57 protein-coding genes and 1 pseudogene (1 of these 58 only partly in view) are annotated in these 55176 nt (G+C 67.2%); 26 read left to right on the top strand and 32 right to left on the bottom strand.

All coding sequences use genetic code 11. The features are described 5' to 3' along the window. The 4 genes from E4L96_RS09975 to E4L96_RS09960 form a co-directional block, all read right to left on the bottom strand. Window positions 1–97 carry the beginning of an alpha/beta fold hydrolase gene (locus E4L96_RS09975; RefSeq protein WP_135207061.1) on the bottom strand. The gene continues 1265 nt to the left of window position 1, outside the view, so 97 of the gene's 1362 nt are visible here — the first part of the coding sequence; the start codon lies at window positions 95–97; its stop codon lies beyond the left edge, outside the window. Between the two features lie 130 nt (window positions 98–227). Continuing rightward, window positions 228–1184, bottom strand: coding sequence for a helix-turn-helix transcriptional regulator (locus E4L96_RS09970; protein WP_135207060.1), 957 nt, complete (start codon window positions 1182–1184; stop codon window positions 228–230). 67 nt (window positions 1185–1251) lie between these two features. After that, window positions 1252–1941: a VIT1/CCC1 transporter family protein gene (locus E4L96_RS09965; protein WP_135207059.1), complete on the bottom strand. Its 690-nt coding sequence runs from the start codon at window positions 1939–1941 to the stop codon at window positions 1252–1254. Then, window positions 1938–2861 carry a LysR family transcriptional regulator gene (locus E4L96_RS09960; RefSeq protein ID WP_135207058.1) on the bottom strand — a complete coding sequence of 308 codons (924 nt, stop codon included), beginning with the start codon at window positions 2859–2861 and terminating at the stop codon, window positions 1938–1940. Before E4L96_RS09960 ends, E4L96_RS09965 begins: the two co-directional genes overlap by 4 nt. 118 nt (window positions 2862–2979) lie before the next feature. Between E4L96_RS09960 and E4L96_RS09955 the strand changes: the two genes are divergently transcribed. The 4 genes from E4L96_RS09955 to E4L96_RS09945 all read left to right on the top strand — a co-directional run bounded on the left by E4L96_RS09955 (window position 2980) and on the right by E4L96_RS09945 (window position 10290). Beyond that, window positions 2980–6057 carry a TonB-dependent receptor domain-containing protein gene (locus tag E4L96_RS09955; protein WP_135207057.1) on the top strand — a complete coding sequence of 1026 codons (3078 nt, stop codon included), beginning with the start codon at window positions 2980–2982 and terminating at the stop codon, window positions 6055–6057. Further along, window positions 6057–7352 (top strand): alpha/beta hydrolase family protein, encoded by a 1296-nt coding sequence (locus E4L96_RS23645; RefSeq protein ID WP_167758649.1) that lies wholly within the window; start codon window positions 6057–6059, stop codon window positions 7350–7352. Before E4L96_RS09955 ends, E4L96_RS23645 begins: the two co-directional genes overlap by 1 nt. Next, window positions 7255–8793: a carboxylesterase family protein gene (locus E4L96_RS09950; protein WP_307721637.1), complete on the top strand. Its 1539-nt coding sequence runs from the start codon at window positions 7255–7257 to the stop codon at window positions 8791–8793. Before E4L96_RS23645 ends, E4L96_RS09950 begins: the two co-directional genes overlap by 98 nt. Before the next feature lie 306 nt (window positions 8794–9099). Then, window positions 9100–10290 carry a dicarboxylate/amino acid:cation symporter gene (locus E4L96_RS09945; protein ID WP_167758647.1) on the top strand — a complete coding sequence of 397 codons (1191 nt, stop codon included), beginning with the start codon at window positions 9100–9102 and terminating at the stop codon, window positions 10288–10290. A 69-nt stretch (window positions 10291–10359) separates the two neighbouring features. Here E4L96_RS09945 and E4L96_RS09940 read toward each other — a convergent pair whose 3' ends face one another. Next, entirely contained in the window at window positions 10360–11019 is a 660-nt protein-coding gene (locus E4L96_RS09940; RefSeq protein WP_135207054.1) for a glutathione S-transferase family protein, read from the bottom strand. A 134-nt stretch (window positions 11020–11153) separates the two neighbouring features. On the opposite strand from E4L96_RS09940, the gene E4L96_RS09935 reads away from it, so the two are divergent. After that, complete coding sequence (locus tag E4L96_RS09935) at window positions 11154–11609, top strand: YaiI/YqxD family protein (RefSeq protein ID WP_135207053.1); 456 nt, start codon at window positions 11154–11156, stop codon at window positions 11607–11609. A gap of 114 nt (window positions 11610–11723) precedes the next feature. On the opposite strand, the gene E4L96_RS09930 is transcribed toward E4L96_RS09935, so the two are convergent. The 4 genes from E4L96_RS09930 to E4L96_RS09915 form a co-directional block, all read right to left on the bottom strand. Beyond that, window positions 11724–12029 (bottom strand): hypothetical protein, encoded by a 306-nt coding sequence (locus tag E4L96_RS09930; protein ID WP_135207052.1) that lies wholly within the window; start codon window positions 12027–12029, stop codon window positions 11724–11726. 219 nt (window positions 12030–12248) lie between these two features. Beyond that, window positions 12249–12458 (bottom strand): cold-shock protein, encoded by a 210-nt coding sequence (locus E4L96_RS09925; protein WP_135207051.1) that lies wholly within the window; start codon window positions 12456–12458, stop codon window positions 12249–12251. 308 nt (window positions 12459–12766) lie between these two features. Further along, window positions 12767–14545 (bottom strand): chloride channel protein, encoded by a 1779-nt coding sequence (locus E4L96_RS09920; RefSeq protein WP_135207050.1) that lies wholly within the window; start codon window positions 14543–14545, stop codon window positions 12767–12769. 2 nt (window positions 14546–14547) lie between these two features. Further along, the gene (locus tag E4L96_RS09915) at window positions 14548–14958 is read right to left on the bottom strand and encodes a MarR family winged helix-turn-helix transcriptional regulator (protein ID WP_135207049.1); all 411 of its coding nucleotides are present in this window, start codon (window positions 14956–14958) and stop codon (window positions 14548–14550) included. A 106-nt stretch (window positions 14959–15064) separates the two neighbouring features. On the opposite strand from E4L96_RS09915, the gene E4L96_RS09910 reads away from it, so the two are divergent. The 4 genes from E4L96_RS09910 (at window position 15065) to E4L96_RS09895 (ending at window position 18020) form a co-directional block, all read left to right on the top strand. Then, a complete protein-coding gene (locus E4L96_RS09910) occupies window positions 15065–15277 on the top strand; it encodes a ParD-like family protein (RefSeq protein ID WP_135207048.1) in 213 nt (70 codons plus the stop codon). Further along, window positions 15274–16041 (top strand): type I methionyl aminopeptidase, encoded by a 768-nt coding sequence (gene map, locus E4L96_RS09905; protein WP_135207047.1) that lies wholly within the window; start codon window positions 15274–15276, stop codon window positions 16039–16041. Before E4L96_RS09910 ends, map begins: the two co-directional genes overlap by 4 nt. Before the next feature lie 114 nt (window positions 16042–16155). Then, window positions 16156–17166 (top strand): helix-turn-helix transcriptional regulator, encoded by a 1011-nt coding sequence (locus E4L96_RS09900; RefSeq protein WP_135207046.1) that lies wholly within the window; start codon window positions 16156–16158, stop codon window positions 17164–17166. 125 nt (window positions 17167–17291) lie between these two features. Beyond that, on the top strand, window positions 17292–18020 hold the full coding sequence (locus tag E4L96_RS09895; RefSeq protein ID WP_135207119.1) for a LamG-like jellyroll fold domain-containing protein: 729 nt from the start codon (window positions 17292–17294) through the stop codon (window positions 18018–18020). Window positions 18021–18087: 67 nt separating this feature from the next. On the opposite strand, the gene E4L96_RS09890 is transcribed toward E4L96_RS09895, so the two are convergent. The 4 genes from E4L96_RS09890 to E4L96_RS09875 all read right to left on the bottom strand — a co-directional run bounded on the left by E4L96_RS09890 (window position 18088) and on the right by E4L96_RS09875 (window position 20371). Further along, window positions 18088–18552 (bottom strand): SRPBCC family protein, encoded by a 465-nt coding sequence (locus E4L96_RS09890; RefSeq protein ID WP_370660737.1) that lies wholly within the window; start codon window positions 18550–18552, stop codon window positions 18088–18090. Window positions 18553–18574: 22 nt separating this feature from the next. Beyond that, the gene (locus tag E4L96_RS09885; RefSeq protein WP_135207045.1) at window positions 18575–18898 is read right to left on the bottom strand and encodes an ArsR/SmtB family transcription factor; all 324 of its coding nucleotides are present in this window, start codon (window positions 18896–18898) and stop codon (window positions 18575–18577) included. Window positions 18899–18970: 72 nt separating this feature from the next. Next, on the bottom strand, window positions 18971–19888 hold the full coding sequence (locus E4L96_RS09880; protein ID WP_135207044.1) for a DUF2145 domain-containing protein: 918 nt from the start codon (window positions 19886–19888) through the stop codon (window positions 18971–18973). Window positions 19889–19906: 18 nt separating this feature from the next. Continuing rightward, the gene (locus E4L96_RS09875; protein WP_135207043.1) at window positions 19907–20371 is read right to left on the bottom strand and encodes a hypothetical protein; all 465 of its coding nucleotides are present in this window, start codon (window positions 20369–20371) and stop codon (window positions 19907–19909) included. Window positions 20372–20762: 391 nt separating this feature from the next. Here E4L96_RS09875 and E4L96_RS09870 point away from each other — a divergent pair, with 391 nt between their 5' ends. Next, window positions 20763–22103, top strand: coding sequence for a GMC family oxidoreductase N-terminal domain-containing protein (locus E4L96_RS09870; protein WP_135207042.1), 1341 nt, complete (start codon window positions 20763–20765; stop codon window positions 22101–22103). Here E4L96_RS09870 and E4L96_RS09865 read toward each other — a convergent pair. From E4L96_RS09865 to E4L96_RS09835, 7 genes and pseudogenes are all read right to left on the bottom strand, one after another. Then, window positions 22063–22371 carry a hypothetical protein gene (locus E4L96_RS09865; protein ID WP_135207041.1) on the bottom strand — a complete coding sequence of 103 codons (309 nt, stop codon included), beginning with the start codon at window positions 22369–22371 and terminating at the stop codon, window positions 22063–22065. The genes E4L96_RS09870 and E4L96_RS09865 overlap by 41 nt on opposite strands. A gap of 62 nt (window positions 22372–22433) precedes the next feature. After that, complete coding sequence (locus tag E4L96_RS09860; RefSeq protein WP_135207040.1) at window positions 22434–22838, bottom strand: VOC family protein; 405 nt, start codon at window positions 22836–22838, stop codon at window positions 22434–22436. Window positions 22839–22910: 72 nt separating this feature from the next. After that, window positions 22911–23687, bottom strand: a pseudogene (locus E4L96_RS09855) (penicillin-binding transpeptidase domain-containing protein). A 10-nt stretch (window positions 23688–23697) separates the two neighbouring features. Beyond that, a complete protein-coding gene (locus E4L96_RS09850) occupies window positions 23698–24552 on the bottom strand; it encodes a MaoC/PaaZ C-terminal domain-containing protein (protein WP_135207039.1) in 855 nt (284 codons plus the stop codon). A 138-nt stretch (window positions 24553–24690) separates the two neighbouring features. Then, entirely contained in the window at window positions 24691–26067 is a 1377-nt protein-coding gene (locus E4L96_RS09845; protein ID WP_135207038.1) for an MFS transporter, read from the bottom strand. A 112-nt stretch (window positions 26068–26179) separates the two neighbouring features. Next, a complete protein-coding gene (locus E4L96_RS09840; RefSeq protein ID WP_135207037.1) occupies window positions 26180–27142 on the bottom strand; it encodes a tetratricopeptide repeat protein in 963 nt (320 codons plus the stop codon). Between the two features lie 58 nt (window positions 27143–27200). Next, on the bottom strand, window positions 27201–27581 hold the full coding sequence (locus E4L96_RS09835) for a translational machinery protein (protein WP_135207036.1): 381 nt from the start codon (window positions 27579–27581) through the stop codon (window positions 27201–27203). A gap of 137 nt (window positions 27582–27718) precedes the next feature. Here E4L96_RS09835 and E4L96_RS09830 point away from each other — a divergent pair, with 137 nt between their 5' ends. After that, window positions 27719–28690, top strand: coding sequence for an amidohydrolase family protein (locus tag E4L96_RS09830; protein ID WP_135207035.1), 972 nt, complete (start codon window positions 27719–27721; stop codon window positions 28688–28690). Window positions 28691–28702: 12 nt separating this feature from the next. On the opposite strand, the gene E4L96_RS09825 is transcribed toward E4L96_RS09830, so the two are convergent. Then, window positions 28703–29005, bottom strand: coding sequence for a YciI-like protein (locus E4L96_RS09825; RefSeq protein WP_135207034.1), 303 nt, complete (start codon window positions 29003–29005; stop codon window positions 28703–28705). A gap of 211 nt (window positions 29006–29216) precedes the next feature. Here E4L96_RS09825 and E4L96_RS09820 point away from each other — a divergent pair, with 211 nt between their 5' ends. From E4L96_RS09820 to E4L96_RS09810, 3 genes are all read left to right on the top strand, one after another. Next, window positions 29217–30326, top strand: a complete 1110-nt coding sequence (locus E4L96_RS09820) for a trypsin-like serine protease (protein WP_135207117.1) — start codon at window positions 29217–29219, stop codon at window positions 30324–30326. Window positions 30327–30385: 59 nt separating this feature from the next. Further along, a complete protein-coding gene (locus E4L96_RS09815; RefSeq protein WP_167758646.1) occupies window positions 30386–31117 on the top strand; it encodes a substrate-binding periplasmic protein in 732 nt (243 codons plus the stop codon). A gap of 82 nt (window positions 31118–31199) precedes the next feature. Continuing rightward, window positions 31200–31808 carry a hypothetical protein gene (locus E4L96_RS09810; RefSeq protein ID WP_135207032.1) on the top strand — a complete coding sequence of 203 codons (609 nt, stop codon included), beginning with the start codon at window positions 31200–31202 and terminating at the stop codon, window positions 31806–31808. Window positions 31809–31852: 44 nt separating this feature from the next. Here the strand turns inward: E4L96_RS09810 and E4L96_RS09805 are convergent, their stop codons facing one another. Both E4L96_RS09805 and E4L96_RS09800 read right to left on the bottom strand, forming a co-directional pair. Next, entirely contained in the window at window positions 31853–32398 is a 546-nt protein-coding gene (locus E4L96_RS09805) for a hypothetical protein (protein WP_135207031.1), read from the bottom strand. Window positions 32399–32444: 46 nt separating this feature from the next. Next, window positions 32445–32990, bottom strand: coding sequence for a Rhs element Vgr protein (locus E4L96_RS09800; protein WP_220433413.1), 546 nt, complete (start codon window positions 32988–32990; stop codon window positions 32445–32447). A 263-nt stretch (window positions 32991–33253) separates the two neighbouring features. Here E4L96_RS09800 and E4L96_RS09795 point away from each other — a divergent pair, with 263 nt between their 5' ends. Together E4L96_RS09795 and E4L96_RS09790 are read left to right on the top strand one after the other, a co-directional pair. Next, window positions 33254–34057, top strand: coding sequence for a hypothetical protein (locus tag E4L96_RS09795; protein WP_229414372.1), 804 nt, complete (start codon window positions 33254–33256; stop codon window positions 34055–34057). After that, window positions 34054–34380, top strand: coding sequence for a hypothetical protein (locus E4L96_RS09790; protein WP_135207030.1), 327 nt, complete (start codon window positions 34054–34056; stop codon window positions 34378–34380). Before E4L96_RS09795 ends, E4L96_RS09790 begins: the two co-directional genes overlap by 4 nt. A 74-nt stretch (window positions 34381–34454) precedes the next feature. Here the strand turns inward: E4L96_RS09790 and E4L96_RS09785 are convergent, their stop codons facing one another. After that, window positions 34455–35450: an alpha/beta hydrolase gene (locus E4L96_RS09785; RefSeq protein ID WP_229414370.1), complete on the bottom strand. Its 996-nt coding sequence runs from the start codon at window positions 35448–35450 to the stop codon at window positions 34455–34457. A 117-nt stretch (window positions 35451–35567) separates the two neighbouring features. On the opposite strand from E4L96_RS09785, the gene E4L96_RS09780 reads away from it, so the two are divergent. From E4L96_RS09780 to E4L96_RS09755, 6 genes are all read left to right on the top strand, one after another. Further along, the gene (locus tag E4L96_RS09780; RefSeq protein WP_135207029.1) at window positions 35568–35942 is read left to right on the top strand and encodes a nuclear transport factor 2 family protein; all 375 of its coding nucleotides are present in this window, start codon (window positions 35568–35570) and stop codon (window positions 35940–35942) included. A gap of 63 nt (window positions 35943–36005) precedes the next feature. Beyond that, entirely contained in the window at window positions 36006–37319 is a 1314-nt protein-coding gene (locus E4L96_RS09775) for a M20/M25/M40 family metallo-hydrolase (protein WP_135207028.1), read from the top strand. Between the two features lie 73 nt (window positions 37320–37392). Then, the gene (locus tag E4L96_RS09770; RefSeq protein ID WP_135207027.1) at window positions 37393–38847 is read left to right on the top strand and encodes a PQQ-dependent sugar dehydrogenase; all 1455 of its coding nucleotides are present in this window, start codon (window positions 37393–37395) and stop codon (window positions 38845–38847) included. Window positions 38848–38924: 77 nt separating this feature from the next. Beyond that, window positions 38925–39506 carry an RNA polymerase sigma factor gene (locus E4L96_RS09765; RefSeq protein WP_135207026.1) on the top strand — a complete coding sequence of 194 codons (582 nt, stop codon included), beginning with the start codon at window positions 38925–38927 and terminating at the stop codon, window positions 39504–39506. Between the two features lie 10 nt (window positions 39507–39516). Beyond that, window positions 39517–40059 carry a hypothetical protein gene (locus E4L96_RS09760; protein WP_229414368.1) on the top strand — a complete coding sequence of 181 codons (543 nt, stop codon included), beginning with the start codon at window positions 39517–39519 and terminating at the stop codon, window positions 40057–40059. 84 nt (window positions 40060–40143) lie between these two features. Beyond that, the gene (locus E4L96_RS09755) at window positions 40144–41220 is read left to right on the top strand and encodes a hypothetical protein (RefSeq protein WP_135207025.1); all 1077 of its coding nucleotides are present in this window, start codon (window positions 40144–40146) and stop codon (window positions 41218–41220) included. A 93-nt stretch (window positions 41221–41313) separates the two neighbouring features. Here the strand turns inward: E4L96_RS09755 and E4L96_RS09750 are convergent, their stop codons facing one another. The 3 genes from E4L96_RS09750 to E4L96_RS09740 all read right to left on the bottom strand — a co-directional run bounded on the left by E4L96_RS09750 (window position 41314) and on the right by E4L96_RS09740 (window position 42896). Then, window positions 41314–41808: a DUF3016 domain-containing protein gene (locus E4L96_RS09750; RefSeq protein ID WP_135207024.1), complete on the bottom strand. Its 495-nt coding sequence runs from the start codon at window positions 41806–41808 to the stop codon at window positions 41314–41316. Window positions 41809–41835: 27 nt separating this feature from the next. Beyond that, complete coding sequence (locus E4L96_RS09745; RefSeq protein ID WP_135207023.1) at window positions 41836–42315, bottom strand: DUF3016 domain-containing protein; 480 nt, start codon at window positions 42313–42315, stop codon at window positions 41836–41838. Window positions 42316–42410: 95 nt separating this feature from the next. Next, a complete protein-coding gene (locus E4L96_RS09740) occupies window positions 42411–42896 on the bottom strand; it encodes a DUF3016 domain-containing protein (protein ID WP_135207022.1) in 486 nt (161 codons plus the stop codon). A gap of 137 nt (window positions 42897–43033) precedes the next feature. Here E4L96_RS09740 and E4L96_RS09735 point away from each other — a divergent pair, with 137 nt between their 5' ends. Next, window positions 43034–43765 carry a DNA-formamidopyrimidine glycosylase family protein gene (locus tag E4L96_RS09735; protein ID WP_135207021.1) on the top strand — a complete coding sequence of 244 codons (732 nt, stop codon included), beginning with the start codon at window positions 43034–43036 and terminating at the stop codon, window positions 43763–43765. Between the two features lie 161 nt (window positions 43766–43926). Then, window positions 43927–45432, top strand: a complete 1506-nt coding sequence (locus tag E4L96_RS09730) for a DUF3369 domain-containing protein (RefSeq protein ID WP_135207020.1) — start codon at window positions 43927–43929, stop codon at window positions 45430–45432. Window positions 45433–45710: 278 nt separating this feature from the next. On the opposite strand, the gene E4L96_RS09725 is transcribed toward E4L96_RS09730, so the two are convergent. Then, on the bottom strand, window positions 45711–47663 hold the full coding sequence (locus tag E4L96_RS09725; protein WP_135207019.1) for a sensor histidine kinase: 1953 nt from the start codon (window positions 47661–47663) through the stop codon (window positions 45711–45713). Window positions 47664–47785: 122 nt separating this feature from the next. After that, a complete protein-coding gene (locus E4L96_RS09720; protein ID WP_135207018.1) occupies window positions 47786–47995 on the bottom strand; it encodes a hypothetical protein in 210 nt (69 codons plus the stop codon). Window positions 47996–48246: 251 nt separating this feature from the next. Here E4L96_RS09720 and E4L96_RS09715 point away from each other — a divergent pair, with 251 nt between their 5' ends. Beyond that, window positions 48247–48624 (top strand): hypothetical protein, encoded by a 378-nt coding sequence (locus E4L96_RS09715; protein WP_135207017.1) that lies wholly within the window; start codon window positions 48247–48249, stop codon window positions 48622–48624. A gap of 11 nt (window positions 48625–48635) precedes the next feature. Here E4L96_RS09715 and E4L96_RS09710 read toward each other — a convergent pair whose 3' ends face one another. From E4L96_RS09710 to queC, 3 genes are all read right to left on the bottom strand, one after another. Next, a complete protein-coding gene (locus E4L96_RS09710; RefSeq protein ID WP_229414366.1) occupies window positions 48636–51602 on the bottom strand; it encodes a sensor domain-containing diguanylate cyclase in 2967 nt (988 codons plus the stop codon). Between the two features lie 83 nt (window positions 51603–51685). After that, window positions 51686–52432, bottom strand: a complete 747-nt coding sequence (locus tag E4L96_RS09705) for a metallophosphoesterase family protein (RefSeq protein ID WP_135207016.1) — start codon at window positions 52430–52432, stop codon at window positions 51686–51688. A gap of 30 nt (window positions 52433–52462) precedes the next feature. Continuing rightward, a complete protein-coding gene (gene queC / locus E4L96_RS09700; RefSeq protein ID WP_135207015.1) occupies window positions 52463–53173 on the bottom strand; it encodes a 7-cyano-7-deazaguanine synthase QueC in 711 nt (236 codons plus the stop codon). 160 nt (window positions 53174–53333) lie between these two features. Between queC and E4L96_RS09695 the strand changes: the two genes are divergently transcribed. Further along, window positions 53334–55130, top strand: a complete 1797-nt coding sequence (locus E4L96_RS09695) for an autotransporter assembly complex protein TamA (RefSeq protein ID WP_229414364.1) — start codon at window positions 53334–53336, stop codon at window positions 55128–55130. The last annotated feature ends 46 nt before the right edge of the window (window positions 55131–55176 follow it).

The raw sequence follows: 55176 nt of genomic DNA, 5'->3' as shown, positions 1-55176 counted from the left end.
CCACACCTTGCGGTCCCTGGTCCCCGGCTCCGCAGCCGCCCAGGCTGATCGTGAAAGCCAGTACAAGCAGCGTGATGGCGCGCCTCGTCTGCAGCATCGTCTCCTCCGTTTTCTATGGTTATGCGCACCTCCAAAGTGGAAAGGCGCGGGCGTAACGATAGATCGCCTGACAGAGAAGCGAAATCATGCAAATGCACTATGCGGAGGCCGAAACGGCCCGGAGTGGGTCAGTCGCGCAGGTCCCTTGCCAGCGCGGCGGCGAGCATCGCCTTGTCGTTGATCCCGAGTTTGCGGTAGACGCTGGAGAGCTGGGCGCGCACCGTGTTCGGCGAGATGCCGAGCAGGGCGCCGATCGACTTGTAATCGCGGCCGGTGGCAAAGCACCTTGCCACTTCGGCCTCGCGCGGCGTCAGCCTGGCTGCTGCACTCAGGCCGCTGGCCTGGCACAGCGTGTAAAGACCCTTGCGCGTGAAATGCACTTCGATCTCGCGGCCCACGTACGGGCGGCCGTCGCGCATTGCGGCCACCAGGGCAGGTGGCAGGACCGTGGGCGAGGCGCCGCGCCATTCGCGCCGCAAAGCCTCGACGAACAGCGGATCCGAGACCTCGATCGTCCCGCCAGGCCCGGCGAGTGCCGCCGCCCGCGGCGTATCGGGTCGCGTATGCAGGTCGAGGGAGCGGGCACGGTTGATATCGAGCGCGCACAGCATATGGGTCCATGCGGCCGACAGCCGCGCCGCTTCGTGCTGGCCGAAACCCTTGCGCGTGCCGCGGTACAGGACGACCCAGCGCAGGCGGTCGTTCGCGGGGGATGCCTCGCCGAGCAGCAGCAGGTGGCGGATGTCGTGACGATGCAGGTAGCGCTTCACCTTGGCATCGTGGGCGGTGTAGTCGGAATGCGCATCGACATTCGTCACCACGCCCGGGGACTGCAGGAAGCGGCGCGTCGTCGGATCGGCGGAGGACACCGCCGCATACTCGCCCACGATGGCCGCATCGCGGTTGTACACGACGCTGCTGCCGATCGTCAGTGCATCGGCGCCGCTTTCGCCAAAGCCAAACACCGCGCCGTCGAAATCGATCCAAGCGCGCAGCTGGTCGAGCGCGCACCCGGGGAACTGCTCCACCGGCGTCGCGGACGCCATGCGGTACAGGTGGGATAGCTCGGCGACAAAGGGCTCCATGGGCGGGCTGGCCGGATCGGTGACGGGACAGGCTATTGTAGCGTGCAAATCGCCATCATCGGCCAGCTCACAAGCCCACCTGGAAGACACTTCCGATCGCGATCGTCGCACCCATCGCCAGCGCGCTCCAGCAGGTGACCCGGATGGCCGCGGGGAGGGCGGGCGCGCCTCCCGTCTTCGCTGCAAGCGCCCCGAGTGCGGCCAGTCCGGCCAGCGTCGCGCCATACAGCACCGGGATCAGATAATTGGCGGGCGTGAATGCCGTGATCGCCAAGGGCATCGCGGCGCCGACGGCAAAGCTCAGGGCGGAGGCGAGGGCTGCCTGGAGGGGGCGTGCCTGCATGACGTCCGAGATCCCCAATTCATCGCGCGCATGCGTTCCCAGCGCATCGTGCGCCATGAGCTGTTTCGCGACCTCCTGCGCCAGCGGCCGGTCCAAGCCGCGGTTTACGTAGATCGTGGTCAGTTCACGCAATTCCGCCTCAGGCGCGTTGGCCAGCTCAGTGGTTTCCAGCGTCAGCGCCGCCTTCTCGGTATCGGCTTGCGAGGCGACCGAGACATATTCACCCGTGGCCATGGACATGCTGCCGGCGACCAGGCTCGCTAATCCTGTGAGCAGCATGTTGTTGTGGGACGCATGGGCCGCCGCCACGCCGACCAGCAGGCTGGCGGTCGAGATGATGCCGTCGTTCGCCCCGAGGACGGCGGCGCGCAGCCAGCCCAGGTGTTCCATCCGATGCCGCTCCTGGTGTCTCATGATGTGCTCCTCTCCACAAAGGTATCGACCATCTTCCGAAAGTTCATGAGCGTCGGCTGCTGATCGTCATCCCGGCACACGAAGGTGAGTGGCGCCATCAAGGTCTCATCCCGCTCCGCGATCTGGCAGTACACCACATTCTTCTCGTGGAACCCGCGCATGGACGCCGGCACCGCCGACACCCCAGCCCCCGCCGCAACGAGGCTGATCATGGTGAGCATCCGCTCCACCTCGATGGCCACCTGCGGCATGTACCCCACGCGCTCGCACGCGGCGACGAGGCTCGCATACATCCCCAGTGCCCCCGAGTGCCGCAGCATGACAAAGCGCTCGTCCCGCAGCGACGCCAGGCTCACGGTCGGCAGACCGGACCCGCGCTGCCCACGCAAGCACGCATGACCGCTGGGCAGCACCAGCACCATCTCCTCGCTGTCGATGGTCTGGAACCGCAGCCGCAGCGGCCGCCGGACCGGCTGGCGCAGGAAGGCCACATCGATGGCCCCATCCTCCAGCATCTGCGTCAGCTCCGACGCATTCTCCTCGCTGAACTCCAGCATGACGGAAGGCCATTCCGCCCGATACGACCGAATGATTCTTGGCGTCAGCTCATGCGCCGCGGCGGAACTGGTAAAGCCAATCTTGAGCAGCCCCGTCGCCCCATGCGCCGCCAGGGACGCCCGCGCCGCCCCCGCACTCACGCTCGCCAGAATGGACCGCGCCTCCACCAGGAACGCCGCCCCGCCCGCCGTCAGCCGTGCCCCCTTGGGATGCCGGTCGAACAGCGCAAACCCCAGCTCCTCCTCCAGCGCCCGGATCTGCTGGCTCAGCGGCGGCTGCTGCATGTGCAGCCGTTCCGCCGCCCGCGTAAAGTGGCCTTCCTCCGCCACCGCAACGAAGTAACGCAAGTGCCTCAGTTCCATACCACTCCCGATATGCAAAACGTCTTAAGATTCACTTTATTAGATATTTTACATCCTGCTTCCGCAACCCTACGATGACCTCTGCCGATAACAACAGAGCACCACACAGGGAGACAGGATGAAAACGATGAAAGGGGGGCCGCTGCTGTGCAGCGTGACCATGCTGAGTGCGGCAATATCCACGGCCTACGCCCAGCAGGCCCCCGCACCCGAGAAGCCGGACCAGATGCAGTCCGTGACCGTGGTCGGTTCCAGCATCAAGGGCAGCCGCATCACCACCGCGCTGCCAGTGACCGTGGTTACGGCGGACGAAATCGCCGCCACCGGCGCCGTCGATGGCGACGACCTGCTGCGCACCGTGCCCCAGCTGGGCGACGTGTTCTTCAATCCCACCAACCAGGCCCAGACCAGCAACACCGCGCGCGGCGACGTCAGCTCGGTGGACCTGCGCGGCGCCGGCCTGGGGGATACCCTGGTCATGCTCAACGGCCGCCGCCTTGTCACGCACCCCACCAGCAACGGCAACAACACCGTCCCACTGATCACCTACAACTCCAGCGCCATCCCGGCCGCCGGCCTGCAGAGCGTGGAAGTGCTGATGGAAGGCGCAGGCGCCATCTACGGCTCGGACGCGGTGGCCGGCGTGGTCAACACCATCACCAAGACCAACTTCAACGGCCTGACTGGCAGCGTCCAGTACGGCACCGCCGAGAACACCAACCGCCACGAGGTCAACACCAACCTGTTCGGCGGCCGCAACTTCAAGGACGGACGGGGCAACGTCTCCCTGTCGCTCAGCATCCTCAACCGCACCAGGCAGAACCCGAGCGACATGCCGTTCACCGCCAACCAGGACAAGCGGCCGCTGTTCGCCGGCACGCCCTGGGCCAACAGCGGCGCACCGGACGGCCGCGGCGGCCAGAGCTCGTGGATCAACGGTTCCGTGTTCAATGGCACCCGGCAGGTGACGTCCGCCATCAAGCAGAACGGCACCAACATCACCACCGCGGCCGGCGCCTTCCACATCCAGCCCAACACCTACGCAGGCTGCCTGGTCCAGCTGGGGAACAACCTGTGCCTGGGCAGCGGCGGCAACAACCAGAACGGCAACGCGCCGGGCAACATCCTGCGCTACAACAACGCGGCCAACGACTACATCACCGTGGCGCCCTCGATCCACCGACAGAACGCGCTGCTGACCGGCCACTTCGACCTGACCGACAACGACACTGTCTACGGCGAGCTCGGCCTGTACCACGCCGTCGCCCACACGCTGACCACCCAGCCGACCAGCCTGGTGGCGGTGGGTGTGCCCGCGTCCAACTACTACAACCCGTTCGGCCCGGTGACCTTTGCGGACGGGACGCCCAACCCCAACCGCATCCCTGGCCTGACCAACGTGCCTGCCAGCGGCCTGCCGCTCACCTTCACCAACTACCGCTTCAACGACTACGGGCCGGACCACATCGACGTCACCAATTACCAGTACCGCTACCTGGTCGGTCTGAAGGGCGCGCGCAACGGCTGGGACTACGACACCGGCTTGCTGTACACCTACGCCACCGCGGAGGATCTGTCGGACGGCGTCGACTCCAACGCGCTCTACAAGCAGCTCGCGCTGTCCACGCCGGACGCCTACAACCCCTTCAACGGCAGCTGCATCGACGGCTCCGGCGGCGGCGATTGCAATCCGAGCTCGAAGGCGGCCATCGACGCGACCAAGATCCGCATCGCCCGCCGCAGCCGCACCGGGTTACTGCTGGCGGACTTCAAGCTGTCGCGGCCGGACCTGTTCAACACCTGGGCCGGACCGGTGGGCGTGGCCGTCGGCACCGAGCTGCGCCGCGAAACCCAGCGCGACGACCGCGATCCGCACGTGAATGGTTCGATGCCGTTCTACGACGCCGTCACCGGCCTCACCCAGCCGTCCAGCGCAACCGGCGTCAACGTCACGCCGTCCAGCAGCGGCTCGCGCCGCGTGGCGGGCGCGTTCCTGGAACTGGCGGTGCCGCTGGTCAGCGAGGGCATGAACATCCCGCTGGTGCAGTCGCTGAACATGCAGGTGGCCGGGCGCTACGAGCACTACAGCGATTTCGGCAGCGTCTCCAAGCCCAAGCTCGCGCTCGCGTGGGACGTGAATAATTACATCCGCTTCCGCGGCTCGTATTCGGAAGGCTTCAAGGCGCCCAACCTGGAGACCACGGCGGACTACAGCTATGGCCGCGCCAGCTCCGTCACGGACTACTACAAGTGTGAGGCCGACGTGCGCGCCGGCCGCCTCACCAACTGGAACAACTGCGGGCGCGGCGTGGGGGTGCGCTACTTCATTTCGGGCAATCCGCAGCTGGGGCCGGAGACCTCGAACACCTCCAACATCGGCATCGTGCTGCGGCCGGATTTCCTGCCGGAGGCGCTGGGCCGCTTCACCGTCACGCTGGACCGCTGGCGCATCAACCAGACCGGCATCGTCGGGGTGCTTGGCCTGAGCAATGTCACCGCCAATGACTACCTGGACCGGGTGAACGGCGGCGCAGGCGACCCGCGCATCGTGCGGGCCGAGCCGAACGCGGACGACATCGCCGCCTTTGCCGGCACCAATTTGAAACCGGTCGGCAATATCCTCGATGTGAAGGACACCTTCCTCAACCTGCAGCCGCAGAAGATCAGCGGCTACGACTTCAACCTCATCTGGCGCAAGAAGACGGCGGGCTGGGGCAGCTTTGACGGCAACATCAACGTGGCCTACATGGACCGCTACACGCAGCTGCCGCTGTCGGGCATCGCCAACCTGCTGGAGGCGCGCACCGCGGGCATCCTGAACCCGGCACTGCCACTGGCGGACCTGGAGAACAACCGCCTGCGCAACTACGGCAAGCCGGCCAACAAGGTGGCCTTCAACATGACGTGGAAGCTGCGCGACTGGCAGGTGGGGGTGTCGGCCAACTATATCGGCTCGGTGCTTGAGCCGGGCCTGCTGGCGGACGATGGCACGCCATGGGAAGTCGACAACCAGACGCTGGTGAACGGCTACGTGCAGTACCGTTTCAGCAATGCCTGGCTGAAGGATGCGCGCATCAAGCTGGGCGGCCGCAACCTGTTCGACAAATTGCCGCCGCTGGCGCAGGGCGGGTATAACGGTGGCCTGTACAACCCGTATGGGCGGTATCTCTACCTCAACCTGTCGAATTCTTTCTGATGAAGCGTGTACTGACTGGAATAGTGGCCTGCGTGGCCTGGGCGGCGGCTGCGGGCGCCCAGGCGATGGCGCCGGCCGCGTGCCCGGCCGAGATCAAGGTGGAGGCCCGCTGCTACGCGGGCGCCGATGGCCGCGGCGGGTACTTCTGGATCGCGATCCCGGCGCAGTGGAACCGGACGCTGGTGGTTCACACGCACGGCGGTCCGAGCATGAAGGCGCCGACACCCGACGAGCCCGTCAGCGACCTCAAGCGCTTTGCGCTGATGGTGCGCGAAGGGTATGCGTGGGCGGGCAGCAGCTACCGGCACGCGGGGTACGGCGTGCAGGACGCGGCGGAGGACACGGAGGCCTTGCGCGCCCTGTTCTGGAAGGAGTTCGGCAAGCCGGAGCGGACCATTTTGCATGGGCAGTCGTGGGGCGCCAACGTGGCGCTGCGCGTGGCGGAACGGGCGGCGCCGGGTGTTTATGATGGGGTGCTGCTGACCAGCGGGATCGTGGCCGGGGGCGACCTGGCGTATGACTTCCGGGCCGATTTGCGGGCGGTGTACCAGTACTACTGCCACAACCTGCCGCTGGCGTCGGAGCCTTCGTCTGCCTTGTGGTCGGCGCCGCTCACGTCGTCCGAGGTGCAGGGGAAAGTGAATGCCTGCTTGGGGACGGCGCTGCCAGCGGAGAAGCGGACGGCGGCGCAGGCGAGGGCGCTCAGGAATATCGCGCGGGTGGTGCGGATTCCGGAATCGTCGGTCGGGGCGCATATGAACTGGGCGACGGTGACATTTCATGATCTGACCATGCGGCACCTGGGCGGGCATAACCCGTTCAGCAATGTGGGCGTGGTGTATGCGGGGTCGGATGATGATGCTGCGTTGAATAAGCTGGTGCCGCGCTTCGCCGCGACTTCTGAGGGGAGACGGCGGCTGAAAGAGGACAGTGGGGTGAGCGGCAAGGTGACGGTGCCGACGCTGACCTTGCATGCGATCGATGACCCGACAGTGTTCGTGGAGATGGAGCATGAGTATCGGGCGAAGGTCGAGCAGGCGGGCGGCGGAGCGCGGCTGCTGCAGATGTTCACCCGCGAGGCCGAGCATGGGCGGCTGGCGGCGCCGCAGTATGCCGCTGTGCTGGCGAGTTTGATGGCATGGATTCGCGATGGCGCGCGGCCAGCACCAGCATCGGTGGTGCAGAAGTGCGAGGCGTATGTTGGCAAGTATGGTGAGGCGTGCCACTTCGATTTGCAGTATCAGCCGGCGCCGCTGGCGACACGGGTGTATGCGCGGGCTTGGCCGGCTGAGTAGCGCAGCGTGGCTGTGCGCGGCGCTGCTGGCACTGGTGCCCGTGCGCGCCGACGCGATCGGTCAGCCGCCAGGCGGGGCGGCCGATGCGGGAGCCGTGCGGCGGCTGATCGGCATTGAGTATGCGCAGGCGGGGCGGTGGGAGGCGCCGCGGGATGTGGCACCGTTTGCGCGGCCAGAGCTCGGGCGTTTGCCGCCGCGGTGTCCGCAGAGCGTGACCGGGCTGGCAAGCGGCAGCGAGCGCGAAGACTGCCTGTACCTGAACGTGGTGCTGCCACTCGCACCGCTGAATGGTGCGAAGCCACTGCCGGTCTACGTCTACGTCCACGGCGGTGGGGCGACGGCGGGTTCGGCGAACGATCATGACGGAACGCGCCTGGCGCTGGCGACTGGCGCTGCGGTCGTGAGCATCAACTACCGGCTCGGCCACCTCGGCTTCCTTGCCGGCCTGCCGGGCGCGCGCGGGAACTATGCGCTGCTGGATGTGCTGTCCGCGCTGCGCTGGGTGCACGCCGCCGCGCCCCGGCTCGGCCTCGACGCAACCAACATCACCCTCGGCGGCGAATCCGCGGGCGGAACCGTCGTCTGCGCATTGCTCGCCATGCCGCAAGCCGCCGGCCTGTTCCAGCGCGCCATCATCTCCTCCGACGACTGCCTGCACGATGTGGACGACGCCGACCAGGCGAGCCGCCGCGCTGCCGACCTGCTGGCCCGTACCAATTGTCCCGACCTGGCCTGCCTACGCGCCCTCCCGCCAGCGGCAATCGTCAAGGCAGGCGGTGGCGCCGCCCCCACGGTGCAGGAAGACGGCCCGCTCCCGCGCCTCCCCATCGACCAGATCCATACCGGCCGCTGGCTCCGCACCCCTCTGCTGATCGGCGCCAACGCTGAAGAAGGTCGCATCATCGGCCCATCCGTCACAACCTGGACGGAGCAGCAGATGCGCGCCTGGCTCACGACCGTCGCCGGCCCGGACCGCGCCCAGCGTATCGCCCAGCGCTACGCCGACGTTGGCGCAGGCCGCCGCTACCCCGTGGCCGAGCGCATGAGCGCTATCCTCACTGACAGCGGCATGCGTGGCCTGGGCGGCTGCACGATTCTGGACGCCGCGCGCAGCGCCGCCCTTACCGCCCCCGTCCACTTCTACGAATACCAAGGCACTGGGTCCGCCCCCGACAGCGAGCGCTTCGCCACCGGCGCCGCCCACGCCGCCGAACTTCCCCTGCTATGGGACCCACCCGGCCCCCCCGACGCCGGCCTGCTGGCCCAATGGCGCCGCTTCATCCGCGGCGAGCCCCTGGCCTGGCCGCCCCTCGGCGAGCAGGAAACCATGTACGTATTCGGCACCGAGCCCCATCCAATTCCCGTGACCGACTACACCCAGCGCCACCGCTGCGCCTTCTGGCACGCCAGCCCACCCCTCATGCCCCGCGGCGACCTATAGCGCCCACCAATCGCCGCGCCCACCCCGATGGGGTCAGGCCCCTGTTTTCCTCTTGGGGTCAGGCACCACGCCTTTTTTCTCAATAAAATCAAGGGCCAAAACCCTTGGCGTCTGACCCCACCGCAGAGTGCAGAGGCCTGACCCCGGTGGTGGGGCGGGCTCGGCGGGGATTGTGGATGTCCACAATGGCGCATGCGGTTGCGTTCGGCTAGTCTGGCCAAAACGATAACGGCGGAGACGATGCGGGACAGGACGGTCTGGCTTCTCGGGGCGGGCCCTTGGCTATGGCGGAGCCAGGCCGCGCGTTTGCTCGTCGGTCTCGGCCTCGGCGTGCTGTTCGGCTGGGCGCTGCCCGCCCACACGGACTGGCTGGCCTTCCTCACCACCGGCTTCCTCTCCCTCCTCAAGCTACTGGCTTACCCGCTGATCCTGCTGTCGGTGCTGCATGGCGTGCGGGCGATCGGGCCGGCGGCGCAGCTGCGGCGCTTCGGCTGCTGGGCGCTGCTGTGCTCCGAGACGTTGAGCCTCGCCAGTCTCGCGTGCGGGGCGGGTGCCGCCTGGCTGCTGGGGACTGGCACCCGCCTGCAGGGCATGCTCGGGCCGACGGCCGCGACGGGCTTCAGCCTGCGCCTGCCCGCGTTCACGCTGCACCCCTTCCTCATCACGCTGCTGCTGGCCATCGTGGCCGGCCTTGTGCTGCGTGCGCGTCCGCTGCCGCGCTGGGATCCGCTGCTGGAACGCTCCCGCGCTAGCCTGCTGCGAGCGCTGCGTGGTCTCGTGCTGCTGGCCCCTTTGCCCGCCTTCGCCAGCGCCGCCGGGCTGACGGCCGCCTACGGCCACCGCATCTGGCTCGGCCTGGCCGATGTGCTGGCGGGACTGTACCTCGCCAGCGGCGCCTACATCGTGCTCGTGCTGGGCGCCCTGTGTCTGGCCTGCGGCACCAGCCTGGCTCGCGTGATCGGGCAGTTGAAGGAAGAGCTGATGCTGGTCGTCTCCACCTCCGCCTCGGTCAGCGCGATGACCGGCGTTGCCGCGTGGCTGGAAGGGCAGGGCTGCCGTCCGCGCGCGGTACGGCTGCTGGTGCCGCTGAACTTTTCGTTCGGCTTGAACGGCAGTGTGATCTATCTCGGATTCTGCCTGGTGGTGCTGGTGCAGGCCAGCGGCTTGACCCTCAGCGCCGGCGACTATCTCGGACTTCTCGCGCTGGCGGCGCTGACCAGCAAGGGCGCTTGCGGCGTCGCCGGTTCGGCCTACGTGGTGCTGGGCCTGACCTTGAGCGCCATCCCGGGCATTCCGCCGGACGGCTTCATGCTCCTCTTCGGCATCGAGCGGCTGATGAAGTGCCGCCTCCTGACCAACCTGCTCGGCGTGGCCGTCGGCTGCCTGGCCGTGTGCAGCTGGAGCGGGCAGCGCGTTGTTGCCGGTACTGCGGGCGCACGGGAGGATGCCGGTCTTGCGTCGTCACCCGTCGCCACCGCCTCGCTGCGGATCAGATGACGAAGCTAATCTTCTCATCGAGGCGTGGTGCGGACGGCGGCAGCACGATCGATGGCGGGCCATTGCCGGCTATGGCAGGTAAGACCCATACCAAACGACAGGAAGCGAGTTGGCTTCCTCCAGCCACTCGCGGACGGCGGCTCGTGAAAGGAGCTGCGCCGCCCAGCCCTGCACGGCCGGCCAGCGGGACATGTCTTTGGTATGCGTCGTGAGGCGCAGCACCGACGGCACCAACGCAATGTCGGCGAGTGACAGGTCACCAAACAAATACGGTCCGCCGCTCTCTTGCAGTTGTTGTTCCCAGCAGTCGTACGCGCGGGCTGACTGATGTTTTTCGTCGAACGTCATGTCCCGCTTGTCCGGGTAGAACGCGCTCTCGAACGACAGCAGCGGGCAAAGATTGGACAGTCCGGCGTGCTGCCACGCCAGGAAGGCGCGGGCGCGGGCTCTTTGTTTCGGATCGGCCGGAAGCAGGATGCCGCCCGCAAGGTCGTTGGCGTACTCCATGATGGCGAGCGAGTCGAAGATCACTGTCGCATCGTCGACGAGCACGGGCACTGCGCCCGGCGGTGAAAATTTGGCGATGCGGTTCAGGTTCGCATAGCGCTGCGGGCGTCGAATGTCGACCACATGCTCTTCAAATTCGATGCCGGCTTCTCGCAGCGCCAGCCATGCGCGAAAAGCCCAGCTCGATGCGTTCTTCGTCCCGGTGTACAGGATGCGATTCATGCGGTATCCAAAGAATGGTTTCGCCGAGTTTAGCCGAAACCTGTCGCCTGCGTTCCCGTCCCGCCGATTTCACGGCCGCGCGTCTACTGCGGGTAAGATGACGTGCCTGCCATGGGCTACAACGGAAAACAGCAATGCATATTTGGGTCGATGCGGACGCCTGTCCGACTCCGATCAAGGAGATCCTGTACCGAGTGGCGGAGCGGCGCGAGCTCGCGCTGGCGCTGGTGGCGAATCAGTTGTTGCGCGTGCCGCCATCCCGCTTCATCAAGGCGGTGCAGGTACCGCGCGGGGCGGATGTGGCGGATGCGGAGATCGTGCGGCTGGTGCAGCCGGGCGACTTGGTGGTCACCGGGGACATTCCGCTGGCCGCGGATGTGCTGAAGAAGGGCGCCGATGCGCTGAACCCGCGCGGTGAGTTCTACACGGAACACAACATCGAGCAGATGCTCACCATGCGCAAGTTCATGGACGAATTGCGCAGCAGCGGTGTCGACACCGGCGGCCCCGCCGCCTTCAGTCAGGCCGACCGCAAAAACTTCGCGGACCAGCTGGACCGCCACCTGAGCCGCAAGCTGGGCGCGCGCTGACACGCTCGTGCGGTCCAGTGGTCCCAAGCCAGGGGAGGGGCTCGAGCTGGTTCCGGATCACAAGGGTGCTCTTCCTGGCGTCCTGGCTTTTGCTCATGGCGCACTCCTTAACGCTTAGTGAATGGAGAAAACGGGAACCGGCGGAAGCGCTTTCAGGGTCTCGGAAAATTCGCCCTCCGGGGCGCTGTCCGCCAGCAGTTTGACCCATCCCAGCACTTCGTTGATGCAGGCCAGGCCGCTATAGAGCGAGGCCCGCATGACGTGGTAGACCGCCAGGTCAGCTTCGGCGGCAGGGTCCCGCGGCGCGTCGGCCTGGTCGAGATAGCTCTCGACGTCTTCCAGATCGTCGGTCATCGCGGAACGCAGGGCATTCAGGCCGGCCAGCGCATCCGCTGCGGCCTCAAGGGCAATTCTCGTCATAGGTGTGGATCCATGTGGTAGACGGCGGTTGCCGGAGACACCGGTATCACCGGTCGAGGATGATGTCGCGTGGGGATGCCAAGGCAGCGCGCGCAAAAAAGCCCGCTCACGGCGGGCTCTGGAGCGTGTGACCTGCAGGGGGCGCGATCCGTGCTATCTGCGCGGTACCGGCCACCTGACCGCCAGGTCAGGACAGACGCTGCCTAAGGCGTCGCGCGATCAGATCGCGCGGATGTTGCTGGCCTTGTCGCCCTTCGGGCTGGTGGCGCGCTCGAAGCTCACGCGCTGGTTCTCGGCCAGGCTCTTGAAACCCTGGGTCTGGATTTCCTGGAAATGGGCAAACAGGTCCGCGCCGCCTGCGTCAGGAGTGATGAAGCCGAAGCCCTTGGCGTCGTTGAACCATTTGACAGTGCCGGTTTGAGTAGTCATGTGATATTCCTTGAAAAGATGGGGCTAGCCCGAAATGCACTCGCAGCAAGAGTGTTGAAACCGAGGGAAGCTAGACAGGAATGGCTCCGGAGCGGAGCAAGACAGGACAGAGACCAACAATGACGGCGACTTGATGTGTGCAGCGACTCACTATACACGGCTGGGAGTGATCCACCTAACGATTTCGAAAGATAGTTCGCGGGCCGGGTACAAGCGCCCGCCGCGGTGGTCCAGCGATGCACGCGGGATGGGAGCGCCGGCCCGTGCGAAGCCGATGCTTTCGTCGCGGGCCAGTGGCGATCCTCACGCTAGTGGCGTGGGGTCTGCCGCGCCAGCAGGCCGCGCATGACCCCTGGTGCGCCGCGCAACGTCTCGCGGCGGTGCTCTTCTTCGAACAGGACGGCGGCGGGCTTCAGCACGTCGCTGCGGCTGACCACACCGGCCAGGCGGCGCGACTCCGGCGAGTCGACAACCGCCATCCGCTCCAGCCCATGCGCCGCCATGCGCGCGGCCACCGCACGGCAGGTTTCATCCGGCGTGGCCAGGTACTGCGTTTGCGCGGCAACGATGTCCCCAACCTTGCTCGCCTGCGCATTGCGCGCGTCGAGCTGCGCGCGGTCCAGCATCCCGAGCACCACGCCATCGCGCAGCACCGGGAAGGCCCGGTGCTTCTGGTCCGCGCCGAAGTAGCGCGCGGCCACGTCGCCGATGTCGGCCGACGCCTCGATGGCCAGCACGGTCTTGGTCATCACCTCGCCCACATGCTGGCGCTCCAGCGGATCGATGCCGTACTCGCGGTAGATGTGGTACCCGCGCCGCGCGATCTTTTCGGTGAGGATGGAGCGCGGCATCAGCAGCACGGTGAAGCCGTACGCCACCGCGGTCGCCGCGAGCAGCGGCAGCATCGCGTTGAAGTCGCCCGTGAGTTCGAGCGCGAACACCGCCGCCATCACGGGCGCGCGCATCATGCCGCCCAGCGTCGCGGCCATGAACACCAGTGGCCACAACCCGGGCTGTCCGCCGGGCAGGTACGGCGAGAGCAGGGCGCCCAGGGCAGCGCCGAGCATCAGCAGCGGCGCCAGCACGCCACCGGACGTGCCCGAGCCCAGCGCAATCACCCACATGACCGCCTTGCAGCCCAACAGCGCGACGATCACGCCCGCCGCGAGGTGGTTCTGCAGCAGGTCCGCAATCACGTCATAGCCCACGCCGAGGGCGCGCGGCTGCAGGTAGCCGCCGATGCCGACCGCAAGCCCGCCCAGCGCGGGCCACCACATCCAGTGAACCGGCAGCCGTCCAAAGCCATCTTCTACCTTGTACAGCGAGGTCGAAAGCAGCCACGCGAGGGCGCCGGACAGCAGCCCCGCGAGGACGCAGCCCGCCAGTTCCATCGTATTCGGCGCCGCCGTCGCGACCGGGAACAGTGGTCCCGGTTCAAACAGCAGCGGGCGCACGAAGCCCGCGACCGCGCATGCAATCGCCACCGGCAGCAGGCTGCGGGGCCGCAGTTCAAACAGCAGCAGCTCCACCGCCAGCAGCACCGCGGCGATGGGCGTGCCGAAGATGGCCGTCATGCCCGCGACGGCACCGGCCACCAGCAGCGTCTTGCGCTCGGAGCTGGTGAGGTGGAAGTGCTGCGCCACCAGCGATCCGATCGAGCCGCCGGTCATGATGATCGGGCCCTCGGCGCCAAATGGCCCGCCGCTGCCGATCGCAATGCCGGAGGACAGGGGCTTGAGTAGCGCGACCTTCGGCGACATCTGGCTGCGTCCGAACAGGATCGCTTCGATCGCCTCGGGGATGCCATGGCCGCGGATTTTTTCGGAGCCATAGCGCGCCATCAGACCGATGATCAGACCACCCAGCACGGGAATCGGAATCACCCACAGGCCGAGATGATTGTCCGCCGGGGAGTGCATGGCCGACGACAGCTGCCCATAGAAGAACAGGTTGGTGCACACGCGGATCAGATACAGCAGGAACGCGCCGGTGATGGTGGAGGTCACGCCCAGCACGGCCGCGATGAGGGTGAGGCGCAGCAGGTGGCGGTCGGCCGCGAAGTCGCTGCGGGTATCGACATGGGCCATGCTCACTCCTCTCCGATGAAGGGCACGTTGAAGTGGCCGCGCAGCGAATTCAGCTCGCGGCGGTGCAGGTCGGCCAAGTGCACGAGCACACTCTCGCCCGCGGGCAGCAGATGGATCTCGACGCGGCGCGCGTCCTCCCGGCTGGCGCGGCGTTCGACCAGGCCGGCCGCCTCGCAGCGCGACACCAGCGCGACCACGCCATGGTGCTGCGCCTGCAGCCGCTCGGCCAGTTCGCCGATGGTGGCCCAGGCGCGGCCGGGGAAGCCCTTCACGTGCAGCAGCAGCAGGTATTGGAGAGGCGTGATGCCTTCGGCCTGCGCGGCCTTCTCGGAAAAGCGCTCGAAGCGGCGGATCTGGTAGCGGAATTCGGAGAGCTGTTCGAAGTCCGTTTTGTGAAGAGGAGTTTTGGTCATCCTGCGACTATATCACAACGTGATATAAATACAGCTTGCCTCGGGCGATACATTCCCTATATATTCCATATATGGAACGTATATGGAATGAAGAGGAGATACCCGCATGGGCATCGTGAATATCGAAGACGAGCTGCACGACCAGATCCGCAAGGCCAGCGCGGTGGAATGCCGGTCGATTAACGCACAGGCGGCGTTCTGGATCAAGATCGGCATGCTGTGCGAATTGAACCCGACGCTGAGCTACAACGAGGTCCTCACGCGCGAATTGAAGAAGGCCGGGGTCGACGCCCACATAGCGAGACTGGCGCCAGCATGATCAAGACTGCGGAAGAAATCGCGCTGATGGCCGAAGCGGGCCGTCTGCTGGCGAGCGTGTTCGCGCACCTGGACCAGCAGGACTTGATCGGCAAATCGACGCTGGAGGTGAACAACCTGGTCGAGGACTACATCGTCAATGAGCTGAAGGCGCGCCCCGCCAGCAAGGGCCAGTACGGCTTCGCGTTCGCGCTCAACTCCTCGCCCAACCACGTGGTGTGCCACGGCGTGCCATCGCCCACCGACATCCTGCAGAACGGCGACATCGTCAACTTCGACATCACGCTGGAGAAGCACGGCTTCATCGCCGACTCGAGCAAGACCTACCTGGTCGGCGAGGTGTCACCGTCCGCCAAACGCCTGGTACAGGTGACCTACGAGGCGATGTGGAAGGGCATCCAGGCCGTGAAGCCCGGCGCGCGGCTGGGCGACATCGGCTTTGCCATCGAACGCCACGCGCAGCGCAGCGGCTACACCGTGGTGCGCGAGTACTGCGGCCACGGCATCGGCCGCGAGATGCACGAGCCGCCGCAGGTGCTGCACTGGGGCCGCGCCAACACCGGCCAGGTACTGAAGGAGGGCATGGTCTTCACCATCGAGCCGATGATCAACCAGGGCGGCCACGCGGTGCGCACCGAGGACGACGGCTGGACCGTGGTGACCAAGGACGGCAAGCTGTCGGCCCAGTTCGAGCACACGGTGGCCGTCACGCGTAGCGGCGTGCAGGTGCTGACATTGCGGCCGGGCGAACGCAAGCCAGCGTGAACGAAGTGCGGCGGGGACGAGACAATTGTAGCGACAACAATGTTACGGCTTGACAATCGCCCCTCTGCACCTCAGTATCCCTGACTCCAATATGCATGGTTGAGCACGCAACACATGGCCCGAAAGAAGAACAGCCGTCAGTGGGCGCGTTTGCGGATTCTGTGTTCTGCGGGTCTCGAACTGATGACGGTCGCGCAGGACGCGTTTCTGCTGGTCCGCGAACTGATCCCCAACACCTCGTCCCACCTCGCCCTGCGGGCTGAACCCGGCTCGAAGACCGGCCGTCCGGTGCCCGCCGCGGCGCCGCACGCCGAACAGGACGCCGTGCTGCTCAACGTGGTGCCGCCGCCGCAGGCCTACTACTTCAGCGATCACGCCGACGCGCCGTCCGCGATCCACCGCGGCAGCCCGCAGTCGATCACCGCGCCGCTCGAAAGCGGCGGGCTGCACTACGGCGACATCACCCTCTACCGCGACCAGGCCGACCCCTTCGAGGAGGCGGACGAGGAAGACCTGCGCCGCGTGGCCAACTATTTCGTGCACACGCTGGTCAACGCGGGCGAGCTCGAGGGAGGTGCCAACGGCATCGTCGAGGACGAGGCCATGCTGCTGGCCACCGGCGACGGCCAGATCCTGTACTTGAGCGACGCCGCCGGCGCCCTGTTGGACCAGCTCGCCGTGCAGGAGCGCCAGCGGTTTGACCGCCGCACCCTGCCGCCGTTCTGCATGCGGCTGGCCGAGTCCATCGTCCATGGCGACCGCTACCCCTGGCTGCTGCCGCTGGGCCGCTTGCCGATGCCGGGCGGCGTGCTGGAAGCGCGCGCCCAGTGGATGAGCGCGGCCGGGGCGCCGCGCCCGGTCAGCCCGCAAGCTGCGGACCAGACGGTGGGCGTGTTCATGAAATTCGTGGTGCCGCTGCCGCTGCGCATCTGGCGGGCGCTGGGTTCGGTGGAACTGTCGCCGCAGCAAGCCGAGGTCGCCTTCTGGATGGGCGTGGGCGGCAGCCGCGAGGCGGCCCGCGCGCGCGTCGACGTCAGCGAGGCCGTGATGCGCGATTGCGTGAAGGCGGTCTACGAAAAGTTCGGCTGCTCGTCCGAGGCGGGGCTGCTGGAACAGTTGCGCTAGGCGCATCCGTATTTATCGTATGCATTTCTGTCACCCCTCTTGAGGGGATGGAATACACACTCTTGCGCTCTTATCATCCGTTCATTCTTTGATAACAAAGTTTCGAACTAGATAAGGAAGCGCACATGAAGTTGAAGACGATGCTGGCCGCGGCGACCATGCTCACCGCCCTGGACAGCCACGCCGGCCTGGTCCACCAATACGAGCTGAACGGCAATCTGAATGACACGTTGGGTGGCCTCGCCCTGACCGGTTCCGGCGTGCTGGACTATCAGCATTACAACCTGGCGAACGACCAGGGCCTGCACCTGCAGTACCAGATCGGCCCGGTCTATTCGATCGACATGGCCTTCCAGTTCGACGAGCTGGGCAGCTACAAGCGGATCATGAACTTCTTCGATCCGCGCAGCTCGGACTACGGACTGTACGCCAGCGGCAATGCCGCTACCGGCACCTTCCGCCTGTATCCGAACACCCATACCGGCGGCAACATCTCGCTGAGCACCCCGACCCGCCTGACGCTGACCCGCGATGCGCAGTCGATCTTCCGCATGTACGTGAACGGCAACCTGGCCGCCAGCATCGAGGACGCCGCCAATGGCTACGCCAATCCAGGCACGCGCCTGGTCTCGTTCTTCGAGGACGGCGCCAAGTCCAGTGAATCGCCGAAGGGCTGGGTGGACTACATCCGCATCTACGATAACGTGCTGACCGGGAACGAGGTGTACAACCTGCCCGGCGCCGTGCCGGGCAATCCGCAGGTGCCGGCCGACCTGCCGGAACCTGGTTCCGTGGCCCTGCTGCTGGGTGGCCTCGGCGCCCTTGGCGTCCTGCGCCGCCGCCGCGCCGCTTGACCCGCCGCCGCGAGTGCACCGCCGCCGGACCCGCGCAGGGCCGGCGGCTTTTTTACGGCCGCACAGCTCAGCCTTGCGCCAGCACCTGCTCCAGCTTGCCGTAGAAGTTCTGCCAGCCGTAGTTGGCGCCCGCGATGGCCTGCTTCTGCTCGGGGCGGAAGCCTTGCTGCTCCATGCGCAGGTGGGTACCTCCCGCCGTCGGCGTGAGCGTGAAGGTGACCGTGGTGTGCACGTCGAAGGCCGGGTCCTGGTGCGGGTGGTTCCAGGTGTAGGCCAGCGTCTTGCCCGGCTCGATGGCCAGCACCTCGCAGTCGATCACGATGTCCATGCCGGGCTGTGGCGTCATGCTCAGGTTGAAGCGGTGGCCCACCTGCGGCGCGAAGTCGTTCTTCATCAGCCACTCCTCGATCAGGTGCGGCTGGGTGAGGGCGCGCCAGAGCTTGTCGGCCGGGTGGGCGAAGTCGCGTTCGACGACGACCGTGCGGACGTCGGAAGCGGTGGGGTGTGCGGCTGCGGTTGCGGTGTCCATCATGGTGCCATCCTTTGCGTGAGGGTCATTGGTCCATCCTTCTCAGCAGATCGTCCAGGTCGTCGAACTTGCGTTCCCAGAAGCTGGTCATCTGTTTCGTCCAGTCCACCAGCGGCGCCAGGGCCGCGAGCTGGGCACTGTAGTGCGTCTGCCGCCCTTCGTGCCGGTCCAGGACCAGCCCGGCCTGCTTGAGGACGGCCAGGTGCTTGGACACGGCCGGTTGCGACACAGCGGCTTGCGCCGTCAGCGCGGCCACCGTCTGTTCGCCCTCGCGGCACAGGCGTTCGAAGAGCGCCCGGCGGGTCGGGTCGGCGAGTGTTCTGAAGAGAAGGTCTTGAGAGGTTTCCATTTGCATCCATAACTGGCCAGTTATGGGATGAAATATAACCCGCGAGTTATGAGTAAGTCAAGCGCGACCGGATTAAAGGGGAATGATGTCGTCGCCGGGCAGCGGCTGGCACGCCACGCCCAGCGGTTCCCAGCCGCGGTGCACCACGATGCGGGTGGTGTCGTGGCACAGCTCCACGCGCTGCGCCTGCGGCACCTGGCGCCGCACGAAGGCCTCGATGGCGGCGGGCACGCTGACCTGCAGCGACAGCGCATACACATCGTCCAGCGGATGATCGTCCACATGCACGAGCGGCACGAACTGGCCCGCGAACATCATCCAGTGCGCGGGGATCTTGACCGGGCCGGCGACATAGCCCTGCGCGCGCAGCCAGGCCTGCGCGTGCGTGCGCGCGGCGTCCGGCGCAGGCATGCGCCCATCCTCGCGCGCATCGGCGTGGCTCCAAGCCCAGGCCAGCAGCTCCGCCACCCACTGGTTACAGTTCTGGTAGCGCGTGGAATAGGCGTAGGCGTTGGCGCTGTAGCGGCCCGCGAGCAGGGCGAGGGCGAGCCGGTTGTCCAGCGCCGCCTGGGCGAGGTCCGCGCTTTCGGCTTCCGGCAGCAGCACCAGCGACACGTGGCCGCTGGCGGGCGCCTCCGCGCCCAGCGCAAAGCCGGACATGCCCTGGTCGAAGATGCGCGGGCGGGACTCATCGCAGGCGTAGTACAGCTGGCGCACCGACCACGGTCCGCCGGGATTGTCCTTGAAGGCGATGCCGGCGTGGGAATAAAGGAGATTGAAGCGGCTCAGGTCCAGTCCCGCGCGCGACACGATCGCCACGCGCGCACCGGAGCGCTCCAGCTCTTGCTTGACCGCGGCCGCGAAGCGCAGCACGCGGTCCTGGTCCGCCGCGGTGATGTCGTGGGGGCGCTCGCAGAAGGTGAGCATCCCGGCCCGCGCGCCCACGCTGGCCAGCAGCAGGAGCGCGGCCAGCAGCAGCCGGGAGACCATCAGAAGAACGTCAGGACGTCAGATGGTGACGGGGCGCGACGCCAGTTCGCGGTACCAGTCGTCGTGCAGCGCGAGGAAGAACGGGCGCTGGGTGTCCGCATGCGCGAACTCGTAGCCGTAGGCGCGTTCGTTCACCTGCACCACGGCGCCCTTGGCCACCGCGCGTTCGGTCAGCGCCCGCTCGGGCAGGTCCAGGAAGAACTCGCGCACCGGGCCTTCGGCCACTGCGCGCAGGGTCAGGCGCGTCTTGCCGGCCTTGCCGGGCGCCTGCGCGATGTCGATCACGCGGTACTGGCCACCGGCCACGCGGCGGTCGCCGCTGGAGCTGTTGCTGGAGCCGCCGATCGAGTCAGACACGCTGGCCGACGACGCCGAACCGGCGCTGGAAGCCGACGAGGCCACGCTGTCCGCATGGGCCGGGAGCGCGCACGCGGCGGCCAGCAGGCCGGGGCCGAGAACGCGGGAAAGACGGGAGCTGATCATGAGGGACCTATTTTCATGCACAAACAGTTGGAACGCCCATTGTACAGCCAGCCGCGCGGACCCCGGCGCCCGGCGTTCGACCAGACGGCCGAGCCACCCGCCCTACGGTTCAGTCAGCTGCCCAAACCGGTCGGGGTACGTCCCCCGTTTGAAATCTTATCCGAGCGACGGTCGGGCGCTGCCTATGCGGCCCGCCCTGGAGCGCGCCAGCGCCACGGCTCGGGCAGGCGTCCAAACCGGTCGGGGTACGTCCCCGGTTTGAAATGTCTTCCGAGCGGCAGTGGGATGCTGCTGATGCGGCGCTGGTGGCTCAGGTGCGCCGTGCTGTGCCCATTCCAGCGGCCGGAGGCGGCGTGGTAGCATGGCCCGCTTTGAATGTGCAGTCCACGCCATGACTTCCTCCTTCCGTTCTCGTTACGACGCGATCGTCGTCGGCACCGGCCCCGGTGGGGCCAGCGCTGCGCGTGCGCTGGCCCGTGCCGGGGCGGCGGTGCTGATGCTGGAGGAGGGCAGCGCGGCACCGGTCACCGGCACGCTCACGCAAATGGCGGCCATGGCGGCGGTGCCGGGCAAGGGCGCTTTCTTCCACCGCGACGCGTCGCTGCTGGTGCGTGGCATGACGGTCGGCGGCAGCTCGACCCTGAACTTTGCCACCGCCGCCGCGCCCCCGCTCACCCGCTTCGCGGCCCTTGGCGTCGACCTCGAAAGCACGCTGGCCGGCGTGCGCGCGAACCTGCCCGTCAGCCCGCTGCCGGATGAACTCATCGGCCCCATGGCCCAGCGCATCGCGGAAGGCGCCCGCGCCAGCGGCCTGCCATGGGCAAAGCTGGACAAGATGATCCGCCCGCAAAGCTGCCGCACCGGTTGCTGGCGCTGCGTCTACGGCTGTCCTTACGGCGCCAAGTGGACGGCGCGCGACTGGGTGGAAGAGGCCCAGCGCCACGGCGCGCACCTGGCCGACCATGCGCGCGTGACCCGCGTGCTGGCGGAGGGCGGCCGCGCCACCGGCGTCGAAGCCATCCTTGATGGCAAGCGCGTGGAGCTCAAGGCCGCGCAGGTGGTGCTGGCCGCCGGCGGCATCGGCAGCCCGCGCATCCTGCACGCATCAGGCCTCGCGCCGCGCAGCGTGCCATTTTTCAGCGACCCGGTGGTCGCGGTCATGGGCACGGTCGACGACATCGACGGCGGCGCCGAAGTCCCGATGGCGTTCGGCATGAGCATGCCGGAGCGCGGCCTGACGTTCTCCGATCTGACGCTGCCCAAGCCCATGTACCAAGCCTTCGCCGCACAGGTGGGCCGCGTGGACCGCCTGTTCGCACACGCGCGCACCCTGAGCGTGATGGTCAAGATCCGCGACGACGCGGGCGGCGGCATCGGCCCGCGCTGGGCGGACAAGACGCTCACCGCCGCCGACCGCGCCAGATTCGCGGACGGCATCCGCACCGCGCGCGAGATCCTGCGCCACGCGGGCGCGCGCCACATCTTCAAGAGCTGGCACTTCGCGGCGCACCCCGGCGGAGGGCTGCAGATCGGGCAGGCGGTGGATGCGGACTTGCAGACGCCGACGCGTGGCCTGTATGTGTGCGATGCCTCAGTGCTGCCCGCGCCCTGGGGCCTGCCGCCGACGCTCACGCTGCTGTGCCTCGGCACGCGGCTGGGCCAGGCCATGGCCGCTTATGGAGTGCGCGAAGCTATGTCTTCCACCACACCTTCAAGCGGCGCCAGAACTTGACCAGCTTGAGCACCAGCGCCGCCATCGGCGCGCGCAGGAAGGGCAGGTCGTAGGACAGCAGCAGGAGGCCGATCGGCACATCCTCGATGCCCACGACGGGCATATACGGAAAGAAGATACCCACGCCGATCAGCGACATGGCGAGTGGCACGCGCACCTTGCGCGCGCGGTCCGAGCGGGCCCACGCGATGAAGCGCTTGGCCTTGCCGGGCACCTCGCGCTCCACCTCTTTCATGGCGTGGTCGATCTTGTCTTTGTCGTCGGTCATGCGGCCATCGTAACCACAAAGGTGGTCCGATGGCGTCTGCTTGCCGACGGCCGCAGTCCGGATTACTGCGGCGGCATGCCGGACATGTAGACCAGTTCCCAGATATGTCCATCCAGGTCTTCGAAGCCATGGCCGTACATGAAGCCGTGGTCCTGCGGAGCGCGCGGGGTGGTGCCGCCCGCTGCCACGGCCTTGGCGACCAGGCTGTCGACTTCCTCGCGGCTGTCGCACGAGAGGCAGACCAGCACTTCGGTAGCCTCCTGCGCCCGCACCAGCGGCTTGCTGGTAAAGGTGCGGAAGAAGTCTTCGGTCAACAGCATGGCGTAGATGCTGCCGTCGTTGATCACCATCGCCGCCCCGTGTTCATTGGTGAATTGCGGGTTGAAGGTGTAGCCCAGCGCGGTGAAAAAGGCCTTCGACTTGTCCAGGTCGCGGACGGGGAGGTTGACGAAGATCTGCTTGTTCATGGTGTTCTCCTTTTTGGTGGGTTTGTCAGGCTACGACGAACGGGCTATCCAGGAATCGACAACTGGGCGCGATTATTTCAGCAACGGTGGAATCAAGGTGGGAAATTCGCGCAGCAGGCCCTCGCGGGACCACTCGCCATCGGACATGCCTTCCAGCTTTGAGGCGTCGTTGCGCACCAGACGCGCGAAAGCCACCGTGCGACCGGACTGCGTGGCCCAGCCCACGAACCAGCCGTAGCCGGATGAAGCGCCGGTCTTGGCGTGCATGTCTCACCCGGCCGGTGCGTTGCCGATGCGGGTCAGTGCGGCCGTCATCCCGTAGGCGCGCTCGCTCACGCCCAACTGGCGGTTGACCAGTTTACCGAGGAAGGCCAGCTGCTCCAGCGGCGATATCTTGAGCGAGGAGCCGATCCAGGACAGGGTCAGCCCATCGTGCTGCGCGTCGCCGGAGACGTCGGCGTTCCCGTAGCCGAACTGGCGGGTGTAGGCCGCCAGGCGGTCCGGCCCGAGCGCCCGGGTAACCTCCTGCGAATACCAGACCACCGATTCCCTGATCCAGCGGGCCGGGTCGGTCGGCTCGCGCCAGGAAGGCTTCCAGTCGACATAGCCCGCGCGCCAAGGCAGGCGCGGTGTGTGTTCGTCCTTGAGGAATCCGGAGTCGTAGCCCATCAAGCTGATGGCGATCTTGAAGGTGGAGGCCGGAGTGATACGCGTACTGCAGTCGCCGCGCTGCAGGAGGACCTGGCCGGTGCGAACGTCCGCGACGGCCAGGCAGATTTCGCCGGCCGATGCGGGGCGGGCGAGGGCGGTTGCGAGTGCGAGCAGGGTGGGGAGCAGCAGGCGTTTCATAGGGTCCTTGTCAGTGCGCAGGGACGACGCGCGATCCGAATGTGCCGGCGACGGCGCAGCGGCCGTTCGCCGCGATGGTCCAGGTGCCGCTGTCCAGGTCCGCGTGCAGGCTGGCGTGCACGCCAAGTGGTACCAGGGCGAGGAAGCGGGCTGCGATGCGGGTCACGCGCTGGCCGCTGGCGCGCTCCAGTTCCGCGCACGCCTTGCCCACTGAGTGCATGCCGTGAATGATCGGGGCGGGGAGGCCCATCAGGCGGGCCGTCCAGCCGCTCAGGTGGATGGGGTTCCAGTCGCTGGAGACGGCGGCGTACCGGCGGCCGCTTGCTGGCGTGAGCTCCCAGTTCGCCAGCTCCGGTCCGTCCAGCGCGATGGGTTCGCGCGGTGCATGCGCGCCGCTGCGCTGCCCGCGCTTGACGAGGTAGCGGCTGGTGCAGGTGAAGACCGGCGTGCCATCCTGTTCGCCGTCGGTGCGCAGGGTGCAGTAGATGGCGCCGCTGGCGGTGGGTGGCTCCACGCGTACTTGCGTCGCCAGGAGCAGCGGCCTGCCGAGCTGCGGTCGCGCATGTTCGACAATCTCGTTTTCGGTGTGGATGATGCCCGCAAGCCGGAACGACACCGGCTGCGCGAGCAGCGTCGCCAAATGCGCGCGCTGTACGGGAAGGTAGTACCAGGTGACCGGCAGCGCACCGTGAATAAAGCCCAGATGTTCGGCATAGCGGTCGATGCTGGTTGCATCCACCGCCGCCAGCTCGTAGCGGCTCTCGAACGACGCCCCATCCGCCGCCGCGGGCATGGTCTTCTTGAACGCCACCGCAATCAGCGTGGCCAAGTTCAGCACGGGCAGGGCAGGCGTCGATGCGGTCATGTTGGGCGGCGCGGAGTCGAAACCACCATTCTGGCATACCCCGCACCGGAGACGTTGCGGCGGGCTGCCGGGATCTGCGCCGCGCCGCCTGGACCTCGCGTACCGAGAGTGCCGCGTGCCGCCGGAGTGGACCGGCGTCTACGCCCCCGCCGTCGTCCCGGGCGCCTGAGCTGCGCCCGCGCGGCGCATGCTGATCAGGCCTGCGACAATCGCCAGCACGGACGCGATGCCGAGGCTGACCCGCGGCGCGGAATCGGTCGGCAGGACGGTCAGCAGCAGCGCGACGATGATCGCGCCCGCCGTCTGCCCCACCAGGCGCGCAGTGCTCTGCAGGCCACCTGCTGCGCCACTGCGCTCGCGCGGCGCGGACAGCAGCAGGTTGCGGTTGTTCGGCGTCTGGAACATGCCGAAGCCCAGTCCGCAGATCATCGCGAAGATCACGAAGGGCAGCATGTTGTGCCCGAAAGGCCACGCGGCCAGCAGCGCCAGTCCCACGCCCAGGCAGATGCCGCCGAAGGCGCACAACCACGCCGTCGAGAAGCGGTCCGACAGGCGCCCCGCGAACGGCGCTGCCAGCGCCACGGTCAGCGGCCACGCCGTCATGTAAAGGCCCGTCTGGAAGGCCGACAGCCCGAGCGCGTGCTGGAGGTAGAAGGGCAGGGCGACATAGCTCGCCATCTGCCCCGTAAAGCAGCTCACCGATGCCAGCGCCGACACGCGGATCGCGGGGCGCCGCAGCAGGTCCAGCGGAATCAGGGGCGCCGGCAGCGGCAGTTCGCGCTTCACCAGCAGCACCAGGCTCGCCACGGCGACGGCCAGCAGCCCGCAACCCAAAAGGGGATCTGAGATCAGCAAATCGACGCCGATGACGAGAGGCCCGAACAGCAGGCAGTTGAGAACCACGCTGACCACGTCGATCTCGCGCTTCGACACGGGGGCCTGCGGCAGCGCGCGCGACGCCAGCAGGACCAAGGCGCCCACTGGCAGGTTGACCACGAACAGCCACGGCCAGCTGGCCACTGAAAGGATGGCCGCTCCCAGCGTGGGCCCGGCCGCGCCGGACAAGGCCACCGTCAGCGCGTTGTAGCCGATGGCGGTGCCGAGCTGGCGCATCGGATACGTCTGTCGGATCAGCCCCGCAATCGGCGCCATCACGGCCGCCCCGCCGAGCCCCTGGAAGAAGCGCGCCACGATCAGGACATTGAGGGTCGGCGCGAACGCGCACGCCGCGGAGGCCAGCGTGAACACGAGCACCCCGCCCATAAAGACGCGGCGGAAGCCGAGGCTCTCGCCGATCGCGGCGCAAGGCAGCAGCGCCATCACGAGCGCCATCTGGTAGCTGGTGACGACCCACACCGAGCGCGCGGGCGACACGCCGAGGGCTTGCGAAATGGTGGGGAGGGCGACGTTGGCGATGGCCCCGTCCAGCACCGCGAGCGCGATGCCGGCCACGATCGCGGCCATGGCCACGTAGCGGCGCGGGGTGGGAAGTCCGTCTGGATGGGACGAAGACATGCGGTTCCTTGCTGGTGGAGCCGCACCTTACACGATTTCGGCGCGCCTCGCAGAGGGACGCCGGAAACGAAAAGGCCTCCGCGCGGGAGGCCAGTATTGATGCTCGAAAGGCTCAGGTCCAGTCGTCGTCCCCGCCGCCCCCGCCGCCGCCGCTGTCGTCCCACGACGAGCTGTCGTTCAGGCCGAAGTCGTTGCCGCCCATGTCGAAGTTGTCCGGCTGGATGGGCGTGAGGCCCATGGAATCGCTGCCGGCGTTGGAGGCCGCATTGTGACCCCCTTCATCGCGATGCGAGAATTGGCGCGCGATCGCTTCCCCGGCCACCATGCCCGCGCCCAGTGCCGCGCCGGTCGCGAGCCCGCCCGCGATGCGTGAACCGAGGCCCGAGCCTTGCGGCGGATAGCCCGGCGCCATCGGCTGCTGGCCGTAGCCGTAGTTCCCTGGATTGCCCGGGTAGTTCTGGCCGTTGTTGCCGAAGCCGCCGTTCAGCCCCTGGTTGCCGTAGCCGCCCGGGTAGCCCGCCTGCTGCTGGTTGTTTCGGCGGCGCAGGCCGCGCAGCATGAAGAAGGCCACACCCGCGATCACCAGGATGAAGACGATGGGCATGAAGCCGAAACCACCACCACCTCCGCCGCTGCTGCGCTGCTCGCGGGGCGCCGAATACTGGTCCGGCCCGTACTGCGCGGCGGGCAGGCCCGATTGCACGGTCGGCGTGCCGGCCGGTGCCACCGGCGACTCCACGGTCGAGGTGCCGTTGAGGCGCGTGCGCAGCCCCTGCACCGAGGCGGCCTTGGCGAAGGGCAGGCCCGGAGCGAGGCGTTCGGCGGTGGCCAGTTCTTCCCGCGCGCGGTCGTACTGGCCCTGCTTGGCCAGCAGCTCCGCTTGCACGTAGTGCGCACGGCCGCTGTTGGGGTGCTCCTTGAGCACCTGGTCCATCATGGTCTGCGCGTCCGTGTAGCGGCCAGCCTTGGCGGCCTGGTAGACCTGGTCGACAGTGGGGGAGGCCGCGTACACGCAGGCACTGGCAACCAGTGCCGCCGACAGCATGCAGGCCTGCAGAATCTTTCGTGTTGTCATGATGCGTCCTCATGGGGGTGACGATTTGCCACTGAAGATAAGGACGCTGATCGAAAAGTCAATACTCAGCCTGCATATTGTCCACGCGCTTGAAGTATTTGCGGGCGAAGGAGAGCAGCTGGGCATCGCTTGGATGGTCCACGGTTTCCACGCCGACGATCTTGTCCGACTGCTGCGGATGGTGCTTGAGGACATACTTCAGCAGCCGCAGTTTTTCCAGGCCGGGGCCGACCACCAGGACCGACAATGCGTTCTTCACGCCGCCCACCACTTCGTCAAAATAGTGGGCCGTGTCGCCGTCGCTGCGGCTCTTCTTGGTGTGGACCTTGTGGGTGTCCAGCCCGGACTTCACGACGCTGGTTTCCGATGCCTCGCGGTTGAAGCCGATCAGGTGGGCCTCATGGTGGTCGAGCCAGACGACGACATGGTTGAATTGCATGATTTGATCCTTTGCGGGTTGACGATGTGCAAAGGCTACGCTGTCGAGTGTGGAAAATATTTGACGCCGGTCAAGTCAAGCCGACTTGCGCGGGGCGAACCCGGTACACTGCACTTCCATAAAACAGGGAGACAGATATGCATGTGATCGCGCGCTGCGCCGCCATGGTGGCGGGCCTGGTGCTGGCCGCTGCGGCCGCGGCCCAGACGGTGCCGGACGGCGACTATCATCAGCACGTGTTCAGCGAGCCGCTGCTGGCGATGCTGGGCCCCGACTCCGGCCTGCACGCGCTCGATGCGCGCGGCCTGGTGCCGCTGCTCGATGCGGCAGGCATCCGCAAGGCGGTGCTGCTGTCCACCGCCTACATGTACGGCAAGCCGACCCGCCAGGTGGACAATGAATACGCCCGCGTGCGTGCCGAGAATGACTGGACGGCCGCACAGGCCGCGCTGTTCCCGGGCCGCCTGATCGCCTTCTGCAGCTTCAATCCGCTGAAGGACTATGCGATCGAAGAGCTGAACCGCTGCGCGAACCATCCGGGCCTCAAGTACGGAATCAAGCTCCATGTTGGGAACTCGGATGTGCAGTTCGATAATCCGGTGCACGTGGCACGCCTGTACCAGGTGTTCGCCGCAGCGAATGCGAAGCACATGGCGATCGTCATCCACATGCGCGCGAGCCTGAGCCAGAAGCGGCCCTACGGCGCCGCGCAGGCGCGCACCTTCCTCGAGAAGATCCTGCCCGCGGCGCCGGATGTGACGGTGCAGGTGGCGCACTTCGCCGGCACCGGCCCTGGCTACGACGATCCGCCCGCGCGCGAGGCGATGGCCGTGCTGGCCGATGCGGTGGAGCGCCGCGACCCGCGCACGCGTCACCTGGTGTTCGACGTGGCCAGCATCGTCAGCCGCGATATCGACAAACCCGCCGCGCAGCTGGTGGTCAAGCTGATTCGCCAGGTGGGCACGGAGCGCGTGCTGTATGGGACCGACTCCGCGCAGGGCGACAACCTGCGGCCGCGCGAGTCCTGGGCCGCTTTCATGGCCCTGCCGCTGACGCCGCGCGAGTTCACCCAGATCGCGCGCAACGTTCCGGATTATTTTTCGAAGTAAGCGGCGCGCAGGTTAGTCCGGATAGACCGGCTGGTCGGCGCCACTGCCGGCCACGGTCATCCATGGGCGGATGCGCCAGCCCGTCACCAGGCCGTTCGCCACGTACGGATCGGCCTTCACGAAGTCCTCCACCACCTGGGGCGTCTCGGCCCGGAACACCAGCAGGGCACCATCGACCGGCTCGGCCAGCACGCCGCCCAGCTGGAATTCGCCACGCGCGTGCGAGGCCCAGGCCAGCTTCAGGTGCGCGTTGCGGAACTCGGCGCGGCGGGCCAGGTAATCGGGTGCGTAATCGTAGAACAGGGCGTAGTGCATGGTGGCATTCTTCCAACGAAAAGACCCATGGTAGCAGCTTGGTCGCGCCATACGGTTGTGTCGGAAAACTTAACATTTATCATGAATCAAACGTGCGCCTTCTTGGCTAGGTGACTGAAGTCAAACACTATTCGCAGCGTGGCACCGAACTTGCATTGACGAGCTGGAAAGCGCTCTCTCATAACTCGTTGATTCATAAAGGAAAATAATAATGCTGAATGTCACTAAAAGCGGGCTCGGTGTTCAACATCGCGTGGCGGTGCTGGCGGCGCTCCTGTGCAGTCTGGCTGTCCCGGCCCAGGCAGGCATCATCGGCAATGGCGCCACGATTGTTCCGGCCATTTCAGCCGGGTCGCCGAGCGGCGTGCCGCCCGACTCTCCCGGCGCGCGGGTGGACCCGAACGTGCCCACCTCGCCGTACTCTGGCGTCGTCAGCGTGTACGTGCGCAGCAACGGGCAGGACGTGATCTGCTCCGGCACCCTGGTGAACCGCCGCGACATCGTCACCGCCGGCCACTGCGTCGATAGCAATGGCAACGGCACCGCAGTCAATCCCTCGGCGCCCGGCACCATCGTGCAGGCGGTCTTCAATTCCAGCGGCGCGTACACGGCCACCATCAATGCCAGTTCGGTGCTGATCCACCCGGACTACCAGGGCTTCGGCGTCTGCCCGCCGGGCGTGAACAGCCAGTGCTTCAATGACGACATCGCTGTGATCCACCTGCAGGAAGACGCACCGGCCTCCGCGCGCTCGTACGCCATCTTTGGGTCCGAGGTATCGCAGGGACAGGTGGTGCGGCTGGCCGGCTACGGCGCCTCTGGCGATGGGGTCAATGGCTACCAGGGCATGGCCGATTTCGCGGTCAAGCGCGCGGGCGGCAACGTGATGGACCTGTTCGAGCTTGACGACGAACAGGACTTCGCGGGAGGACCGCAGGAAGTCTGGTACGCGGACTTCGACGGCGGCGGCAAGGACACCTTCTGCGAACTGTTTGGCGTGTGCACCCCGGTGCTGGCGAATAACGAGGAGACCATCATCAGCGCTGGCGATACGGGCGGTCCGGCCTTCATCGTGCGCAACGGGCAGTACATCCTGGCGGGGAACACCAGCTTCTTTACCGAGTCGGTCCCGGGGATCACGGATACGCCGGGGACCTTCGGCAACTATTTCGGCGGTGTGCTGACCGGCGCCTACGTGGACTTCCTGCGCGAGGCCACCAATGGGAACATCACTGTCGTCTCGGTGCCGGAGCCGGGCAGCGTGGCTGTGCTGCTGGCGGGCCTGGGGCTGATGGGCGTGGCGCGCCGCCGCCGCGCGTGATATTGACAGCGTCCTGACGCAATCGACAACGGGGGCGGGCCTGGGCTAACATCTGGGCCGTGAAACAGCTCATCACCACGTCCGTCGTGCTCGCAGCCGCCTTGACCGGTGCCGCGGGCGCGGCGCCCCTGCGCATCGCCACCACCGACCTGCCGCCGCTGGCGGTGGAGCAGTCGCGCGAGCATCCGGGAGCGCTGGTGGAGGTGGTGCACGAGCTGCTACGCCGCGCGGAGCTGAAGGGCAAGGTGGATTTCGTGCCCTGGAAGCGCGCACTCTTCATGGCCGGGCATTTTCCGCAGACGGCCGTATTCCCGCTGACCCGGTCCCCGGAGCGCGAGCGGGACTTCCAGTGGCTGGTGCATCTGTACCACGAGCGCTTCGTGTTCGTGACCGACACCGCGCGTGCCGGCGCGCCCGATCCCGAGCGGCTCAAGGGCAGGCGGATTGCGATCCTGCGTGGCTCCGCGCAGGTCAAGGTCCTGCGCGAGATGGGCTATACGCGCGTCGTGGAGACGGCCACCGTGGCCGAGGGCCTGCGCTTCGTCCACAACGGCATGGCCGATGCGATGTTCGGGGACCAGGACATCACGACCGGCGTGATGCGGCGCGTGTTCCCGCACGCGGAATTCAGCTTCAGTGCCCCGCTGCGCACCACCACCACTTGGCTGGGCGGATCGGCCGACATTCCGGCGGCGGATGCGGCGCGGCTGCAACAGACCATGCGCACGATGCTGGAGGATGGCACCTACGCGCGCATCATGCGCAAATACGATCTCGCGACCACGCCCTGAGGGGCTTCCCAGCCACGCCGGGTTACGGGTAAGCTAGCGCTTTGCGGCCACGCGCCGTCCCTTGAGAGAGACCTGTTCGACCATGCGCACCACCCTGATCGCCGCCGCGGCGGCAATGCTGCTCGCTTCCGTTCCCGCCTTCGCCCAGCCGGGCAATGGCGGCGCCAAGTACTCCGATGTCGGCAGCGCCGATGTGAAAGTGACGGACGTGGTGCCGAACTTCGTGGCCGCCACCGTGCCCCTGTTTGCGGCCGAGACGGCGCTGCTGTCCGCCGTGGGCGGCAAGGCCGATGCGGACCGCCTGCAGACCGCGGCCAAGGGCCTGACCAACGACGCGACCCGCGGTGCGCTGGACGAGATCAACACTGCCCATATGGACGCGCTGGCTGGCCTGGAGAAGGCGCTGGCCGCCAAGCCCACGCTGGACGAGGGCGCGCGCAAGCAGTTCGCTGATGCGCTGCGCAACCTGGGCGTGGGTCTGGCCGAGTACACCAAGATGAACCGCGACCTGGAGCCACTGCGCAAGAAGTGGCGCGGGGGCGGCACCACCACGGCGCCGCTGTATGTGGCCAAGGGCATGCCGTTCGCACTGAAGTCGCTGGGTAGTGCGGCCAAGGCGGCCGTCGAATACGCGCAGGCGAATAACATTCCGGTGGCGCCGGAAGCACAGAGCGCGGTCGCGGCGCTGTAATTCTTCTGCGGCGTGCCTTGCTGGCGCGCCGGCATACGTGCTGCCTAGCGCAGGGCGCTGCGGATGTAGCGCACGTCCTCGTTGGCGTAGCCGGCGGCGCGGCCCCAGTCCTTGAGGGCCGCGACGACGGCTGCCTCGCTCGCCGCCGAGCGCTGGTGGCGGATCACCCAGATTGTCAAAGTCGGCGCACGGTCGCACTGCGTCTGGCCACGGCTGCCCAGGTGGCAGCGGAAGTGGCGGGCCGCGATGCCCGCGATGGTGGCGCTGGCGCGGTCCGTCACCGCGGCGGCCCGCTCATCGCAGCCACGCTGGGCGCAGGCCGATTCCAGCAGAAGATTCCCCGGCAGGACCAACGGTTCCGAAGGCGAGGCCGCGAACAGGCTGGCGAGCTGCTTCGAGAGCGGCTGGCGCGGGTCGATGATGTCGCCCTGCTCGTGGGCGAAGGTCGCGGCCAGTTCGCGCGCGAGCGAGGAGGTGGCGGGCAGCGGCGCCGTGTGCGCGCTGGCTGCGGCCAGCGCCAGTGCGGCAGCGAAGGCTAACGCCGGGAGCGCTGCCGCGCACACGGTGAAGGCGGAGGGTCTCTTCGTCATACGTTCATCATAGCAGTGCCGTGCAAGCGCGCTGCCGCGCTGCTGGTCAGCCGCGCGAGCGCCACGCGGGCAAGTGGATGCGCGCCGCCGGATCGGCCAGGAAGTCCTGCAGCACGGTGTCGAACAGCGGCAGCGCATCCGCGTACTCCCGTTGCCGCATCGCCTGTGGCGCGCCGAGGTGGCGCAGCACGAAGTAGTCCGCCAGCAGATCGCCCTGCGCCTCCATGTTGTAGTCCCCCAGCCGGCGTTGCGGCGCCAGCACGTAGCGATAGCCGAGGAACAGCCGCACCGCCCCGCGCAGCATGACCGGATAGCCAAGCTGGTACTGCCACACGTGGACCAGCTCGTGCATGAACCAGTGCTGGTCCGTGGGTGACGCCTGCGCGAAGTCTGGCCGCGCATGCGCCGCCGGAAAATAGATCTGACCGTTCGGCGTCACCGCCGTATGCCGATGCTGCAGCCCAAACGGAAAGAACCCCCGCGCATGAATGCGCACGGGCTCCGGATCGAGCGCCGCCCCAAACACCACGCGCGCCATCGCCGCCTCCCCCTCGGTCAGCCGCCTCCCGCTCCGTCGATCGAATAATCCCATGCCCCGAGCATAATCCACCCCGGGGTACGTCCCCGCTCCCAGAGCGGGGACGTACCCCGCCCTAAAGCTGTAGGAATCCACCTTGGCGAAAAAAGTTCCCGGCCACGGACATACTCAAAAACCCCGTCAAATCATGCAATTACGCGTGGCGAGATAATCAAGGACGATTACCGGAACTGGGGACGTACCCCGGTGTGGGAGCGGGGTACGTCCCCGGGGGAATGGCGCGCCGACTTTTTGGGGGGGTGGTTATCATCGGCGGTATGAACGCGATGCGCCTATTTCTTGCGCTGGCGGCGGCCGTGGCTTGCACGGCGGCGCCGGCCCAGCAGCCACCGACGTCCGCCGGGACAGTGGTGGTGTCGACCACGCGCGATCCGGTCGATAAGTCCTACCGCAAGATGCTCAAGGGGATGGAGCGCTTCGAGCGCGAACACTTCCATGCGCCGCGCGCCACCCTGCGCTTCCACCTGCTGCCGCGCCTCCCCAACACAAAGATGGAAGGGATCACCCTGCGCGTAGCCGGGAACTCGGCCTCGATTCCGGTGCCCATCGCGCCAGACAACAGCTTCACCGTGCCCCGCAACCAGAAGGCCTGGGACGAAGACGCCGCCGTCCTCGCCAACCGCAAAACCAGCAGCATGACCTGGCGCGCGCTCGTGCAGACGCCCGGCCTGCCCACCGGCGTGCGCCGCCTGGGCGACCTGCGCCTCGAATGCAAGGTGGGCATGGACGCGGGGCTGGTGTCCAACACCTCGCCCACTTTCGCGTGGCTCAACAGCTTCCTCAACGACACCGACAAGGTGTGCGGCTCGCCGGACGGGAACTACCTGTTCTTCGCGGACCGGCCGATCTTCGGCGTCACCTTGCACGCGCCCGGCCGCACCGAGGTGCTGCCGTTTGCGATGCTCTACTCGGGCGGCAGGGAGACCAGAGAGTCCTTGCCCTACTGCGACTGCCAGGTGATGCTGGACCGGAGCTACTTCGCACCCATCTGGGATAACTCGTGGCCGGACGATACGCTGGTCACCTTCGAGTACATGGACGATGCGGAGGGGGTGCAATGAAGCGCATCGCATGGACGTGCCTGTTCGTCCTCGCGGGCTGCGCGACGCAGCAGCCAGAGGTGCGCTCGGTGCCGGAGACGACGCTGGTCCAGGCGCTGCAGCCCGGCGTGACCACCAAGGCGCAGGCCGCAGCGGCGCTCGCCCCGGAGAAGAAGGTGGCTTTCGATAGCGGGTACGAGACGTGGCTCTACCACTACGCCACGCCCGCAGGTGCGGGCGAGTACGTGGCGCTGTTCGGCCCTGACGGCGTGCTGCGCAAGACGCGCAAGCGCGAACCTTCACCACCCGCCACCGGCACCGCACCAGCAGCGGCTGGGCGCTGAGCCCTACGGCGCGAACGCCGCGCGCCATCCTTCTTCCATAGCCACCGGGCCACGGCCGCGCGCCGCATCGCCCGTCAGCGCAGCAACCCGCGTACCACGGGATCCAGCCTGCGCATGAAGTCCTCCACGGCCTCGGTGTACGCCCCGGGCGCGCCCAGGTCCTCGTTGATCTCCTTGTGCGACTTGTCCTGCTCCAGCACCTGCGCGCGCGTGCCCAGGCGCGTGGCCTTGCGCACGTAGCCATGCGCCTGTGGGCAGGACTCACGCCGCCGCGATGAGCACACCGCCAGGAACGGCGCCCCGGCCGCATTCAGCTGCGCCAGCGGCGACGCGTCCCGCCACAGCGCCTGGTCGGTGCCGAACGCCTCGTCATACAGTTTGAAGTGCCGGTGCTGCATCACTTCCTCCACATCGTACGCGGCGCTGTCGAGCGCAATGGTGCCAAGCCACGGCTGCACGCGCTCCGCCGCCACGATCTGCGGCGACGACGCAATCAGCGACACCAGATGCGCCCCCGCCGAATGCCCCATCACGATGAAGCGCGCCGGGTCCCCGCCCCAGCTGGACGCCTTGAGCTGCGCCGCCGCCAGCGCCTGCGCCACCGCGTGCGCCTGCTGCAGCGGGTTCGCATCCGGCAGCATCGGGTAGTTCACGGAGATGAAGACGAATCCCTGCGGCACCCAGCGCGCCGCCTTGTTCTCGACCACGGACTTCATGTTTTTGTCGCCGCGCTTCCACCCGCCGCCATGAACCATGAAAATGACCGGCGCGCTGCGTGCGCCTGCCTGCGGCATGTAGACATCGAACCGTTGGGCGGAACCGGAACCGTAGGCCACGTCCTGCACCACATTGACGCCCGGCGGCACCGTGGCCGGGGCCCCGCGGCCTTCTCCCGCCAGGCCGCCGTCATCCTCCATCTGCGCCGCCTGCCGCTCGGCGCGGCGTTCCTTCAGCTTGTCCCGCAGCGGCCCCGCGCCCGCAGGCTGGATCAGGGACATCGACAGCGGCAGCAGCACCAATGGCAGCAGCATTTTGGCCAGTGCGCGGCGTTGAAGTGGCATTCGGTTCATCGCATCTCCTTAACTGGATTGTCAGCGCGGCCATGTTAGCCCCGCCGGCTACCCCCAGCGCAAAGCTTTACACAGCCGTACAATTATGAATGCTTTGTTAACGCCACCCGACAGCCGATGACCTTCGACACCTCCCCCGCCGCCGTCGTCCAGCGCCAGCTCGACGCCTACAATGCCCGCGACATCGACGCCCTCCTCGCCACCTACGCCGAAGACGCGCAGCAGTTCGAGCACCCGGGCAAGCCGGCCGCGCGCGGCCACACCGAGATCCGCACCCGCATGGCCGTGCGCTTCCAGGAGCCCAACCTGCACGCGCGCCTGATTCAGCGTGCGGTGATGGGCAATATCGTGATCGACCACGAACACGTGACCCGCACCTTCCCTGGCGAAGGCACGGGCAGCGTACGCATGGTCGCGATCTACGAAGTGGTGGACGGGAAGATCCAGTCGGCCAGCGTGCAGGTGAGTGACAAACAGCTCGACGCGGTCTGAGTCTTAAGTCCCAACCTTCGGTGTACAGTGTCGGCTCCCGACACTGAGCTTCACCGACCAAGCATGACCTGCCTCCACAAGTACGTACACACCGCCTGCGCCCTCGCCTGCGCGGGCGCCTTCGCCCTCAGCGCCCACGCGCAAACGCTCTCTTCCACTGAACAGCGCATCGCCGCCGAAGTGAAGGCGCATGCGCCCGAGGCGCTCAAGCTCCTCGAACAGGCGGTCAATATCAACAGCGGCACCATGAACCACGCAGGCGTGCGCCAGACCGGCCAGCTGTTCATGCGCGAATTCGCGGCCCTGGGGTTCGAGACCCGCTGGCTCGACCTGCCGGCGGAAGTGAACCGCGCCGGTCACCTGCTGGCCACGCGCGCAGGCACGCAGGGCAAGCGCCTGCTGCTGCTCGGTCACCTGGATACGGTCTTCGAAAAGGACAGTCCCGTGCAGAAGTGGGAATGGCGCGGCAAGCGCGTGCGCGGCCAAGGCGTCAACGACATGAAGGGTGGCGACGTGGTCGTGGTCGAAGCCCTGCGCGCCCTGCACAAGGTGGGCGCGCTGGACAACACCACAATTACCATCATGTTCACCGGTGACGAAGAGGAAGCGGGCAACCCGAAATCCATCTCGCGCCGCGACATGATCGAAGCCGCAAAGCGCAGCGACATCGCGCTTTCGTTCGAAGGCACCGTCACCGACAAGGACGGCCACGCCACCGGCACCATCGGCCGCCGCTCGTCTTCGATGTGGGACCTGCACGTGACCGGCCGCCAGGGCCATTCCAGTGGCATCTTCCGCAACGCCAGCTATGGCGCCATCTTCGAAGCCGCGCGCATCCTCGACACCTTCCGGCGCGAAGTGCCGGAGGCGGACCTCAGCTTCAACCCCGGCCTGATCGTGGGCGGCACCGAGACCACCTTCGACGAGGCCAACGCCCGCGCCACCGCCTTCGGCAAGACCAACGTGATCGCCAACACCGCTACCGTGGCGGGCGACCTGCGCTACCTGACCTACGAACAGCGCGACCGCGTCCACGCGAAGATGAAGGCCATCGTGGCCCAGCACCTGCCCGGCACTGATGCCACGATTACGTTCCGCGACTCGTATCCGCCGATGGAGCCGACCGAAGGCAACCACCGCCTGCTGGCCGTGTATTCGCAGGCCAGCCAGGATGCCGGGCTCGGTCCCGTCACGGCTGTGCCGCCGGGCCAGCGCGGCGCCGGGGACATCCAGTTCGTGGCACCGTATGTCGACAGCCTGGATGGGCTGGGCGCGAGCGGCGGCGGTGCCCACTCGCCCAATGAGGAGCTAGACCCGGCCTCGATCGGGCGCGCCGCCACCCGCACTGCCATCCTGATCTACCGTCTCACGCGCTAACGCCCTTCCATCCACTGACGTCTCACCCGTACCTGCCGGCTCCAGTTCAACCTCCAGCTCAAGGACCATCGCGATGAAGACCTCCCGCTCCCCTCTCCAGCAACTGGCCCTGGCCGCCGCAGTCGCCCTGGCCCTTGCCCTCGGTGCCTGCGGCGGAGGTGGCGGCAGCAGCGGCGGCCCGGTCACCCAGCCTCCGCCCGCCACCACGGGCAGCCTGGCGGTCACGGTGGCCAGCCTGCCTACGGGTGTGGCGCCGGCGCTCCACATCACCGGCCCCGGGGGGTACGCCAAGGACCTCACGCAGGGCGACACGCTGACTGGCCTGGCGGCGGGCAGCTACACCGTGACGGCCAACAGCGTCACCGTGGGCACCACCACCTATGTCCCCGCGAGCGCGGGCCAGACTGTCACCGTGAACGGCGGCGCCACCGCCACCGTCAATGTGACGTACAGTCCCGTGGCCCTGGCGCTGGGCGTATCCCGCTACCTGACCGGGCTCGATGCACCGGTCTACCTGACCGCGCCCGCCGGCGACGAACGCCAGTTCGTGGTCGAGCGCCCGGGCCGCATCCGCGTGGTGCAGAACGGGGCGGTGCTGGCCACGCCCTTCCTGGACGTCAGTTCACGCGTGTACACAGGCGGCGAAGGCGGCCTGCTCTCGATGGCGTTCGCGCCGGACTACGCCACCAGCGGTGCCTTCTACATCTACTTCATCGACGCCAATCACGACATCGTGGTCGAGCGCCGCACGGTCTCGGGAAATCCCAACATCGCCAATGGCACCGGCGCGGTCGAGATCATCCGTATTGCGCACCCGACCTACACCAACCACTTCGGCGGCCAGCTCGCGTTCGGGCCGGACGGCATGCTGTATCTCGGCACCGGCGATGGCGGCGGCGCTGGAGACCCGAACGGCAATGCGAAGAACCCTCTCAGCCTGCTGGGCAAGATGCTGCGGCTGGACGTGAGCAAGGCGTCCGTCACCTCGCCGTACCTGATTCCGGCCTCCAATCCCTTCGCCACCCTGTCCAGCAAGCGCGGGGAGATCTGGGCGCTCGGCCTGCGCAACCCGTGGCGCTTCTCGTTCGACAGCGGGCAGCTGATCATCGCGGACGTCGGCCAGGCGGCGCGCGAGGAAGTCGATATCGTCTCCGCTACCCAGGGTGGCCTGAACTTTGGCTGGAATGTCATGGAAGGCACCGGGTGCTATTCAGGCAGCGCGTGCTCCACGACCGGTTTCACGCCGCCAGTGTTCGAGTACAGTCACGGGACGGGCGGAGTGTGTTCGATCACCGGTGGCTACGTCTATCGCGGCAATGCGATTCCGGCGCTCACGGGCCATTATCTGTACTCCGACTACTGCGCGGGCTTCCTGCGCAGCTTCCTGTACGCGGGCGGCAGCGCGACCCAGCCAACCGACTGGGGTGTTTCCGGTATCGGGCAGATCGTCTCGTTTGGACAGGACGCCCAAGGGGAGCTATACATGCTGTCCTCGGACGGCAGCGCTTACAAGATAGTCAAAAAGTAAACGCCAAAAAGGTCGAAAAAAAACTGGAACTTTCCGGGACTCTGGCCGCAATACGGTCAGAGAGACCAATAACGACCATGACCACGACCGCCACCGACATCGACCTGCTGCGCCAGATGCGCGACGGCCAAGCCGCGGCTTTCCAGGCCCTGTACCGGCGCCACCAGGGCCCGCTGTACCGGTTTGCCCTGCTGCGCTGCGGTTCGGGCGACACGGCCGCCGACATCGTCCAGGAAGTCTTCCTGGGCCTCCTGACCGGCAGCTTTGTGTTCGACCCGCTGCGCGGCCAGCTGCAGAACTTCCTGTTCGGCGTGGCCCGCAACCTGGTGCTGCGCCATGAGGAACCGCGCCGCCGGATGGCCAGCCTGACCCGGGCTGGAGACGACGAAGACGACGACGAGCTGGAACTGGACGGCGAAGCTCCCGGCCCGCTGGACAAGATCCTGGCCAACGAACAGGCTGAAGCCGTGCGGCGCGCGCTGGCGCAGCTGCCGGCGCATTACCGGGACTGCGTGATCCTCTACGAGCTGCACGACATGTCCTATCTCGAAATTGCTGACATCTGCCAAGTGGACATCGGCACGGTGCGCTCGCGCCTCTCACGCGGCCGTGCGGCCCTGGCGAAAAAGCTGCGCGGCCCCGCGGCCGCCGCGGCATGAAGGACAGAACATGACTACGACGAATTCGACGAATACGACCTACGGCGCAACGCCCAACGACCTGCCCGATGGCTACGACGACTCGACCATGCGCCTGCATCTGGACCTGCTGCGCACCGAACTGTCCGGCCACAACGCGCCGCCGGGGGTGGAGAAGGAGCTGCTGCAGGCTTTCGCCAGGCAGTATCCGAAGCGGCGCTGGTACCACCGCTTTACCGGCAGCCAGTGGGGCACGCTGGGTGGCGTGGGCAGCACGGTGGCCCTGGCGCTGGTGTTCCTTTTGTCGCTGCACTCGCAGACCGGAGTGGTCGGCGAGGCAGCGGCTCCCTTGATCCAGCGCGACAACGGCGTCGCCTTCATTGCCCTCGATTCGCTGGAGTCGATCCAGGCGGCGCCGGATGCCAAGGTGGTCGAGACCGAGCTGCCGCGCACCGCGCTGGCTGCGGCCGGGCTGCCGGTGTCGCCGGAATCGGCGGGCGACATGGTGCGCGCCGAGATGCTGGTCTCCGCCGACGGCAAGCCGCTGGCGCTGCGCCTGACCAGCGCGGAATGACGATCTGAACCCAATTCGATTCGAACCCCGTTCCCGTGGAGGCACGGGCCCTGTAGTAACCCTGTATTCACCAAGAGGACCATCATGAAGACCAAACACCTGCTCATAGCGGCACTGCTGGCCGGCCTGTTCGCACCGGCCCTGGCCGAGGAGGCGCCCGCCGACAGCGAACCGCGCAAGCTGGTTCGCATCGAGACCCCGAACCTCACCGTATTCGATGAAGGCCTGCGCATCCACGGCCGCAACATCAAGAATGCGCCGTACAGCGCGCAGATGGTCAGCGAGTCGAGCCAGTCGCTCCCGGACGGGAACCAGATCACGAGCAAGGTCGTGACCATGACCTACCGCGACTCGGCCGGCCGCACCCGCCAGGAAGTGCACGAGAGGAGCGGCAGCGAGACCGTCATCATTCGCGACGACACCTCGACCTGGATCCTGAAGCCAGCCGAGAAGACCGCGACCAAGGTACCGAACGACAGCTCCGAGATGCACCGCCTGGCCTCCGAAAAGGCGCGCGTGGCGATGGAGGCCGCCCGCAAGAGCGCCGAGGCCGCGCGCAAGAGCGCCGAAAAAGCGCGCGAGAAGGCCGAGCAGGCCCGCGCCGATGCCGAGAAGGCGCGCGAGGAAGCGCGTGAGAAATCCGAGCAGCTGCGCCGCGAGGGCAAACTGGGGCCGGACGAGGAGATCGTGGTCAAGCGCGTGCACCGCGGCGACTACATGAGCCCCGAGCGCGCGCGCCAGCTGAGCGAGGAAATCCGGGTGCGCGTGGCCAAGGACATTGACGTCCGCTCGGCGGAGATCGCGCAGCGCATCGGCCCGGCCATCGCCAACGCCTTCGGCGACTCGCGCTTCATGCGCAACCGCACCACCAAAGACCTGGGCACCCGCGACTTCAACGGCGTCAAGGCCGAGGGCAAGCTGCGCAGCTATGAGATCCCGGCGGGCGAAGTGGGCAACAAGAATGCGATCGTGGTCTCGGACGAGACCTGGTACGCGCCCGACCTGAAGATCACCGTCTACTCGAAGCACAGCGACCCGCGCTCGGGCGACCGGGTGTTCAAGCTGGAGAACCTCAAGCGCGAGGAGCCGGCGGCGGCGCTGTTCACCGTGCCGTCCGACTATGCGGTGAAAGATGTGCTGGCGGAGCTGAAAGCGAAGTAAGCACCGCCCGGAAGAAATCGTAGGGCAAGCGATGCAGGGTTAACCTGTTGGCCCGGACTGCGGTCCGGGCCTTTTTTTGCGCGCTCGATCAGGTCAACGGGAAGCGATGTTGAAGCGCTGCTTGAACCAGTCGTCGATCATCTGCTTCTCGTAGCGCAGCGGATCGCTGTCCCAGTAGCGGTTGATGCGCATCTGGTAGTTCATGTTGGAGAGCTGGTCCTCGCCGCTGGCCAGCACCTGGCCGTTGCCGGTCAGGGTATAACGCACCGTCATGCGCGGCCAGTCGGCGCGGCCGGTCACGACGCGGATCTCGCTCCCGCCGCGGAAGCTCGGGTGCAGACGCCCGGCGGGGTCGAAGTCCAGCACCTCCACCTTCAGTTCCTGCCCTTGCGGCAGCAGGCGCGCCTCCGTGATGAAATGGTCAGCCACGTTCTTCAGCATGTCCTGCCGCTCCCAGGTCGCGAACGGCAGGTCGAAGAAGGTCTCCGGGTGGACGTAGGTGATGACGGCTTCACCGGCACGCGCCGGAGCAGCCGCCGCCAAAGAAAAAAGGCCCGCGAGGGCCAGGGAAATTCGGGTTGGTGTCATGTTCGGTCCTTAGCCCGGTCCCGCCGCTCAGCGCATGCTGATGCGGTCCTTGAACCAGTCGTCGATCATCATCTTCTCATACCGCAGCGGGTCATCGGAGAAGTAACGGTTGGCCCGGCTCACCGCCTGCATGTCGCGCAGCAGCTCCTCGCCCTGCGCCACCACGGCGCCATCGCGCAGCAGGGTATAGCGCACCTGCATGGTCGGCCAGTCGATCGGCCGGATCACGCGGATCTCGTGCATGCGCAGAGGGCTGGGACGCAGCCGCCCGGCCAGGTCGACCGCCAGCACCTCCACGCGCAGCTCCTCGTTGGCGGGCAGCGCGCGGGCGCGTTTGTTGAAATGGCCGGCCATTTCCTTCAGCAGTTCCTCGCGATCGTCAGCCCAGGTCGGAAAATCCTTGTATTGCTCCGGATGGACAAAGGTCACGCTCGCGGTTCCGGCACTCGCCGCCACGGATGCCAGAGCCAGCGTGGCTCCGGCCAGCATCGTCAGCATCTTCTTCATATCACGCTCCTTACGCTTGGTCTGTTCACTATACGCCCAATGTGGGGGCCCCGTGTGACAGCGGCGCCGCGATTTGTATCAGATTGTTAGGGCGCTCAGGAACCCTGGCGCTTGGGAAAACGATCCGTGAACCAGCGGTCGATCATGGTTTTTTCCAGGCGCAGCGGGTCGTCGTTTACGTAGCGGATGTGTCCCGACACCTTGTCCATGCCCTGCATGCTGTCCAGACCCTTGTCCACCACGACCCCGTCGCGCAGCAGCAGTAAGCGCAGCTGGAACGACGGCCAGTCGTTCGAATTGATCAGGCGCCGCTCGATCGCATTCCTCTTCACCATAATCCCGGCCAGGTCAAACTGGAGGATTTCGATCTTCAGCTCTTCATTAGCCGCCAGCCGGTCACCCGCCCGCTTGATGAACTGTGCGCCAATCTGCTGCAGGAAATCGTCGCGATCCTTTTCCCAGCTAGGGAAATCGGTGTACGTGTCGACATTCGAAAACTGGATGCTGGCGGTCCCGGCGCTCGCGCCGGCAGAGGTGAACGCCAGCAGAATGGCAACCGCGGTGGAGAGAAGACGGCGCATGGTGGAGTCCTCTTAAGGGTGGATGGTACCGCGCAGTATATGCTTAATCGACAACTTTGCGTGTATTGACATAATTTAATGCCAAGATCCGTTAGGAACCGCACTGCACAGCCCGCGAAACGCCCGCACCATACAGCATGCCTGAAGGACCTTCCCTCTACATCCTGCGCGAAGAAGCGGCCCGCTTCGAAGGCCAGACCATCGTCCGTGCCTCCGGCAACGCGCGCGCGATCGACATCCCGGCGCTGGAGGGCATGCCGGTGCTGGCACTGCGCAGCTGGGGCAAGCACTTCCTGATCCAGACGCCGCTGTACACCATCCGCATCCATTTCCTGCTGTTCGGCAGCTACCGCATCGACGAGCGCAAGGAGAAGCCGCCGCCGCGCCTGGCGCTGGAGTTCGATGACGGCGGCGAGCTGAACTTCTACGCCTGCCAGATCAAGTATGTGGACCTGGACGAGTACGACTGGGCGGCCGATGTGATGTCCGAGGCCTGGGACCCCAAGGCCGCCCGCAAGAAGCTGCGCGCCCAGCCGGACCTGGCCGCCTGCGACGCGCTGCTGGACCAGGCGATCTTTTCCGGCGTCGGCAACATCATCAAGAACGAGGTGCTGTTCCGTATCCGCCTGCACCCGCTGTCGACGATCGGCGCCCTGCCCGCGCCCAAGCTGCGGGCGCTGGTCGAGCAGGCGCGGACCTACAGTTTCGATTTCCTGGAATGGAAAAAGCAGTATGTCCTGAAAAAACACTGGCTGGCCCACAAGCAGTCCATCTGCCCGCGCTGCCATATCCCCTTCCAGAAAGGCTTGCTCGGCCGCACCCGGCGCCGCAGTTTCTGGTGCGAGAACTGCCAGAAACTCTACACCTGACTTTTCGTCATCCATCTTGGCAAAACCGCATGTTGCAAGGGCAGGAAAACATTTCTATTGCCGGTTGTTAATTGCAGAGGTCTCATACTACAATCGACTGAGACACTCATTCGTGCGCCGGGCAGAACGCGCGTACATATAACGGTAACGGAATCCGAACAATGTCCTTCCTGTCCTCTGGCGCACCGAAGCTCGCTCCCTGGAAAGTCCTGCTGGTTGATGACGAGCCCGATATCCATGACATCACCAAGCTGACCCTGTCGCGCTTCCGCCTCGACGGCCGCCAACTGTCCTTCCTGCACGCCTACAGCGGCGCGGAAGCCAAGCAGGTACTGGCGCGCGAGAAGGACATCGCGCTGGTGTTCCTGGACGTGGTGATGGAGAAGGAAGACAGCGGCCTGGAAGTGGCGCGCTGGATGCGCCAGGAGCTGGACAACCAGTTCACCCGCATCGTGCTGCGCACCGGCCAGCCGGGCCAGGCGCCCGAGGAGCGCGTGATCGTCGACTACGACATCAACGACTACAAGGAAAAGACGGAGCTGGACCGCACCAAGCTGTTCACCACCACCTTCGCCGCGCTGCGCGCCTACCGCGACATCATGAAGGTCGAGGAAGCGCGCCACGCGCAGGCCACCTACCGCGAGGGCCTGGAGCGGGTGATTGCCGCCTCCTCGCACCTGTTCCAGCAGCGCAGCCTGAAGGACTTCGCCAACGGCCTGCTGCAGCAGGTGGTGGCGCTGCTGCGCCTCGAACAGAGCATGCTGGTGCGCGTGGCCGGAGCGTCGGTCATCGCCGGCGAGCAGCAGTACGAAGTGCTGGCCAAGATCGGCGACATGGACGACACGCTGATCCATCCCGAACTGCTGGCGCAGCTGGACGAAGCGCGCAAGAACCGCATCTCGCAGCTGTATGGCGACGTGTATGTCGGCTACTTCCCCAACCAGAGCGGCAAGGCCTCGCTGCTGGTGCTCAAGGGCGTGGAAGAGATTTCGGAGATCGACCAGCAGCTGCTGGAAGTGTTCTGCTCCGGCGTGGCCATCGCCTTCGACAACATCCTGCTGACGCAGGAGATCACCGATACCCAGGCGGAGCTGATCATGCGCCTCGGCGACGTGGTGGAGTCGCGCTCCAACGAGGCGGGCAACCACGTGCGCCGCATGTCGCAGGTGTGCCATCTGCTGGCCGAGAAGTCCGGCCTCTCCGAAGACGAAACGGCGGTGCTGATGCACGCCGCGCCGATGCACGACATCGGCAAGATCGGCACGCCGGACGCGGTGCTGCTCAAGCCGGGCAAGCTGACGCCCGAAGAGTGGGAGATCATGAAGAAGCACCCGGAGATCGGCCTGTCGATCCTGGATGGCTCGCAGCGCCCGATCCTGAAGGCGGCCGCGGTGATCGCGCACCAGCACCACGAGCGCTACGACGGTACCGGCTATCCGCAAGGGCTCAAGGGCGAGGACATCCACAAGTACGCGCGCATCGTCGCGGTGGCCGACGTGTTCGACGCCCTGATGCACAAGCGCTGCTACAAGGATGCCTGGCCGGTCGAGCAGGTCATCGGCCACCTCAAGGAAGTGGCCGGGCACCACCTCGATCCAGCCTATGTGCACCTCCTCATCGAGAACATGGACGAGGCGCTGGAAATCAACCGCCGCTTGCCGGACTAAGCTCCCGCATGGCGCTGCGCAGCGCTATCGAATTCATTCCCTCAGCCGCGCGGATTGGCGGCGGGCTTCGCCCACAGTGCGCCCGCAGCTGATGCGCCGCGTACGCCGCTCACGATCCTGCGCCAGCTGGCCGACCGTATCTACGGGCCGGCGAGACCAATGGCAGCGCGGCTGCGATGATCGCCGCGGAGGCGGAAGCCGCCGCGGAGGTGCGCGCCACCGGTGTCACGGAGGGCCTGCTGCCAATCAGCAGCAGCATGGCGGCGTCGCGGCCGGCCTTACTCCGCAAGGGCGGCTTCCTGCTGCTCGCGGCGGTTGCGCGGGAAGCGCAGGTGGTAGTGCAGGCCCAGGCCGGGCGAAGACACCACGCGCACCGTCCCGCCCAGCGCGCCGGTCACCAGGTTGTACAGGATATGCGCACCGAGGCCGCTGCCGCCGGTTCCGCGCTTGGTCGTGAAAAAGGGGTCGAACAGCTTGGCCAGCGTGTCCTCGTCCATGCCCACGCCGTCATCGCTGTAGTCGAACACCACGTGGTCTTCGTCGTCCAGGTGGGCGCTGATGCGGATCTTGCCCGCCTGCTCGTGCTCGAACCCATGTACCAGCGAGTTGACCACCATGTTGGTGACGATCTGCGACACCGCCCCCGCGTGGCTCTCCATCCGCACTTCCTTCGGGCAGTCGACTTCGACTTTCACCGGCCGCCCTTTGAGCTTGGGCTGCAGCGACAGCAGCACCTCGTCCAGATAGGTGCGCAGGTTGAAGGAACGGATCTCGTCCGACGATTGATCGACCGCGACCTGCTTGAACGAGCGCACCAGCGCCGCCGCGCGCTGCGTGTTGGTGGTCATGATGCGCAGCGACTGGTCGACGATGTCGAAGAACTGCCCCAGCGAGTCCTCCGTCATCTCGCCATTGGCCAGCTCCTCGCGCGTGAGCTTGAGCTCCTGCACCAGGTGGCTGGTGGCCGTGACGCAGATGCCGAGCGGGGTGTTGATCTCGTGCGCCACGCCCGCGACCAGGCGGCCCAGCGAGGCCAGCTTCTCCTGCCGCACCATCTCGCTCTGCGCTTCTTCCAGCTGGCGCAGGGCCGTTTCCAGTGCCGCATTCTGCTGCTCGAGGCGCTCCTTGGCCTTGCGGATCGCGCGGTCCGCCATCATGCGGGCGATCGCCACCGCCACGTGCGAGGCCATGAAGGCCAGCAGGTCCAGGTCCGCCTGGGTGTAGACGATGGCCGGGTCGTAGCTCTGCACGATGATGACGCCATAGGGCTGCTCGTGCACCAGCATCGGGGCGCCCATCCAGCTGCAGATGTCCGTGCTGCCGTGCGGCTCCACGATCTCGCCCGCCTCCAGCAGCTTCAGGTAGCTGGCGCGGTCGTGCAGCATGGCCTGCTTCCGGGCCAGCACATAGGAGCTCATGCCCGCGCCGTAGCGGAAGCGCTTGACCGGCGCGCTCGCATCCTTCTCGTCCACGAAGTACGGGATCGAGATCTCCTGCGTCTCCGGGTGGTACAGCGCGATCAGGAAGTTCGGGGCCGCGATCAGCTCCGCGATGATGCGGTGCAGGCTGGCGGACAGCGTCTCGGCATCGCCCGCACGCCCCGCCGACAGGTTGGCGATCTGGTACAGCGCGTGCTGCACCGCCTCCGCGCGCGCCCGTTCCGCCACTTCGTGCGCCAGCGCCGCGGTGCGCTCCTGCACCGCGCGCTCCAGCCGGTCCATGCTCTGCAAGCCTTGCAGCGCCACCGACACATAGTTGGCGATCTGGGTGAACAGCGCGATGTCCTCGTCGCCGTAGGTGTGCTCCTTGTCGTAGCTCTGGATGACGATGGCGCCGAAGGTCTGGTGATGCTGGTCCAGCAGCGGGCAGCCGACCCAGTGCTCCGCGGTGGAGCCCAGGCCCCAGGCGCGCGTCTCGTGCTCGGACGCGGTCATGACCAGCCGCCTGCGGTTGAGGATCACCCACGCGGTTGGCGATTCGTCGGCCGAGGCCAGGGTCACGCGTTCCTCCGGATCCGGCGTCGCGTCCAGTTCATCGACGAAGTACACGAAGCGCACCGTCCCGTCTTCGCGGTCCTGCAGCGCCACGTAGAAGTTGGCCGCATACATGATGCGTCCCAGCTCGCGGTGCACTGCGCGGATGAATTCCGTGATATCGCTGGCCGTGGTCGAGAGCTGCCCGATCTCCAGCAGCATGGTCTGAACGGCTTCCAGCCGGTGCAGGCGGTCCATCGTGTGATTTCCTCGTCTCGTGACGCGCTCGAAGTGATGCGCAGAGGAAATACTAGCAGGGCGCGCCAGCGGCGTGTTCGAATCTTTCGATTATGGCAATCGAAAGATCCGAATGGTGTTGCTCAGTGCATGCGGACGCGGGGCCGCGCGGGCGGCCGGACGGGGGGACCCGGCGGCGGTACCGGCGGATCGATGTTGATCGCCGGGATGTGATAGCTGAACGGATTAATGATGATCGGCGGGATCGCAGGGGGCGCCGACGGAGGACCTTTTGGACCGCTGCCCTGCGCGGGCGCGAGCCAGGTATCTTCCACGTGAATCGTCAGGACCATAAGAACTCCTCCGGTCTGAATAGACATCCAGTATAGGCTTCCAGGCATCGTTGGCAATGTCAGACTGACCATGTGACTGGGCTATTCACACCATCGTTCACGCGGCCGTTCAGGCCCGCCGCGGTACCGGTCGCCCCGGCCAAAATGCAGTTCGTCGCATTCCGATGGTCCGTGTATGCAGACGCGCCTACAGTGCAGCCATACCAGCCCCGCGCTGGACCCTGATAAAGACAAGGAAGAGAGGCCGCATCATGAAAAAATTCGTCGCTATCGCCATCGTCGTCATGCTCGCGATGATCGCCTTTAACATCACCATCGATCTCGGACACTCGCACGTCGCCTGGGACGACGGCGACTTCGACGGCCCCTTCGCCGCACTGATCGGCATCGCGGCCGGCGGCATGGGTCTCGTGATCGGGGGCGTGGTGCTGGCGGTGGTCGGCGTGATGCTGGCGCTGCTGTTCGCGGGCCTCGGCATCCTGGCGGTGGCCGGACTGGTGATCGGCGCCGTGGTACTGGCCGCGCTGATGTCGCCCCTGCTGGTGCCGATCCTGATCCCGGTGGCCTTCATCTGGTACTTCAGCCGCCGCAGCCGCCGCGCCAAGATGACCCACGAAGCAGCGGTGTAAGACCCAGCCTCTCAGGCCGGCCCTTCGCACTCCACGCGATTGCGGCCGGCCGCCTTGGCGCCATACAGCGCCTTGTCGGCCCGCAGCAGGGCCGCATCTCCGGTGGGATCGAAAGCACGGATCTCCGCACAGCCGATACTCACCGTCACCGCAATCTCCTCCCCATCCTCCAGCCGGCACGGCGACGCTGCCACCGTGTGCCGCAGGCGCTCCGCGTAGGCCGCCGCCGCCGCGTGGCCCGCGCCCGGGAGCAGCACCGCGAACTCCTCCCCGCCCATGCGGCCCAGCGTGTCGATCTTGCGCTGGGTGGAGCGCATCAGCTCCGCCACGTGGCGCAGCACCGCGTCGCCGACCGGGTGGCCGTGGCGGTCGTTGATGGTCTTGAAGTGGTCGATGTCCAGCATCAGCACCGCCGCCTGGCCGTCGACGTGGCGCTGGACGCGCGCCAGCTCTTCGTCCAGGCGCGCCATGAATTCGCGCCGGTTGGGCAGGCCGGTGAGGAAGTCGGTGGTGGCCAGCAGGCGCAGCTCGGCGTCCATGCGCTGGCGCTCCGTGATGTCCAGCGTGGACACGATCAGGAAGTCCAGCTGCTCGTGCCCCGGCATCACCAGCAGCGTGACCTGGTTGGCGCGCGTGGTGCCGTCCAGCCGCATGAAGCGGCCCTCGCCCGCGAAGTGGCGCGCGCCACCCTGCAGCGCGGCCACGGCATCGATGAACAGGTCCAGCCCCGGTTCGCCGAACACCTGGGCCAGCGACAGCATCTCCAGGTCCTTGGTGCGCCCACCCACCTGGGCCAGCGCGGCGCTGTTCAGGTCCAGGATCCGCACCAGGGACGCGAGCGCGCGCACGTCGTCCGGATGCTCGCGCAGGTAGCCGCGCAGGTCGGCCATGCCGGCCCGCCCGCGCAGCACCTCGCAGGCCGCGCGCACGCCCGACCAGTCGAGCTCCCACAGCGCCACCGGCGCGTGGTCGTACAGGCTGCGGAAGCGTTCCTCGCCGGCCCGCAGGGCCTGGGCGGCCAGGGTCTGCTCAATGGCGATGCCCGCCAGCTGGGCGGCCTGCTCGATCAGCACCACGTTGGCGGGGCTAGGGTAGTGCGGCTCGCGGTGGTAGATGGCGAAGGTGCCGATGATCTTGCCCGCCGCGCCACGGATCGGCTCCGCCCACGCGGCCGCGATGCCCGCCTGGGCGGCCACGTCGCGCGCGCCCTCCCAGTAGGGGTGGGTCGCGATGTCGTCCACGATCACGCGGGTGCCCGACTTGGCGGCGGTGCCGCAGGAACCGACCCCATGGCCGATCACCAGGCCGTCCCACGCGTCGCGGAAGAACTTGGGCAGGCTGGGCGCCGCGCCGTTGCGCAGGCGCTGGCCGTCCGCGTCGAGCAGCATGATGGCGCACAGCATGCCGGGGTTGGTGGTCTCGATGCCCAGCACCACCGCGTCCAGGATGCTGTGCAGCGGCGCGCCGCGCGCCAGCATCTCCAGCACGTGGCGGTGGGTGCGCTCGCGCTGCTCCACCTGTTTGCGCTCGGTGACATCGCGGAACGACCACACGCGCGCCGTCTCGCTGCCCAGCCGCACCGCGCGCGTGAACTGCTCGAAGAAGCGGCCGTCCTTGAGCCGCAGCAGCTCGCGCTGCACGCGGCCCTCGTCGTAGTCGAGCGAGCGGCTGTACACGAAGGGCGCGGGATGCAGCAGCTGCGCCAGCATGTGCGCGATCAGCGCCGTGTCGTCTTCGGCCAGCGCCATCTCGGGCGGCACGCTCCACAGCTCGCGGAAGCGCTGGTTGGAGTCCAGGATGCGGTGGCGGCCGTTGTCGACCAGGATGCCGTCCACGGTGGAGTCCAGGATGCTGCGCATCATGGCCTGGCCGCGCTGAGCCGCGTCGTGCAAGGCCGCCAGGCGGCGCTGGCCCGCATCCAGCTCGGCGCCCAGCTGCCGCTCGCCCTCCAGCGCCCGGGCCGCGGCGGCGCGGCTGGTGGCCAGCAGCCAGGTGAGAAGCGTGAGCAGCAGCGTGGCCGGGATGCCCGCCCACAGGATGTTGCGCGCGCGGCCCGAGTGCAGGTGGTTGCCGAACGACGGCAGCGCACGGATCGCCAGCGTCCAGCGGTGATTGGCGGTGCTGATGCGCTGCTCGGTCATGAGCAGGGACGGCGCATGGGTGGTCCCGGGCGACATGCGCGCCTGCGGGTCGGCGGTGTCGCCATCGTAGACTTCCACATCGAGTTCGCCGCTGGCATCCGCGTTCATCGCCGCCAGCATGTCCCGCATGTTGAAGGCGCCGTAGACGAAGCCGCGCACCGCCGCGCGGCGCTGCTCCAGCGTGCCCGCGGGCGCGTCATGCCGGTACACCGGCAGCACGACGATAAAGCCGTAGCGGTCCGCCCCGTCGTCCTGCTGCAGCACGATGCGGCCGGACATGGTGGGCAGGCCGGTGTCGCGCGCCTGCTCCAGCGTCGCGCGCCGGACCGGTTCGGCCCAGGCATCGAAGCCCAGCATGCGCGCGTTGCTGCCGCCCGCCGGTTCCAGCCAGGTCACGGGCGCATATTCGGCCCGCTCGCCCGCGGGGCGGATCGAGTAGCGGGGAAAACCGGCCGCCTTCATGCGCGCCACATGCGCGGCCAGATCGCCGTTGCGCACCATGTCCATATAGCCGACGCCGCGCATGCCGGGGAACTGGCCGGTCAGGTCCTGGGTGCGAATGTAGTCGGCGAATTCGATGCGCGAGACGTCGGTCGATCCGGCGAACAGCCCCTGCGCGCCGCGCACCACCTGCAGATGGGTGGCCATCCGCAGCGCCAGGTTGTTCACCACTTCGCGCGAACGGTAGTCGAAATCGGCCTGCAGGTCGCGCAGCGCGTCGCGGCGGGCGACCGTCCACAGGGCCGTGGTGGCGCCGAGCCCGCTCGCCAGGATGAGCGCCGCCAGCAGGTGGGGACCCAGCAGGTGCGTGAGGCGGGAGCCAGAACCAGCAGTCATCGGACGGTCACGGTTGGGGTGGCGATCTCGCCGATACTACCCCTGGAGTTGTCATGCTGCAACGACTATTGGTCGTTAAGGCATCAAATGCCCTCGATCAGTCGCATCGCGAACACAATCGGCAGTCCGGCCGCGATCACGCGCCGGGCTGCGGCCCCATGGTCGTAGGGCACGCGGAAGCAGGTCAGCTCGCGCGTGGCGTCGTCGTAGATGGCGTAGCACGCGGCACAGTTGCCGTCGCGCGGCTGGCCGACGGCGCCGGGCAGCACGAGGTACTGGTGCTGGGGCGCCAGTGGAATGCGCACATCCGGCAGCGGCACGTGGCTGCCCATGCGGCCATCGTCCGCGCGGCGGTACAGGGCCGGGGCGTGCACGTGGCCGGAGAACACGATGCGGGCGCCGCGCGCCGCCTTCAGGCTTTTTTCCGCCTCCTCCGCGCAGTCCACGTAGGCCCAGCGCTGCGGTTCGTGCGCGCTGGCGTGCACGAAGAAGTGCTTGTCCAGTTCCGCCGTCAACGGCAGGCCGGCGAGGAAGTCCAGCTGCTCCCGATCGAGCCGGCCGCGGGTCCATTCGATCACCTCGCGCGCCTCCATATGCATCTGCGGGCGCGTGGGCTGGGTCACGGACAGGTCATGGTTGCCCTGCACGGCGATGGCGCCCTGCGCGACGTACTCGCGCACCGTGTCCACTACCCAGGCCGGGTCGGCGCCATAGCCCACGAAGTCCCCGGTGAAGGCGTAGCGGTCGGCCTTCTGGGCGCGCGCGTGCTCCAGGCAGGCCGCCAGGGCCTCGCGGTTGGCATGCAGGTCGGTCAACAGGGCAAGACGCATGACGGCTACTCGGGCGCGGGTGCTCTCGCGTTACGCGCCCTTGCGGCGCCGGTATTCGTGGTAGCCGCGGGCGCGCAGCGCGCACGCCGGGCAGGCGCCGCAGCCATAGCCCCAGTCGTGCAGGGCACCACGCTCGCCGAGGTAGCAGGTGTGGGTGCCCGAGCGGATCAGGTCCACCAGCGGCATGCCGCCGGCCTGCTCGGCCAGCTCCCAGGTCTGCGCCTTGTCGATCCACATGAGCGGAGTGTCGAGACGCAGGCGGGTGGCCATGCCGAGGTTGAGCGCGACCTGCAGCGCCTTCATGGTGTCGTCGCGGCAGTCCGGGTAGCCGGAGAAATCGGTCTCGCACATGCCGCCCACCAGCACATTCATGCCGCGCCGGTAGGCCACGGTGGCGGCCACCGTCATGAACAGCAGGTTGCGGCCGGGGACGAAGGTGTTGGGCAGGCCGTTGTCCTGCATCGCGATGGCGACGTCGCTGGTCAGCGCGGTGTCGCTGATTTTCGAGATCAGCCCGAGGTCGATCATGTGGTCCTCGCCCAGGCGCGCGGCCCACGCGGGCTTCAGGGCACGCATGTCCGCCAGCAGCTGCGGGCGCACGGCCAGCTCGATCGCGTGGCGCTGGCCGTAGTCGAAGCCGATGGTCTCCACGCGGGCGAAACGTTCCAGGGCCCAGGCCAGACAGGTCGCGGAATCCTGTCCGCCGCTGAACAGGACCAGTGCGCTGTCAGTCTGTTGCATGATGTTCTCTCTCGGTGATTCTGTAGCACGCGCCCGTTCCATATCCGGTACGCGTCCGCCGTCCCGCGTGCCGTTCCGGTAACATGCGCCAGTGATGACTTATCGGAATGACATGACTGGGTGCGCGAGGCTGGCCGGAGTGCTGCGGCGGTCCCGAATTTTGGCACAAATCCTGTTCGCCGTGGCCGCCCTGCTGGCCACTGTGGGCGCTTGGGCGCAGGGTGTGGCGTACACCGTCGCCATCGATGCGCCCAAGCCGCTGGCCGAACTGCTGCGGAATAACCTGGACCTGGAGCGCTGGCGCGGCAACCCGCGGCTGGACCGGGACCAGCTCCAGCGCCTGGTCAAGGGCGCGCCGGAGCAGGTGCAGACCCTCGTGGCCACCGAGGGCTACTACTCGCCCACGGTGGAGGCCACGCTCGATACCTCGGGTGCGCAGCCGGTCGCGCGCATCACGGTGCAGCCGGGCGAGCCGGTGCTGGTCGGGGACGTGGACCTGGAGCTGCGCGGCTTCGCGTCCGCCGAGGCAAACAACTCGCCATTCGATGCCGGCGCGCTGCGCACCGCCTGGGCCCTGCCGCGCGGCCGCGTGTTTCGCCAGCCGGACTGGGAGGCTGCCAAGCGCGCCCTCCTGCGCCAGGTGATCGCGACCCGCTACCCGCGCGCCCAGCTGGTCGACACCAGCGCCACGGTCGATCCCGAGGCGCACCGCGCGAACCTGCGCGTGGTGATCGACAGCGGGCCGGAGGCGCGCTTCGGCGGCCTGCGCATCGAAGGGCTCAAGCGCTATCCCGAGACCGTCGTCACCAACCTGAATACGATCAAGCCGGGGGAGGAGTACAGCGAGGCCGCGCTGCAGGTGCTGCAGGGCCGCTTGCAGGACACGGGCTACTTCAGCAGCGTGGAAGTCACGGCCGACATGTCCAGCGTGATGCAGGAGCAGGTGGCCACGCTGGAAGAGCAGCAGACCGCACCCGCGCCGGTGCCCCTGCCCTCCACGGCCACCCTGCCGATCCTCATCCGCGTCACCGAGAACAAGTACCGCAACGTGAGCGCCGGTCTCGGTTACTCGACCAACACCGGCAACCGCGCCACGCTGCAGTACGACGACCTCTCCGTGTTCGGCCTGCGCATGAAGAGCAACCTGACGCTGGAGACGCGCCGCCAGGTGGCGCGCGCCGACTTCTACTATCCGACCAAGCCGGGTGGCTACAACGACAGCTTCGGCGGCGGCATGGAGCGCAATGACCTGAACGGCGAGATCACCACCACCGCCACCGTGCAGGCCAAGCGCGCCTGGGGCACGCCGCAGCTGGAGCGCTCCGTGCAGCTCGAACTGCTCACCGAGCGCAAGATCATCGACGGCCTGCCCGCATCGCGCGCCAAGAGCCTGCCCTTCACCTATAACATCACCAAGCGGGAGCTGGACAACCTGCTGCTGCCGAACAAAGGCTACGCGCTCAACGTGCAGCTGGGCGGCGCACCGCTGCCAGTGCTGACCGACCGCGTATTCCTGCGCGGGGCGCTGCGCTTCATCGACTACCGGCCGCTGTCTGCGCGCGCCACGTTGATCCTGCGCGGCGAGGCGGGGGCGGTGGCGTCCAAGGGCAAGGATGGCATCCCGTCCACCTACCTGTTCCGCGCAGGCGGCGACCAGTCGGTGCGCGGCTACGGCTACCAGGAACTGGGCGTGCGGGTGGGCGACGCCATCACCGGCGGGCGCTATCTGCTGGCCGGCAGCGCGGAAATCGACTACTGGCTCAAGCCGCAGTACGGCGTGGCCGTGTTCTACGACGCGGGCAATGCGGGCGATGTGTTCCGCGAACTGAAGCCGCGCGCGGGCTACGGCGTCGGCGCGCGCTGGCGCAGCCCGGTCGGGCCGATCAATGTCGATGCCGCATATGGCCAGGCGATCCACAAATGGCGCCTGCACTTCTCGCTGGGATTCACTTTCTGATGGACGCGAACGATACTCCTCCCCAGTATCCTGGGCAGCCTGGCGC

The sequence above is a fragment of the Zemynaea arenosa genome, from assembly GCF_004614185.1.
GTDB lineage: Bacteria > Pseudomonadota > Gammaproteobacteria > Burkholderiales > Burkholderiaceae_D > Telluria > Telluria arenosa.
The sequence above is the reverse complement of the archived record's forward strand: the minus strand, read 5'-3'. Positions and strand labels throughout refer to the sequence as shown.

Coding starts and splice junctions, on each gene's coding strand:
- E4L96_RS09970 (WP_135207060.1), bottom strand. CDS start 1,184: ATGGAGCCCTTTGTCGCCGAGCTATCCCACCTGTACCGCATGGCGTCC.
- E4L96_RS09965 (WP_135207059.1), bottom strand. CDS start 1,941: ATGAGACACCAGGAGCGGCATCGGATGGAACACCTGGGCTGGCTGCGC.
- E4L96_RS09960 (WP_135207058.1), bottom strand. CDS start 2,861: ATGGAACTGAGGCACTTGCGTTACTTCGTTGCGGTGGCGGAGGAAGGC.
- E4L96_RS09955 (WP_135207057.1), top strand. CDS start 2,980: ATGAAAACGATGAAAGGGGGGCCGCTGCTGTGCAGCGTGACCATGCTG.
- E4L96_RS23645 (WP_167758649.1), top strand. CDS start 6,057: ATGAAGCGTGTACTGACTGGAATAGTGGCCTGCGTGGCCTGGGCGGCG.
- E4L96_RS09950 (WP_307721637.1), top strand. CDS start 7,255: ATGTTGGCAAGTATGGTGAGGCGTGCCACTTCGATTTGCAGTATCAGC.
- E4L96_RS09940 (WP_135207054.1), bottom strand. CDS start 11,019: ATGAATCGCATCCTGTACACCGGGACGAAGAACGCATCGAGCTGGGCT.
- E4L96_RS09935 (WP_135207053.1), top strand. CDS start 11,154: ATGCATATTTGGGTCGATGCGGACGCCTGTCCGACTCCGATCAAGGAG.
- E4L96_RS09930 (WP_135207052.1), bottom strand. CDS start 12,029: ATGACGAGAATTGCCCTTGAGGCCGCAGCGGATGCGCTGGCCGGCCTG.
- E4L96_RS09925 (WP_135207051.1), bottom strand. CDS start 12,458: ATGACTACTCAAACCGGCACTGTCAAATGGTTCAACGACGCCAAGGGC.
- E4L96_RS09920 (WP_135207050.1), bottom strand. CDS start 14,545: ATGGCCCATGTCGATACCCGCAGCGACTTCGCGGCCGACCGCCACCTG.
- E4L96_RS09915 (WP_135207049.1), bottom strand. CDS start 14,958: ATGACCAAAACTCCTCTTCACAAAACGGACTTCGAACAGCTCTCCGAA.
- E4L96_RS09910 (WP_135207048.1), top strand. CDS start 15,065: ATGGGCATCGTGAATATCGAAGACGAGCTGCACGACCAGATCCGCAAG.
- map (WP_135207047.1), top strand. CDS start 15,274: ATGATCAAGACTGCGGAAGAAATCGCGCTGATGGCCGAAGCGGGCCGT.
- E4L96_RS09900 (WP_135207046.1), top strand. CDS start 16,156: ATGGCCCGAAAGAAGAACAGCCGTCAGTGGGCGCGTTTGCGGATTCTG.
- E4L96_RS09895 (WP_135207119.1), top strand. CDS start 17,292: ATGAAGTTGAAGACGATGCTGGCCGCGGCGACCATGCTCACCGCCCTG.
- E4L96_RS09890 (WP_370660737.1), bottom strand. CDS start 18,552: ATGATGGACACCGCAACCGCAGCCGCACACCCCACCGCTTCCGACGTC.
- E4L96_RS09885 (WP_135207045.1), bottom strand. CDS start 18,898: ATGGAAACCTCTCAAGACCTTCTCTTCAGAACACTCGCCGACCCGACC.
- E4L96_RS09880 (WP_135207044.1), bottom strand. CDS start 19,888: ATGGTCTCCCGGCTGCTGCTGGCCGCGCTCCTGCTGCTGGCCAGCGTG.
- E4L96_RS09875 (WP_135207043.1), bottom strand. CDS start 20,371: ATGATCAGCTCCCGTCTTTCCCGCGTTCTCGGCCCCGGCCTGCTGGCC.
- E4L96_RS09870 (WP_135207042.1), top strand. CDS start 20,763: ATGACTTCCTCCTTCCGTTCTCGTTACGACGCGATCGTCGTCGGCACC.
- E4L96_RS09865 (WP_135207041.1), bottom strand. CDS start 22,371: ATGACCGACGACAAAGACAAGATCGACCACGCCATGAAAGAGGTGGAG.
- E4L96_RS09860 (WP_135207040.1), bottom strand. CDS start 22,838: ATGAACAAGCAGATCTTCGTCAACCTCCCCGTCCGCGACCTGGACAAG.
- E4L96_RS09850 (WP_135207039.1), bottom strand. CDS start 24,552: ATGACCGCATCGACGCCTGCCCTGCCCGTGCTGAACTTGGCCACGCTG.
- E4L96_RS09845 (WP_135207038.1), bottom strand. CDS start 26,067: ATGTCTTCGTCCCATCCAGACGGACTTCCCACCCCGCGCCGCTACGTG.
- E4L96_RS09840 (WP_135207037.1), bottom strand. CDS start 27,142: ATGACAACACGAAAGATTCTGCAGGCCTGCATGCTGTCGGCGGCACTG.
- E4L96_RS09835 (WP_135207036.1), bottom strand. CDS start 27,581: ATGCAATTCAACCATGTCGTCGTCTGGCTCGACCACCATGAGGCCCAC.
- E4L96_RS09830 (WP_135207035.1), top strand. CDS start 27,719: ATGCATGTGATCGCGCGCTGCGCCGCCATGGTGGCGGGCCTGGTGCTG.
- E4L96_RS09825 (WP_135207034.1), bottom strand. CDS start 29,005: ATGCACTACGCCCTGTTCTACGATTACGCACCCGATTACCTGGCCCGC.
- E4L96_RS09820 (WP_135207117.1), top strand. CDS start 29,217: ATGCTGAATGTCACTAAAAGCGGGCTCGGTGTTCAACATCGCGTGGCG.
- E4L96_RS09810 (WP_135207032.1), top strand. CDS start 31,200: ATGCGCACCACCCTGATCGCCGCCGCGGCGGCAATGCTGCTCGCTTCC.
- E4L96_RS09805 (WP_135207031.1), bottom strand. CDS start 32,398: ATGACGAAGAGACCCTCCGCCTTCACCGTGTGCGCGGCAGCGCTCCCG.
- E4L96_RS09800 (WP_220433413.1), bottom strand. CDS start 32,990: ATGGGATTATTCGATCGACGGAGCGGGAGGCGGCTGACCGAGGGGGAG.
- E4L96_RS09795 (WP_229414372.1), top strand. CDS start 33,254: ATGAACGCGATGCGCCTATTTCTTGCGCTGGCGGCGGCCGTGGCTTGC.
- E4L96_RS09790 (WP_135207030.1), top strand. CDS start 34,054: ATGAAGCGCATCGCATGGACGTGCCTGTTCGTCCTCGCGGGCTGCGCG.
- E4L96_RS09785 (WP_229414370.1), bottom strand. CDS start 35,450: ATGAACCGAATGCCACTTCAACGCCGCGCACTGGCCAAAATGCTGCTG.
- E4L96_RS09780 (WP_135207029.1), top strand. CDS start 35,568: ATGACCTTCGACACCTCCCCCGCCGCCGTCGTCCAGCGCCAGCTCGAC.
- E4L96_RS09775 (WP_135207028.1), top strand. CDS start 36,006: ATGACCTGCCTCCACAAGTACGTACACACCGCCTGCGCCCTCGCCTGC.
- E4L96_RS09770 (WP_135207027.1), top strand. CDS start 37,393: ATGAAGACCTCCCGCTCCCCTCTCCAGCAACTGGCCCTGGCCGCCGCA.
- E4L96_RS09765 (WP_135207026.1), top strand. CDS start 38,925: ATGACCACGACCGCCACCGACATCGACCTGCTGCGCCAGATGCGCGAC.
- E4L96_RS09760 (WP_229414368.1), top strand. CDS start 39,517: ATGACTACGACGAATTCGACGAATACGACCTACGGCGCAACGCCCAAC.
- E4L96_RS09755 (WP_135207025.1), top strand. CDS start 40,144: ATGAAGACCAAACACCTGCTCATAGCGGCACTGCTGGCCGGCCTGTTC.
- E4L96_RS09750 (WP_135207024.1), bottom strand. CDS start 41,808: ATGACACCAACCCGAATTTCCCTGGCCCTCGCGGGCCTTTTTTCTTTG.
- E4L96_RS09745 (WP_135207023.1), bottom strand. CDS start 42,315: ATGAAGAAGATGCTGACGATGCTGGCCGGAGCCACGCTGGCTCTGGCA.
- E4L96_RS09740 (WP_135207022.1), bottom strand. CDS start 42,896: ATGCGCCGTCTTCTCTCCACCGCGGTTGCCATTCTGCTGGCGTTCACC.
- E4L96_RS09735 (WP_135207021.1), top strand. CDS start 43,034: ATGCCTGAAGGACCTTCCCTCTACATCCTGCGCGAAGAAGCGGCCCGC.
- E4L96_RS09730 (WP_135207020.1), top strand. CDS start 43,927: ATGTCCTTCCTGTCCTCTGGCGCACCGAAGCTCGCTCCCTGGAAAGTC.
- E4L96_RS09725 (WP_135207019.1), bottom strand. CDS start 47,663: ATGGACCGCCTGCACCGGCTGGAAGCCGTTCAGACCATGCTGCTGGAG.
- E4L96_RS09720 (WP_135207018.1), bottom strand. CDS start 47,995: ATGGTCCTGACGATTCACGTGGAAGATACCTGGCTCGCGCCCGCGCAG.
- E4L96_RS09715 (WP_135207017.1), top strand. CDS start 48,247: ATGAAAAAATTCGTCGCTATCGCCATCGTCGTCATGCTCGCGATGATC.
- E4L96_RS09710 (WP_229414366.1), bottom strand. CDS start 51,602: ATGACTGCTGGTTCTGGCTCCCGCCTCACGCACCTGCTGGGTCCCCAC.
- E4L96_RS09705 (WP_135207016.1), bottom strand. CDS start 52,432: ATGCGTCTTGCCCTGTTGACCGACCTGCATGCCAACCGCGAGGCCCTG.
- queC (WP_135207015.1), bottom strand. CDS start 53,173: ATGCAACAGACTGACAGCGCACTGGTCCTGTTCAGCGGCGGACAGGAT.